Genomic DNA, 42053 nt, shown 5'->3' on the forward strand with positions numbered 1-42053 from the left:
AGGGGGAGGGATTCCTGCATTTAATGCAGATTTCTAACCTGACAACCATGATAACTATTAATATTTTTAAAAAAACTATTAGATTTGACGTAACGTAATGAAGCATAGGAGGGATAATAATGTTTGAAAATGAAGAATTTGATTTAGAGGATATTGATTTAGAAGAATTAGATCCTGAAGGTTATTTTAAAGAAAAAGAAAAGCAGCAGCAGAAAAACGAAAAATTGCTGCAGGAGTTCAGGGACTGGCTGCAGGGAAAAGGTCTAACAGATAAAACAGTAAAAAAACATGTGGAAAATATTGATTTTTACATTAATGAATATCTTACTTATTATGAAGTTCAGGGTCCGGAAGAAGATGTTTATGAGATAGCTTCGTTTCTGGGAGATTGGTTTGTTAGGAAAGCAATGTGGGCCAGCAAAACAGCAATCAAAGACTACTGTGCCGGTTTTAAAAAGTTTTATAAATTTTTAGAAGAAAAAGGTATGATTACCGAAGAGGATTATAAGGAGCTGCTCTCCATAATTAAAGAAAGAAAATCTGATTGGCTGCAAATTGTCTCCCGTTATGATGATCCTGCTGCTGACATTGAAGATGTCTGGGATTTTTAAGCCGACTGAGATATAGTTGACTAATCTACTAAACTTTATTAAAATAGATATATATTATAATTGGTGGTGGTTGAAATTAAAGATAAACGCACGATCTTTTTATTTGTTGGAATTATTGTAGCTTTACTGATCTGGAATCTCAACATCCCAGGTCTTTCTTTAGCCGGACGGAAAATGTTTTCCTTAACTCTGATGACCGTTATTTTCTGGGCGGCCAAGGTGGCTGATTCTGCTTATATAGCTGCTTTGTTTTTAATGTTAATGCTGATTTTTGAGATAGCTCCCCCGGAGGAAGTACTTTCACTCTGGACTTCTCAGACGGTATACCTTGTTATCGGAGCCTATTTAATTGCAGCCGCAGTTGAGCGATCCGGCCTGGGAGAGCGGATTGCCTATAAATTTATTATCCGCTTTGTAGACTCCTATCGCTCCATAATTTATTCTATTTTTGCTTTAACTTTTATGATGAGTTTAATTATTCCTCATCCCTGGCCCCGGGCTTTTATTATTATGTCGGTTATGTCAGTAGTTATAGAAAACGCGGGGATTAATAAAAATGATGCTTCCAAAATCGGGCTGACAGTTTTTGCAGCTTCAATCCCGATTTCAATGATTTTTTTAACAGGGGAGAGCACCTTAAATTTTATGACCCTGGAATTTGCAGGAGTTGATTTAAGCTGGGGAGGCTGGTTTTTATACATGGGAGCCCCGGCAGCACTGGCGGCGATTTTGACTCTTTTTGTAATCCTCAAGTTATTTAAACCGGAAGAAGAGGTAGAAATAAATAAGAAAAAAATTGGCCAGAAACTGCTCGATTTAGGAATGATGTCAGTGGAAGAACAGCGGACGGTTTTCTGGCTGATTGCAGCGGTAGTTTTATGGATGACTGATTCTTTTCACGGAGTTGAACTGGGCTGGCTGACCTTAACTATTGCAGTGATGATGAGCCTGCCTTTAACCGGCGATGTTCTCAAAAAAGAAGACTGGGATCAGGTACCAATTAAGGTTTTGATTTTTTTAACTGCTGCAGTTGCAATTGGAAAAGTGGGATCTTTAACCGGGATGAATCAGTGGCTGGCCGAGGTTATGCTGCCAGCAGAAGCACCGGGTAATATGCTCTATTTTGCTTTAATGACAGCAGGGATTTCGATGTTTTTACATATGTTTCTGGGCAGTGTAATTGCGGTGATGGGAATAGCTATCCCGGCCTTTATTATCTTTGCCGAAAGTTTTGGCATCAACCCTTTAGTTCCCGCCCTCTTTGTCTATACTGCAATCGGAACCCATTATATTTTACCCTTCCACCATCTAAATATTCTGGTCGGAATGGGCAAAGAAAATGGAAATTACAGCGAAAAAGATGTCATTAAACTGGGAATTCCGCTGACCGCTGTGGCTTTAATTACAATTGCCTTCGAATATTTCTGGTGGCAGTTTACCGGTTTGATCTAATAAAAAACGTACACCTACCGTTTACCTGTCGGTTTTTGTCGAATTACCAGTAAACTAAACTTTTCAGATAATTTGTGGTATAATAATAAGCAGTTATTATTTTCAGATATTTTTAAAATAAAATGAGGAGGGAAAGTATGGAATATGGATTTTGGAGTCTTTTACCACCAGTAATTGCAATTTTGCTGGCCCTGACAACAAAACAGGTTTTTATTTCACTTATTTTAGGTATTTTTTCGGGAACATTAATTTTAACAGATTGGTCACTTTTTGCTGCAATCAATATGACCTTAGAAGAAATTGTGGCGATATTTTCTGAGGCCTGGATAACCAAAACTATTATGTTTTCATTTTTAGTGGGAGGACTAATAACTGTGATCTCTGCTTCAGGTGGGGTCCAGGGTTTTATCGATTATTTAACGAAAAAAAGAAATATAGTTAAGGATAAAAAAGGAGCGCTCCTGCTGGCTTACATAACAGGACTTGTTATTTTTATAGAGTCCTCAATTACTATTTTAGTCTCAGGGACTGTTGCTCGACCCCTGACTGATAAATTTAAGGTATCCCGGGAAAAACTGGCTTATGTCTGTGACTCAACCTCAGCACCGGTCTGTGCATTGATACCGCTTAACGGCTGGGGGGCAATGCTGATGGGAGTTATTGGAGTTCAGGTTGCCAATGGAGTTATTGAAGGTAATCCGGCAGCTTTACTTGCCAGATCAATACCTTTTCAGTTTTATTCCATAATTGCAGTAATCGCGGTTGGTTATTATATTATGACAGGTAAGGACTGGGGACCAATGGCTAAAGCCGAAAAGAGAGCCACCGAAACAGGGATGCTTTTAAGAGAAGGAGCAACTCCCATGGTTTCCGAAGAGGCAACTGCTACTCCTCCTAAAGAGGGAGTAATCCCAGATATGTGGAATATGATCCTGCCAATTGTAGTTTTAATAGCAATGATGCCGATCGGACTTTATATTACAGGTGAGGGAAATATTCTGCAGGGATCAGGTTCAACCTCAGTTTTCTGGGCTGTAATCACCGCAGTAACTTTTGCCGGCTTCCTCTATGTTTTAAAAGGAATTATGAATTTAAAAGAATATATTGATTATGTCTACCAGGGTATTGGCGCGATAGTTCCGGTAGCCATTCTTTTAATCACAGCCTTTGCGATCGGAAATGTAATTGGATATTTAGAAACAGGACAGTATATGGCCTCTCTGGTGGAAGGAAGAGTAATTGGTGCTTTTGGACCGGCTATAGTCTTTATTATGGCTTCTGCAATGGCTTTTGCCACCGGTACCAGCTTGGGGAACCTTTGGCATTATGATGCCGATTGGAATTCAGATGGGTGTTGCTCTGGGAGCTCCTCTGTATCCGACAATTGGGGCTGTGATTTCCGGAGGAATTATGGGAGATCACTGTTCACCGATTTCTGATACAACTATTCTTTCTTCAATGGCTTCTGCTTCTGACCATATTGATCATGTAAATACACAGCTGCCTTATGCTCTACTTAACGGAGCTCTGGCTTTAGTGCTTTATCTGGCAGCCGGATTTATAATGTAAGTGTAAGTACCGGGTACTTAGAAAATATTGGAAATGAAAAATTGTGTTTCTGCAGTTGTGGTATCTCAATCAAATAATAAAAATTTAAGGGAGAGCTATTGCAGCTCTCCTTTTGTTCAATTTATGATATACTGTAGTTATAGTATAAATAAGTATCGATAAAACTTTAAATAACGGGTGATCAAATAATGATAAATGCTGTAATCTTTGATATGGATGGAACAATTATTGATTCTGAACCAATTTATGAGAAGGTAAATGAAGAAATATACGAAAAATATGGACTTGAGTTAAGCCAGGAAGATCATGATCGTCATCTGGGAGCAAATCTAAAAGATATCTGGACAGATATCCTGGATCGTTATCAGGTTAAGGAAGAGTATGCTCATTATAAGCTGGAAGATTTTATGGAAGACCATATTCACAGTTCCTATCAGGGACTGGCAGAAAATGAAGAACTGGAACTGATGCCTGGAGTTAAAGAATGGTTTGAGTTTTTAAAAGACCACGGCTACAAAATGATAATTGCCTCTTCTTCCTATTCACCGGTGATTGAGCATATCTACCAGCGTTTTGAGCTGGATCAGTATATGGAAGGTTATGTCGGTGCTGATTCTATAGAAAATGGAAAACCTGCTCCCGATATTTTCCTCAAAGCTGCAGAAAAGCTGGGAGTTCGGCCGGAAGAGTGTCTGGTGATTGAGGATTCACAGCATGGAGTCCAGGCAGCTTATCAGGCAGGAGCAAAAGTGGTAGCTTTTAATAGGGCTCAGGATGAGAGTCAGGATTTATCTCAGGCTGATTTGATTATTGAAGAATTTAACCAGGAAAATTTGAATAAGGTTTTAAGGTAATTATTAAAGGCAGTTCTTAGTTGAGCTGTCTTTTTTTAGTTTTAAAGCAAATAAGCGCGGAAAATAAATAGAAAATTAAATTTTTTGCAGGAGTTTTTAATTTAGCCTTGAATATAGTTAATGAGGTACGTGTTTCAAAATTATAAAAATTGGCTCAGGTGAATTATTTATGGAAATGAAGAATATAACAATCTCAGATATAGCAGAAGCTTTAAATTTATCCCGGAGCACAATTGATCGAGTAATAAATAATCGGGGAAGTGTAGCGAAAGAAACCCAGAAAAAGGTTTTAGATTATATAGAAAAAAATGACTATAAACCAAATAGGGCTGCCAAACATCTGGCTAAAATGACTAATTGTACGATCGGGATTTCCTATTATCTACCTGAAAAATTTGCAGCTCAAATAAAAACTGGAATTGAAGATGTTTATCAGGAATTAAAGGGATATGGTTTAAATTTAATTATTAAAGAAGCATCATCTTTTGCAGAACAAATTGACCAAATTAAAGAGATGAAATCAAAAGTAGATGGATTAATGGTTGCTCCCTGGTCGCCTAAAAAAACAAACAGTTTAATTAATAAATTTATTGAGGATAAGATACCTGTTGTAACCTTTAATCGAGATGCCCCTGAAAGTAATCGTTTATTTTATTTTGGCTGTGATTATTTTAAAGCAGGTCGGATTTCGGGAGAACTGATTAAAAAAATAACTTTAACAGCCGGAAAAATTGCAATTATAAGTAATGATGATGATTTAGTTGGTAAAAGCAGAGTTCAGGGCTTTTATAGTATTTTAAAAGAAAATACTTTTCATCAAATAATTGGGCCTTTTACAGTTTATGACCATTTTGGGATTAGTGACGCCTATACTCAAAAAGATGTTAATTACATAAAAAAAATTATTGAAGATAATCCAGATCTTAAGGCATTTTATGTTGTAAATCAAAGTTTATATTTGGTTGCCAGAGTTGTAAAGGAAATGGGGAAAAAAGATCAGATAAAGGTTATTGGTTTTGATCTATTCGATAATTTCATTCCCTTTTTAGAAGAGGAAGTAATAGATGCGGTAATCTGCCAGGAACCTTACAGTCAGGGATATTTTCCGGTAAAAATTCTTTTTGAAATATTGGTTGAAGATCGGGAAGTGGAAAAGTCAGAATTTATTACTCGTCTGGAAGTTGTGCTCAAAGAAAATCTAAATTATTATCATAATTATCATTATCTGTAGGATTAACTGATTTATATTATATATTGCTATGGCGTTAATGAAGTACGTACTTCATTTTTAGGAATTTTAAAAAAATAAATATATTGCAGGCCGGATAGTATTTATATCAACAGCAGAACTGAGTTGTTAATTTTCAGAATAAAACATAAATTTAAAAAATTATTTGACAATTAAGCACAAATTGGTTATTATTAATCTATACCGGTCTGAACCGGTACTAAAAATTGCTAATAAACTTATATTGCTAAATAAAAGGCGTGATTATAATGGCTAAAAATTATAGTTATTTGGATGTAAAAGAAGATCTCAAAAAAAGAATAGAGACCGATAAATATAAAAAAGAAGAGAAAATTCCTTCGGAAAGAAAGTTATCGGAAGAATTTATGGTAAGTAGAAATACGGTCAGAAAAGCTATTGAGGAACTAGTATTAGAAAACTATTTAGTTAAAGAACCGGGAAGAGGGACTTTTGTAAGTTCCGAAATCAATTCCAATTCTGCTAAAACAAAAACTGGCAATATATTTTTCTTGAGGTGCTTTCATAATAGGTTAAAAAATGGAAACAATGCCTCAAAAATTGGTGATGATATTTTTTATCCCCAGGTTGTGGCAGGAATTGATATGATAGCTGCCAAAAATGATTATCACTGTATCTTTAAATATATTTATGAAGATGATATCGATCAGAAATTAATTAGTGAAATCAAAGAAAAAGCTGATGGTATTATCTGTGGAGAACTACACAGCACAAAGATGTTGGAAACAATAACTTCAATTAATTTGCCGGTTGTTTTGATCAGTTCATCAGTTATCAATGATCAGGTAGATGTAGTTGAAATAGATAATTTTACAGGTGCTTTTAACTTAACCAGTCATTTGATTGATTTAGGCCATCACAATTTTGCTTTGATTGGTGGTTCTGCTACTAGTCAGCCCTCTAAAGAGAGAAAAAATGGATTTTTTGAAGCATTACAGCAGAATCAGATAGAATTTGATCAGAAACATGCAGTTACAAATGGCTGGGATTTTGAAGATGGATATCAGGCAGCTTTAGAAATTTTAGATTTTGAGCAGAGACCGACAGCAGTTTTTGCGGCCTCTGATCTGCTTGCAATTGGAGCGATTAGCGGTTTTAAAGATCAGGGACTTGCTGTTCCAGATGATATATCTGTGGTTGGTTTTGATGACATCGATATGGCCAATCAGATAAAACCGGCTTTAACAACTATGAGAGTCAGGAAAGTCGAAATCGGTAAAGAAGCAGCAAAACTGTTATTTAATAAGTTTAAAGGTAATGAACGTAGTTATCCGGTAAAAATTACTGTGCCAACCAGATTAATGATCAGGGATTCAGTCAAACAATTGTAGATTTATTGCTGTGAATAATAGAAGAGGGGAGAGAATAATGATAAGAAATTATTTAGAGTCAGTTGAGCTTAAAAAGACTAAATTAACCGGCGGATTACTGGCGGAGAAAAATGAGCTGGTCAGAGAACGGGTGATTCCCTATCAGTGGCAGGCATTAAATGATGAGCTTCCTGATACAGAGCCCAGTCATGCGATTGAGAATTTCAAAATAGCTGCCGGCAGATCTGAGGGAGAATTTCAGGGTATGGTTTTTCAGGACAGTGATGTGGCAAAATGGCTGGAAGCAGCAGCCTATCAGCTGACAGTTAATCCAGATCCGGAACTGGAGAAAAGAGCAGATCAGGTTATTGATTTGATTGGAGAAGCTCAGCAGGAAGATGGCTATTTAAATACATATTTTATAGTTAAAGAACCGGAGATGAAGTGGAAAAACCTGGCCGAATGCCACGAACTTTACTGTGCCGGCCATCTAATCGAAGCCGCAGTAGCCTATTATCAGGCAACAGGTAAGGATAAGTTTTTAAAAATTATGCAGAAAAATGCAGATTTAATTGACAGCAAATTTGGGACCGGAGAAAATCAGATTAAAGGGTATCCCGGCCATCAGGAAATAGAACTGGCCCTGATAAAGCTGTATAAAGTTACTGGCGAAAAAAGATATAGAGATTTAGCAAAATATTTTATCGACCAGAGGGGAAAAGAACCTTTCTATTTTGAAAAAGAATGGGAAGAGCGGGGAAAGGTAAATCACTGGCCGGATTTTAAGCAGAATACAGAACGCGAATATTATCAGGCTCAGGCTCCAGTTAGAGAACAGGAAGCTGCAGTCGGCCATGCAGTCAGAGCCTTATATATGTACAGCGGGATGGCTGATGCTGCCCGAGAAACAGGAGATCAGACTTTAATTGATGCCTGTAAGAGGCTGTGGAAGAACACCACTCAAAAGCAGATGTATATTACAGGAGGTACCGGCTCCAGTGTTCATGGTGAGTCCTTTACCTTTGATTATGACCTGCCCAATGATACAGCCTATACTGAAACCTGTGCGGCAGTAGCCCTGGTCTTTTTTGCTCAGCGAATGCTGCATCTGGAGAAAAAGGGGGAATATGCAGATGTAATGGAAAGAGCTTTATATAATGGGGCATTAAGTGGAATGTCAGAAGACGGTAAGAGGTTCTTTTATGTTAATCCACTGGAAGTTAAACCCGAGATTGCAGAGAAGCGCCATGATCACCGCCATATTAAGACTCTGAGACAAAAATGGTTTGGCTGTGCCTGCTGCCCTCCAAATCTGGCCCGCTTACTGACTTCCATCGGCAGCTACATTTATTCCCAAAATGAGGAGGAGCTGTATCTTAATCTTTATAGTAACAGTCAGACAGAAGTCGAATTTAACGGTCAGCAAGTCGAAATTGTCCAGAAGACTGATTATCCCTGGAATGAAAAGATCGAAATAGAGCTTAAAGCAGAAAAGGAAGTAGAATTTACTTTAGCCTTAAGAATTCCAGGCTGGTGTAAAAAAGCAGCTTTACAGGTCAACGGCAAAAATATTAATATTCCCGAACATTTAGAGGCTGGGTACTTAAGATTAAAAAGAAGCTGGCAGAATGACAAGATAAGTTTAATTTTGAAAATGCCGGCAGAAAAAGTTTATGCCAATCCAGAAGTAAAAGAGGATACAGCAAAAGCAGCTATTCAGCGGGGGCCGCTTGTCTATGCTCTCGAAGAAAAGGACAATGGAAATAATCTGGCAGCTATTTACTTAAATGATCAGACAGAATTGAGGCCCGAATTTGAAGAGAAACTTCTGGGTGGAGTCACTACCATCAAGGCTCAGGCCTCTAAAATTGATGAGTCGGTCTGGACTGGAGAACTCTACAGTACCGAAAAGCCGAAAATGAAAGAGATTGAAATAAAAGCTGTGCCTTATTACAGCTGGAATAACCGCGGCAGAGGGGAAATGACTGTCTGGTTGAAGTCTAATTAATGGAAGTTAATTCTAAACTATAATTTTAAATTCAGAGTCACGGCTGTACTGCTAAAAGTTGAAATCTACCAGACAAGACTTCTGGCAGTCCAGCCAGTAAATTACGCTAATTATTATCACAAAAATCGCAATATTCAAAATAAATTTTATATGGGCTGAGTAGTCCGAAAATAAAATTAATTCAAAAAAGGGGGAGCAGAATGTTTAAGCAGGAAGGAAACAAATTATTGTATTTGTATGATAACGAAAAAGTAATGGTTGAGCCCTGGGGAGAAAATTCATTAAGAGTGAGAGTTACTCACAATAGTGATTTTAAAAATACAGACTGGGCTTTACTGCCACCAGAATCTATTGAAGCAGAAATAGAAATCGTAGAAAGTAAAAAAGCAGACACTGATGGTTTATTAGAAATGAATCTGGATGAAGATCAAAATTATGCGAAAATTAAAAATGGCAAAATAACAGCTGTTTTTAATTCAGCAGGTGTTTTAACTTTCAAAAATGATAAAGGCGAAATCTTGCTTCAGGAAAACTGGCAGCGCCGAAAAGATAATCCAAGTATGTCACTTAAAAAAAGCGGACGCGAAATGAAAGCTGTGGAGGGAGAAAATTACAGAGCAGTTTACCGCTTTCAGGCTGATGATCAGGAAAAAATTTATGGAATGGGTCAATATCAGCACAATTATCTGGAACTAAAGGGATGTTCACTGGAGTTAGCTCACCGTAATTCGCAGGCTTCAGTACCTTTTATGCTGTCCAATAAAGGCTACGGTTTTCTCTGGAATAACCCGGCAATTGGCTCTGTTACTTTTGCCAAGAACGGCACAGAATGGATCGCAAAAAGCACAAAACAGGTTGATTACTGGATCACAGCTGGTGATCAGCCTGCAGAAATTGTAGAAAACTACGCAGAGGTAACAGGTAAAGTGCCCATGATGCCTGATTATGGAATGGGATTCTGGCAGTGTAAATTGAGATACCGGACACAGGAGGAAGTGCTTGAGGTAGCAAGGAAACATAAAGACTTAGGTCTGCCGATGGATGTAATTGTGGTTGACTTTTTCCACTGGACCCAGCAGGGAGAATATAAGTTTGATCCTGACTGCTGGCCTGATCCCGGAGCAATGATCGACGAATTGGAAGAAATGGGAATCAAGGTCATGGTTTCAGTCTGGCCAACAGTTGATTATAGAAGTGAGAATTTTGAAGAAATGATGGAAAAGGGATATTTGGTTAGAACAGAACGTGGTGTTAGAGTTACTATGCAGATGTTTGGTCAGGAGGTATTTTTTGATCCTACAAATCCTGAAGCAAGAAAGTACGTCTGGAATAAAATCAAAAATAATTACTGGGATAAAGGTGTCAATATTTTCTGGCTTGATGAAGCTGAACCTGAGTACACAGAATATGATTTTGACAATTACCGTTACTATCTGGGCTCAAATCTTGAGGTAGGTAATATCTATCCGGTCAAATATGCTAAAGCTTTTTATGATGGCATGAGAGAAGAAGGAATGGAAAATCCGCTAAACCTGCTTCGCTGTGCCTGGGCCGGAAGTCAGCGTTATGGAGCTTTAGTCTGGTCTGGAGATATTGATTCTACTTTTAATTCTCTGCAGCGTCAGTTAAGAGCCGGACTCTCAATGGGAATTGCTGGTATTCCCTGGGTAACAACAGATATCGGAGGTTTTCAGGGTGGCAATATAAACGACGAAGATTTCAAAAAACTATTAATTCGCTGGTTTGAATTTGGATGTTTTAGTCCGGTCTTTAGATTACATGGTTATCGAATGCCCGGCAGTGACTTTGAAAATGATATGATCTCTGGAATCGGCAAATTAGGAAGTGGAGCTGAGAATGAGGTCTGGAGTTACGGTGAAAAGTATTTTAAAATTATGAAAAAATATCTTTTCTTAAGAGAAAGAATTCGTCCCTATATCTCTAAACAGATGGAAAAAGCACATCAGGACGGAACTCCGGTTATTAGACCATTATTTTATGACTTTCCGGAAGATCAAAAGAGCTGGGATATCGATGACCAGTATCTCTTTGGACCGGATCTGCTGGTGGCACCTGTAATTGAAGAGGAAATGTATCAGCGCCAGGTATATTTACCAGCAGGAGCAGAATGGAAAGATGCCTGGACAGAAGAGGAATTCAGCGGTGGACAAACAGTAACTGTAAAAGCAGAGCTGGATACTATCCCCTTATTTCTTAAAGATGGTGCTCAACTGCCAATCAAAGCATAGTTTTTCATTATAAATTACTGAACTAATAGACTTTGAAGCAGGAGGTGAAAAAGCTTTTTGTCGGTTTAAGTTTAAAAAAATCTAAGTTATGGATTAAAAAACCTAGGAGGTAAAAAAATGCAAAAACGTTCAGTTTTATTAATTACTCTAATTTCACTGCTCTTAGTCTTAAGTATCCCTACAGCCGTTGTGGCTCAGACAACTGTTGATGTCTGGCACTATTTTGCACCCGGAACAAATGCTCTGCGCTGGGCTGTTGACGAATGGAACGGAAGTCATGAGGATGTTAAAATCAATCACAGATATATACCATTTGCTGACTTTAAACGCGAGGTAACCAAGGCGATTACCACCAATACGGTTCCTGATATTATCTTTGTTGACAATCCTGATCATGCTCAATATGCAGCCATGGGAGCCCTGGCTGACATTACCGAATATGTGGAAGAATGGGGTCAGGCAGATAAGTATTTTGATGGTCCCTGGAATTCCACTATGTATGAGGGCAAAAATTATGGTATACCTCAAAACAGTAATACAATAGTTTTATTTTATAATAAAGATATGGTAGAAGCAGCGGGATTAGAAGGACCACCAGAAACCTGGGCAGACTTTAGAGAATATGCAGAAAAACTGACCAGTAAAGAAGATAATGTTAGAGGTTTATCAATGTGTCTGCGTAAAGCAGAAGACGGAGTCTTTCAATTCCTTCCTTTTCTGCAGATGGGTGGAGGAGATATCTATAATCTTGACGCCCCGGAAGCAGCTGCTGGTTTAAAAATGCTTTCCGATATGTATCAAAATGGCTGGGTAACTCCCGAATCTATTAACTTCGATCAGTCAAGTGCGATGGGGGTTTTTGCCAGTCAGAATTCAGCTATGACCATAACTGGACCCTGGGATTTAAGCCAGCTGAAAGATGTTGATTTTAACTGGGATGTTGCCTTACTTCCTTATAAAGAAGATGTTGGAATCAGAGCTTCAGCCCTGGGAGGAGAAAACTTTGCAATCATGAAAGGTGCCGATAATGTAGAAGAAGCCTGGGAATTTATCAGATGGACTCAACGTAGAGATTTTGTTGAGCAGATGTATATTAAAGGTGGACGCTTACCTTCCAGAAGTGATGTAGCGGAAGAATCAGACTACTGGAGAGATGATCCAGTACAGCGTACATTCTTAGAACAATTAGAGTATGCAAAGGCCAGAGGACCTCATCCAAAATGGCCCCAGATTTCAAATGAACTCCAGCTTGCAATGCAGAAAGCATTAACCGGACAGGCAGCTCCAGAAGAAGCTCTAGCAGAAGCAGCAGCAAATATAGAATCAATACTTGAATAGAAATCTCATATCAGGGCCCTGGATTTTTCCGGGGCCCAAATTTAGAAGAAGGAAAGGAGTAGAGTCTAAATGAATTTTAAAAGCTGGATGCGTAAAAAAGGATATTTATATGTATTTTTAGCACCTTCTATTATTTTTATGGGCATCTTTACAGCTTATCCAATTATCTATAATTTTATTATCAGTCTGCAGGATGTTAATGTAATGACCCTGGCCCAGCCGGATAAGGAATTTGTTGGTTTAAAAAACTATATTGAAATCATTACTAACCCTACTTTTCTGGAGGTCTTTAAAAACTCAGCTGTTTTTACCCTGGGAAGTGTATTTTTTCAATTTATAATTGGCTTTGCTTTAGCTATGTTTTTAGTGAAAAAATTTCCCTTAAATAATTTTGTTAGAGGATTTATTGTAGTTGGCTGGGTTATCCCCCCCGTAGTTGTAGGTACAGTCTGGAAGTGGTTACTAAATACTGATTTTGGTTTAATAAACTATTTTCTTTCCCAATTTCATATCTTAAATAATAATATTAGCTGGCTGACCAATCCTGATATGGCAATGATCGGAATCCTAATTGCAAATATCTGGCTGGGAATTCCTTTTAATATGATGCTTTTAATTGGTGGTCTAACCGGTTTACCACAGACGGTTTTCGAAGCAGCAGACATTGATGGAGCAAACTGGTTTCAGAAATTATTTTTTCTAACAATTCCAATGCTCAGACAGACTATTTCTGCTACTTTAATGCTGGGAATTATTTATACTTTTAAAGTTTTTGCTCTGATCTGGGTGATGACAGGTGGAGGTCCTGTAAATGCGACAAATGTATTACCAACCTGGTCCTATCAACTTTCTTTTGATTTTTTCAACTTTAGCCAGGGAGCAGTAGTGGCCAATTTAATGTTTTTACTTATGCTTATATTCTCTATTATTTATATTAATTATTCAGCAGGGAGGGAAGATTAATGATGAAAAAATTGATGAATAATAAATATCTATATTCAGTGATTGCAATTTTAATTTTAATAATTTATTTTACTCCCCTGTACTGGATGTTTATTTCTGGTTTTAAACCACCTCAGGATCTTTTTGGGTATCCGCCAAAATTAATACCGACCAATATTACCTTTGAACCGATGCAGGAGGTTTTTGAATCGGGAGTTTTAAGATATTTAGGAAATAGTTTTTTGATAGCTGGTTCTTCAATGATATTTACGATGATAGTTGCTTCACTTGGAGCTTATGCAATTGCAAGATTAAAATCCCGCTGGGCAAACTGGATTCTTTTATTTTTCCTGGTAGCCCAGATGTTACCACCGGTTTTGATGGCAACTCCGCTGTTTATTATCTTCTATAATATGGGGCTGACCAATACCTATCTGGCAGTTATTCTGGCTAATTCAACGCTGGCGGTTCCCTTTGCAGTAATAATGCTGCGGACAGTTTTTTTACAGGTTCCAGTTGAGCTCGAAGAAGCTGCCATGATTGACGGCTGTACAAGGCTGCAGACTGTAATTAAGATTACCTTTCCTGTAGCTAAAAGTGGGATGGTTGTGGTCTCCGTATTTTCATTTATTTTCGCTTTTGGTGATTTTATTTATGCCCTCTCACTGATGAATCAGCAGGAAATGCAGCCGGCAACTGTTGGTCTTTATAATTTTATGGGCTCTCAGGCTGTACAGTGGAATAGTGTTATGGCCTTTTCTGCCCTCACTGCTCTGCCCTTAATAATTATTTTTATTGTGCTCCAGAAACGGATTGTGCAGGGACTTTCTGCCGGGGCATTTAAGTAAATTGATTTTAAAATACTGCAGTTTATTATATAATTGAATGAAGTGTTGGTATTTTTAATTATAGATTTAAAGTTACTGCATAAAAATTTTAGTAAATTGAAATGGAGGCTGAAAATGAAATTTACCGAAGGATACTGGCTGAGAAGCGAAAAAGCTAATCCAATTTATGCTTCCCAGGCCTATAAAGTAGAAGAAATAGAAAATGGAATGAAAATTATTGCTCCCGGGCAGAAAATAGAATCCCGGGCCCAGACTTTAAATATCGGCACCATAACTCTGGAGTTTAGAGCGGTGGCTGAAAATGTAATTGAAGTTAAAAATTATCACCACCAGGGTTATGATTCGGGTCAGATTGAATTTGAGAAAAATAAAGCTCCCCGCCCGGTGGAAGTCACAATTACTGACAAGGAAGCACTGATGGAAGTAGATGATTTAAAGATTAGAGTTGACCGCGAAAACTGGAAGTATCAGTTTGAAGCAGAGGGAGAAGTATTAACCTCCTGTGGTTTTAGAAACCTGGGCTATCTGCGCTATGATAAAAAAATTTCTTCTATGCTGCCTGGTGACAATTATTTAAAAGCAGATTATGATCCCTACATGCTGACAGAATTATCTCTGGCACCGGGAGAATGTGTTTACGGCCTGGGAGAGCGCTTTACCGCCTTTGTCAAAAATGGGCAGGTAGTTGAGACCTGGAATGAGGATGGAGGAACCTCTTCGCAGGTAGCATATAAGAGTATTCCTTTTTATATGACCAGCCGTGGTTATGGAGTTTTTGTTGATCATGCTGACAATATTTCCTTTGAAGTAGCAAGTGAAAAGGTGGAATATGTAGGCTTTTCGGTTCCGGGAGAGGAGCTGCGCTATAATTTCATTTACGGCAAAAATAACAAAGAGGTTCTCAGCCGCTATACTGAGCTGACCGGAAAACCGGCCTTACCTCCCGCCTGGTCTTTTGGACTCTGGTTATCGACTTCTTTTACCACCGATTATGATGAAGAAACTACCAGTTCTTTTATCGAAGGAATGGCAGAGCGAGATATTCCGCTGGATGTTTTCCATTTTGACTGTTTCTGGATGGAAGAGCTTAACTGGACCAATTTAAAGTGGGATCAGCGAACTTTTCCAGATCCAGAGTCAATGCTGGAGCGTTATCATCAGAAAGGTTTAAAGGTCTCTGTCTGGATTAATCCCTACATAGCTCAGGAATCAGAAATGTTCAGGGAAGGCTCAGCAAATGATTACCTGCTTAAGAGAAAAGACGGTAAGGGAATTAAACAGATTGATCACTGGCAGCCGGGAATGGCTCTGGTTGATTTTACCAATCCGGAGGCAGTAAAGTGGTTTCAGAAAAAATTAAAGGCGCTGCTGAAAATGGGAGTAGATACCTTTAAAACTGATTTTGGCGAAAGAATTCCGGTTGATGTGGAGTACTTTGACGGTTCTGATCCCAATTCAATGCATAACTATTACACTTATTTATATAATAAGGCAGTTTTTGAAGTTGTGGAAAAAGAAAGAGGAAAAGGCAATGCAGTATTATTTGCCCGCTCTGCAACTGCAGGCAGTCAGAAGTTCCCGGTTCACTGGGGAGGAGATAGCTCGGCCAGTTATGCTTCGATGGCTGAAACCCTGCGCGGAGGCCTCTCTTTTGCAATGTCCGGTTTTTCTTTCTGGTCTCATGATATTGGTGGTTTTGAACAGACAACCACCCCTGATTTATATAAGCGCTGGGTTCAGTTTGGGCTTCTTTCCAGTCACAGCCGGCTGCATGGTTCCGAGAGCTACCGAGTTCCCTGGCTTTTTGATGAGGAAGCTTCTAAAGTTTTAGAAAAGTTTACTAAACTGAAAATGAGATTGATGCCCTATCTTTATTCAATGTCGGTTCAGGCTCAAAATACAGGAATTCCAGTAATGAGGCCTCTGATTTTAGAGTTTGATCAGGATTCAGCAGTTAAATATCTGGATATGCAGTACATGCTGGGAGATTCACTGCTGGTGGCTCCAATTTTTAATCAAAATGGTAAAGCAGAATATTATCTACCGGCAGGGAAATGGACCCATTATCTAAATGGTGAAGTTAAAGTGGGAGGCCGCTGGTATCAGGAAGAATATGATTATTTTTCTCTGCCACTATTTGTCAGAGAAAACAGCCTGATTGCCGAAGGTGCAAGGGATGATCAGGCTGAATATGATTATCTTAAGGGAGTTAGTCTCCATTTGTATCAGCTGCAGGAAGGTCAGGAAGCTGCCGTAGAATTAGTAAATACTGATGGAAAAATAGTTAACCGAGTTACAGCTATAAGAAACAATGACAGGCTAGAATTTAAACTGGAGCAGCTGGAAGAGAAGATGAAGCTCATTTTGCATGCTGTTTCTGAAGTCAAAGCAGTAGAGGGTGGAAGCTATGTCCCAGAGGATAACAGGATTGTAATTACTCCCTCGGCAAAGAAGATAATTGTTGAATTATAAAAGTAGACATATAATAATTTAAGTGAGACAGCTCTGAGAGGGGCTGCCTTTTTCTAACTGGTAGAGTAAAGCTGGCTGTGTTATAATAAATTTAAGTGAACTAAAGAATTTTTCTTAGAGGATGGTGACTGTTAATGCTAAAAATACCATATGGGATCAGTAGTTTTGCAGAGTTAAGAAACGAAAATTATTTTTACGCTGACAAAACACAATATATTGAGCTGCTGGAAAGTTATGGGGAAAAGTATATTTTCTTTTTACGCCCCCGTCGTTTTGGTAAAACTTTATTTTTATCAACTTTAGAAAATTATTATGATCTTAATAAAAAAGAAGAATTTGCAGAGTTGTTCTCTGATCTGTATATAGAAAAAAATAAAACAAAACTGGCTAACAGTTATCATATTTTACGCTTTGATTTCTCCAGTGTTGCTACAACTTCTGAAGAAGAATTATTATATACATTTTTAGTTAAAGTCCAGAAAGCAATTGAAGTATTTATCAATAAATATGATTTAGATCTGCAGTGTCCTGAAAGTCATGATCCGGCAAGTATGCTAAATCTATTTATGGCCCGGGTACAGAGTAAAATTGATCAGGAAATATATGTTTTAATCGATGAATACGATCAATTTGCAAATGAAATGCTGGGAGAAGACAATTCTAAATTCAAAAAGGCAGTTTCGCAAACAGGGTTTGTCCGCAGATTTTATCAGGCTCTAAAAGAAGCAACAGCAGATGGGGTAGTGGATCGGATTTTTGCAACTGGAGTTAGTCCAATTACTTTAGACAGTATGACCAGTGGTTTTAATATTGCTGCTAAATTGACTAGAGAACCTGAGTTAAATGAAATGATGGGTTTTACAGCTGGAGAATTGAAACCATTGTTAAACAGTCTGGACATTTCAAAAGCAGAAGGATATAATTTAATGGATAAATTAAAAGAATATTATAATGGCTATCTCTTTCATCAGGATGCTGAATCAAAGGTATTTAACAGTGACATGGTTTTATACTTCTTTAAATATTATCTGCGGCAGCATAAAGAGCCAGAAGATTTAATTGACAGTAATATCAGCAGTGACTATCGCAAATTAGAGCAGCTATTTGCTTTAAATGAAGAAGAAAAAACTAATGAGATTTTAGAAAGTATTTTAAATGAAGAACTGCAGGATGTGGTATTTACAAGGGAATTCAGCCTGGACAACCGCTTTAATGCAGATGACTTTAAATCACTATTGTTTTATTTAGGGTTTTTAACAATTAAAGAAAAGACTCCGGTCAATATTAAGCTGGGGCTACCTAATTATGCGATTAAAGAGATTTATTTTGAATTTTTCAGTAAAATAATTGAAGATTATTCAGGTCAGGAAATATTTTCTTCAGAAACCAGAAAAACTGTAGCTGAGCTTGCCTTAAATGGTAATATTGAGCCTTTAGTAGAAGAAATCGAAGTAATTTTAAATTCTTTATCAAACCGGGATTTGATTTTATTTGATGAGAAATATATAAAATTATTATTTATCAGCTATTTAATGCTGAGCAAGTTTTATAATGTAAAAAGTGAATATGAGGTTGAAAGTGGCTATATAGATCTGGTATTATTCAAAAAAGAAATAGAAGCTGTTAATTATGAAGCTTTAATTGAATTAAAGTATATTAAAAAAAGTGATTATCAAAAGCAAAAATCAAAGTTACTGTCTGAAAAGATTAAGGAAGCAAAAAATCAGCTATTCGGTTATGGAGAAGCTGAAGAATTCAAACAGAAAGATAACTTAAAAAAGTGGATAATTATCTTTGCCGGTGCAGATGTTGCTCACCTGGAAGAAATATAATTTGGAGCAGAAGCCGGCGAATATATTCAGACGGTCTGGGGAATTGGCTATAAGTTTGTTGCCCGGTGAAAAAGTAAAGCTGCCCGGAGCAGAGTGGTGGCTTTATTTTTTACACTAATTAGATAAATTTGTAAATTATACTTAAAATTTCTTCTAAAAAATGTTATAATATAGATAAAGTAAAACTTTTCCAACAAATCTTATTAAATGACTGCAGAGGGGTGATCTGATGAATAAAGTTGAGCCGATCAGAGATAAGGATAAAATTGAAGAGATAAAAAATATTTTGCGTCAGCAGAGCTACCGCAACTATATTCTTTTTGTGCTGGGAATCAACACCGGGCTGAGGATTAGTGATATGCTGAAGCTGAAGGTCGAAGATGTCCGCAATAAAACTCACATTGTAATCAGAGAGCAGAAAACTTCCAAAAACAAGCGGTTTTTGATTAACTCTAACCTGCGCCGGGAACTGGAAGACTACTGCCAGGATATGCGAGCAGAAGAGCATCTCTTTCAGAGTCGGATTGGGACCAATAAACCGCTAACCCGTTTTCAGGCCTACAGGATTTTTAGTGAAACTGGTCGCAAAGCTGGCCTGGATAACATTGGCTGTCATTCGACCCGTAAAACTTTTGGCTATCATCATTACCAGAAGAATAAGGATGTGGCCCTGCTGCAGAAACTGTTTAACCATTCTTCTCCCAGTATTACCTTAGACTATATTGGGATTACTCAGGATTTAATGGACAGCTCAATTGAGAATTTTACGCTTTAGATAAAAATTCAAAATTTGCTTTTAAATTAACTAAGCTCTACCCCAAAGAGTAGAGCTTAATAATTAATCAAAATTAGATTTTGTTTTAGATCTACTGCATAACTTTTTTCATAATTTTAAAAATATCTGTATTATCCAGCGGTTGAGCTACAAGCTCACTACCAGGTCCCTGGCTCCAGGTAGGTACATCGCCCCCAGTATGGTCTTCACTTGTCCAGCCGGATTCAACTTTTTCACTCTGGCTGCTTAAACTTCCATATGGTCCGGCAATTCTAAATCCGCCAGTATCATGATCTGGAGCAATTATTACTAGAGTTTCTGATTTACGCAGAGGACTTTGCTCAATCCAGTCAAGAACGGTCTCAACTGATTTATCAAAGCCCAGCATTTCAGCCAGCTCATAGTCAAGAGCATTACCATGTCCTGCCCAGTCTATTTGAGATCCCTCCACCATTAAGAAAAATCCATCAGAATCTTTTTCCAGAGTTTTAAGTGCGGTTTCTGTCATTTCAGCCAGAGTTGGTTCTTCTTCTGGATATTCCGGGAAAGCATTACCTTCACTGTCTTTAAGTCCAAATTTATTTAATCTAAATAACTCAGGAGTTTTACCTTTATCATAAGCTGTAAACATACCAAATATTTTTTTACTCTCTTTATTTTGAGCAAGTTTCATTTCTGATTCATTATCAACAGTCAGATAAGCATTTTCTCTGGCTAAATCTGCCATTGCTTCATTACTCTGAAGATTATTATATGATTTTTCAAACTGCTGAGCGTTATATTCATCACTCGTACCATAGACTCCTCCACCCAGCACTACTTCTACCTCAGTTTCTTCTATATATTGGCGGGCAATTTCTGCTCCACAGTATCTAACAGGTACATGAGACCCAAAGGTTGCAGGTGTAGCATGAGATATCTGAGATGTGGCTACCAGACCTGTGGCTTTATTTAAATCCTTAGCAATCTCAAGAATTGTTTTGGACTTTTTCTCGATGTCCATAAGTTCTCCATTGACTGAATGGGCACTTACTTCGCGATTATTATGTTTTTCTCCGGTTGCCATAGCAGAACCGGCAGCGGCGGAATCAGTGACAGTAGAATTAGCTGAATATGTTCTGATATAACCAATATTATTGAGTTTTTCCATTGCCAGAGGTTCACCATCAGGACCATTTTTAAGTATTCGGGCTGCAGTTACAATATCCATGCTCATTCCATCTGGAATCATTAAAATAACATTTTTGGCAGTACTGGCATCGGCAGCATTTGCAGCAGTAAAAGATGTTACTGTGAGTAAAGCAATAAACAGAAATAATATTAAAGACTTCTTAAATTTCATCTAATATTTCCCCCTTTGGTTATTAAGTAAATTGATTTTGAGCTTTTCAGTTTCAGAACTACATTTTACCACAAATTTAATTAAGAATATTAAACTTTACTGTTTTCACCCCCATAAAGTTTTGTTTTTTTCATTATTCTATCTTATATATATTATTACAGGTAATTATTACGAAATCATTACCGACATGTTAAAATGTGGTAAATTCTAAGATGATAGTGAAATTTATTCGATAAATGGAAAATTTCTTAAATCAAGAAATTAATATTATAACATTGTAAATTAAATCATTTTGTAATACAATAGTATTACGGAGGTGGGTTTAATGATTAGTGTTAGACTTCCAGAAGAATTAGAGAAAAAGCTAAATCAATTAGCAGAGTCTGAAAATGTCACCAAGACTTATCTGGTTAAAGAAGCTTTAAATAAATATATTGCAGAAAAAGAAGAGAAAAAGGATTCCTATCAATTAGGCAAAGATTTATTTGGAAGGCATGGAAGTAAGGAAGGCGATCTTTCAACTACCTACAAGAAGAGAGTGAGTGATAAAATTTATGAAAAATACTCTCGTTGATGCTGGCCCATTGATTGCTCTTTTTGATAAAGACGATATTTATCATCAGCAAATTTTAGAGTTTTTGAAGTCATATAATTGCCATTTATATACTACCTGGCCGGTAATAACAGAAACTCTTCACATGCTCAGTTTTTCAACAGAAGTACAGCTAGATTTTTTAAACTGGCTGGACCGGGGTGGATTAAGAGTTTTAAATTTTGATCAAAGAGTTTTAAAGCGGGTAATTAGTTTAACTAAAAAACATAATGATTCACCTGTTGATTTTGCTGATGCTTCACTGGTAGCATTGGCAGAAAGAGAAGATATTAAGGACATTATTTCCATTGATTCTGATTTTGATGTTTATAAAACAAAGAAAAATACTTTTTTAAATAATATTTTTCTCAGCAGTTAAACTAAGATTGTAATCAGGAATTAAATAAAGAGGGTGTAGATTATGCTGCCTGAAAATACAGATGTGCTTATAACTAAGCTTGAGAATCTGGAAGAATATATTAATGATCTGGATGAGTATAGAGAAATAGATTCTGAAAAAATAGTGAAAGATAAATTGATTTTCAGATATTTAACAAGAACACTGTATTTGGCTGTAGATACTATGCTGGATATTGGCTGCTGCATTATTAGTAGCGAGCGGCAAGAGAATCCAGGTGATAACAGTCAAATTATTAAAATTTTGACTGAAGATAATATTGTAAAGAAGAATGAAGATAATTATATTAAGCTGGCTGAATTTAGGGATTCAATAGGATATGATTCTAAAGATATAGATCCTGAGATTTTACTGATGATCATTAAAGAAAATTTAAGTGACTTAAAGGCTATTTTTAGGTGGTATAAGGAGTATATTGATTAATGCCTTCAATTCAGGACGGTGAGATCATGGAAAAGTTAAAAAGAAAACTTGAGCCTGAGCTTAAAGAAAATATAGCTGATTTCTTAAAAAAAGAAGTAAATGTTAAGCTGGCATTCATTTTTGGCTCTTATGGCACGAAGTATCAAAATACCGATAGTGATCTGGATTTAGCTGTGTTTTTTGATGATCCACCGGAGATCCTCGAGCAGATGGAGCTGGCAGCACGCCTGGAATTAGAGTTAGGAAAATATGATATTGATTTAATCAATTTAAATAATGTTAAGATAGATTTTAAGTATGAAGTAGTTACAGGTGGAAAGTTAATTTACAGCAGAGATGAAATTGAGACTGCTGAGTTTAAAGAAGAGGTTTTAAGATTTGGTTCAGAGGCTGAAGGATTTGAATATAATTTTAAGGAAGAGTATATCGCAGCAATTAAGGAGAAAGCAACAGAAATAAATTATGATCGGATAGCAGAGAAAATAAAGTTTATCAAAGATAATTTAAAAAAGTTGAAAGAACTAGCTGAACTTGAAAAGAAAGATTTTTTGAGTGATTTTAGAAACTATGATACTGCAAAGTATAATCTGCAGGCAGCAGTAGAAGCTATGCTGGATATAACAGCACATATTATTTCTCGAGAAGGATATACAAGTCCTAATACAAGTGCTGATTCTTTTAGAATACTTGCTGATGAGGGGATTATTGAGGAAGATATGCTGTTAAAGTTTGTTAAAATGACTAAATTTAAAAATAGAATTGTTCATCTCTATGATCAAATTGATGAAGAATATATTTATCGGATCATAAATAATCATCTGTCAGATATAGAAAGTTTTGTTGATTTAATTGTCAATAGATATTTCTAATTTGTTTCTAATATTTTTTTAAAGTATTTTTAATCAATAGCTGCTATTATATAATTAAGCTAAAAGAAATAAAGTTTATCCCCTTTTTGAAGCTGCTGCAGAGAGCAGCTATAACATAAATTAAAGTACTAGATACTTTTCTCCTTGTTTTTACCGCCCTTTTCCCGGGGCGGTTTTTTATGTTTAATAAATTTCTAATCAAAAATTAACTTGTTAAAAACTAATATTTATTCTATAATTAAATTGTGAAATAAATATCAAAAGGAGTGATAATGATGACAAAAGTAATGACATCTCCAGGGAAGTATGTTCAGGGCAAAAAAGTAATTGAGGAAATGAGAGATTATATCAAAGATCTAGGAACTAAGGCCTTAATCATTGCTGATCCAATTGTAGAAGAACTCTTTTTTGATCAATTAGAAGTGGGACTAACGAATTTCGATTATGAAATCGAATATTTTAATGGCGAATGCTCAAAAGTAGAAATCAAAAGACTGGAAGAAAAGGCTGTAGAAAAAGGAGCAGAGATGGTAATCGGAATGGGTGGTGGAAAAACTTTAGATACAGCTAAGGCAGCTGCTCATTATGCTGATTTACCTGTAGTAATTGTACCCACAATTGCTGCTACAGACGCACCATGTAGCGCTTTATCTGTTATTTATACTGAAGAGGGAGTTTTTGAAGAATATTTATTTTTACCCAAAAACCCTGATGTAGTAATAGTTGATACAAAAATTGTAGCTCAGGCACCGGTCAGGTTCTTAGTTTCAGGAATGGGAGATGCACTGGCGACCTACTTTGAAGCTGCTGCTTCTGCACTTACTAAAACCACTGCAATGTCAGGTGGGGCTCCGACAATGACAGCTCAAAATCTGGCTGAACTCTGCTATAATACTCTGCTTAAGTATGGGGAAAGTGCTAAAAAAGCTGCTGAAGCCGGTGTAGTAACAGAAGCTTTAGAAAAAATAGTAGAAGCCAATACTTTACTTAGTGGGCTGGGTTTTGAAAGTGGAGGTTTAGCTGCGGCTCATGCAATTCATAATGGATTTACAGTTCTGGAAGAAACTCATGCTAAAACTCATGGAGAAAAAGTTGCTTATTCTACTTTAGTCCAAATGGTATTGGAAGATAGAGATCCCGCAGAAATTGAAATGGTAATGAATTTCTGCAGAAGAATTGGGCTGCCTACTACACTTGCTGATCTGGGGATTACAGATGTCAGTGAAGAAAAAATTCTTCAGGTGGCCGAAGCCAGCTGTGCTGAAGATGAGACAATTCATAATATGCCTTTTGCAGTAGATGCTGAGATGGTCAAAGATGCTATTCTGGCAGTTGACGCACTTTAAATTATAGGCTCTAAGCAGCTGATTTGATATAAATTGACAGTTTAACTAGAATTAGATATCCTTAATAACTCTAATGATTTAAATAATTAATATTTATTTAAAAACGCCCTTTTGCTGATATGATCCCCTTATGGTAGACAGATTAAATAATAAAAATCTGTTTATCAGAAAGGGGATTTTTTATTTATAAATTTCTTTTTAGTTGGTATAATACATATATACGTTAAATAATACCTATAGTCTTTATTCGGTCCTTAAAAGGGGGTCAAAATGGAAAAGAAAACACTATCTCAAAAGCTTTATTTTTTGGAAGGAATGTCGGTCGATAAGATTTCCAGTCTGCTGGATTTAAGAAAATCAGAGGTAGAGGATTATATTAAGCAGCAGGATAATTTTCAGATTAAGAGTGGGCAGGGAAGCTATGAATTTAGAGTATTGAAAGGAGATTCAATTTCCAAATACAGTGCGGCTAATTATAAACCATTTTTTGATTCTATACTTGATCAGTCGAATATTATAAGTGATTTTGAAAGATATTACAGAAAATATGATATTCTGGGCATACCAGAGATTAGAACTTTTCTGAAATATTTTTTTGGAGATGCTTTAATTACTGATAATTATAAGGGTAGTTTTAGATATATTTTTGAAATTAAACCTAAAGATATAGATGAGTATCAGGATGAGATTTTTTTGTTTTCAATTCTTGATATTAAAGGTGGTTTGAATTTTCATATTTTTAACAGGCAAGAACAGGATAATCCAGCTGAATTATCAGAGTTTGAGATTGAAACTATTGAGTTTTTCTTTATAGCCTTGATTAAAAATGCTGCTAATTTTGTTAGAGAAAATGAGCTTCAGATCAAGGATTTTTACGATACAATTTATGACCCACCATGTGTTTATGGATATCAGAATAATGAAGCCTTTTTTAAAAGTTTTGATAATAGGGATGATTTTAATCTTGAGCGCCGAGAATTAGAAAAAGAGCTGAACAAAGAAATAGAAATTATGGGTGAGAAAAATATTCCAGCAGCTCAAATGATTGCTCAGGCCAATCAGGAAGTTCAAAACTATGAGCTGACAAAATTGTATGAGAAAGTCTATATTAATATTGGAGATGTGATACTGGATAATAGATTTGTCCTCAGAAAATATCCTGAGATCTATAAAGTTCTGCATGATCTGACAAAATACTGTCTTCTGGTTAATTTATTTTTAGATTCAGAAACAGACTTAGCTGAACAGAGGGTTAACGGATATTTTAAAGCAGAAACTGTTGAAACAATTGCTGATAAAGCAATTATTTTGCTGGCTGAAGCAACTAAAGATTTTTTAGGGGTCAACTATTCTCCGGCAGCTCTGGATTATATTTTCTCCAACTATAGAGCGGAAGTCAAAGAGCTGCTGGAAGCAGACGACTATCAGGATATTAAAAAGATTAATGATGCTGTGATTGATGAAAGAATTTATCCTGAGTTTTTTGGCTACAAAGTAGTCGGCTTCTGGGATCTCCCTGATAAAAACTTTTTAGGGTGTTAACAAATAAGGACTTACCAAAACGGCGGGGACGGTTGAGCAGAAAAAACTTTTCCTCACTGCTTGCGATTTTGTAGACAAATTCTGTTTTGTCGATATATAGAGAATTGCTTTCTATAATGGACTTAAAATAGGCCCGGTCAGTTACTAAATCCTGCATTGGTTTACCTCCATTTATTGATTAGCCAAAGTATCTAAGACATCTTTATCTTTATCATATATTGATGAGAATTTTTGGTCAAGTTTGTTTAAATTCAATTTTTATATTTATAATCTTAAACTTAGGTGTTATAATATGATTAGTGTTAAGTTTTCACTATAAGGAGATATCAATTATGAATCTTTCACAGGATGAGAAAGAAAAGATCAAAGACATATTAAATAAACACAATATTAAAAGAGCTGGAATATTTGGTTCCTATGCTCGCGGTGAAGCAGTTAATGGTAAAAGTGATCTTGATTTAATCGTAGAACTTTCTCAAAATAATTTGTTTGAATTAACCGCTGTAAAATTGGATATTGAAGAAGCTCTTGGCATATCAGTTGATATTATCACTTATAGTGGGTTAAAAAAATTTGCAAAAAAAGAAGATTTCAAAAAAGAAGTAATTAGAGATCAGGAGTCGTTAATATGGAAGAAAAAATAACAGATATTTTAAATATATTAAACAGCAAAGATAGTCCTTCCCAGCGGGAAATAGCAAAAGAGGCCGGTATTTCTTTAGGTCTGGTTAATACCCTGCTTAAAAAGTGTGCTAAAAAGGGTCTGATTAAAATTGAAAGGCTTAATTCCCGGAATATTAAATACATCTTAACCCCGGCTGGTATTAAAGAAAAAACTAAAAAGACTATTAGATATGTTAAAAAATCTTATCAGGCAATTAAAGAAATTGAGGCTGAGGTGCTAAAATTGGCAGCCCGGGCTGAAAAAGAGGATAAAGATCTTTATCTTTACAGTGATGAAGAGGAAGATGAGATCCTGGATCTGGTTTCTTTAGTCTTAAGGGAAAACAATTTGGATTTTGAAGTATTTACTGCAGAAGAAGAGCTGGCCAGGATTAATAAAGAGGAGAGCCTGCTTCTGCACTGGGATCCGGATTTAAAGGTGGAGCATCTGGAGCCGGTAAATATCTTTATTTAACTAATTATATCTAAATAGATGTCTAAACTCCTATTTAAAGATGCAGATACTAAGTCAATAAAGTCACTATAGTCGCCAGTAGTATGTGCTTTATCTAAGCTTTCATAGTATTTAACTCTATCTTCGTTTCTAATAATTATCATTGGATAACCAGCTTTTATTAATTCAAAATTTAATAATATTCTGGCTGTTCTACCGTTTCCATCAATAAATGGATGTATTTTAACAAAATCAGTGTGTAATCTGGCAGCTTTTTCTATTGTATGAAGAGTTGAGCCTTTATCATAATACCAATTAATTAGTTCTTCCATTTGATCATGAATAAAAACTGGTGCTGGAGGTACATGTTCAGCTCCACTTATTACTACTTTCTGATTTCTATATTTACCTGCATTTTCATCATCTATGCCTTTAAGTATTAGATAGTGTATATTTTTTATTTGTCTTTCTGAAAGTTTATCTTCTTTATTAATTATATCTTCCATGTAATTAATAGCTTCTTTATGATTTACAACTTCCAAATGTTCTTTTAATGTTTTTCCACCTATAGTTATACCATCCTCCAGCACTACTTTTGTTTCTGATAAGGTTAAAGTGTTACCTTCAATTGCATTTGAATTATATGTCCATTCCAAAAGGAGTTTTTCTCTTAAGCTTTTTAAAGTGTTTTTTGGTAGTGGTCTTTTTTTATCAATTTTTCTCTTTTTCTGATCAATATTATCAAACATAATTAAGGTCCTCCTTAGATATCTGAAATCCCTGAATCTTTTTCATTAGTATCACCTATTCACGTATATAATTATATCACGGCATGTGGAGCTATACAACGGCAGTATTAAGCTTTTTTACCTGGATTTCGAATAATTTAAATGCTATAATATGATTGAGGTGATCGACTATGAAAACTGAAAAACTAAGAAAAGTTGGTGACAGCTACGTTTTTACTATTCCAAAAGAGCTTATAGAAAAATATAAAATACAAAATCGAGAGGAACTATAATTATGAGTCTTGGAGGCTGAGATATGAATTGGAAATTCTGGCAGAATGATGACCAAAAAAAACTTTTAGAGAAAATAGAGAAATTAACTGAAAAAGTAAATTCCATGGAAGAAAAAATTAATGATTTAGATAAGTCAGAGAAAAAAATGAACCGCTTACAGTATAAACAGAATCAGGATCTTTTCAAAAAAATTGATGAACTTTCACAGCTGGTTGATCAACAGAGCCTTGATCAGGAATTAATCTCTAAATTAAAAAGTAGAGTTGATAGTTACAGCTTAAATGTCGAAAACAGCAGCAGAAAAATAATTGAGCTCATTGATGAGTTTGACCTGCTTAAAAGAGGTCTGGATAGTGATGAAAATAGCTGGAGTAGTTTACTGAAAAACTGGAGTCAGAGACTGCTTAAACTGTTGGAGCAAAATGATATCTATCAGCTGAAATTAAAAGAAAAAGAATTTGATCCCCGTCAGGCGGAAGCCTTAACCACTGTAAATTCGGAAGCTCTAACGGAATATCCGCAGCAGCAGGTTTCAAATTATAAAAACAATCAGATTGTTGAAGTTATCAAACGGGGTTATCAGGATCAGGAAGAAAATATATTACGCAAATCACAGGTAGTTGTCTATAAGGAGGCCAAATAATGACTAAAGATCGTTTTAGACCGGTGGTGGGGATTGATCTGGGGACTACTAACTCGTCACTTGCAGCTATTATTGAGGGAGAAGCTACGGTTATAACTCTCCTCAAAGAAAGCAGCCCGCTGCTGCCCTCAGTAGTTCATATTGATCAGGTGGGAGAGGTAATTGTTGGTGGTGATGCTAAATCAGCTCTGGTGGCGATGCCTGAGAGAACAATAGCAGAGGTTAAAAGAAAAATGGGCGAAAATGAAATGCTTGAAATTGCAGATCAAAAGCTGCTGCCGGAGGAAATATCAGCCTTAATCTTAAAAGAACTAAAAAAATATGTTGATCAGATTTATGGTGAGGAAGTAGAAAAAGAAGCAGTGATTACAGTCCCTGCCTATTTTACTGATCAGCAGCGTCAGGCTACCAAAAAAGCTGGTGAACTGGCAGGTTTTGTAGTTGAAAGAATAATTAATGAGCCAACAGCAGCTGCTATGGCCTATGGTCTCGACAAACTTGACGATGATCACCAGTTTCTGGTCTATGATCTGGGGGGAGGGACCTTTGATGTCTCTGTTCTGGAATTAATGGGTGGAATCCTGGAAGTTAAAGCCTCGGCAGGTAATAAAGATCTGGGTGGTTCTGATTTTGACAGACTGCTCCTGGATTATTTTTCTGAAAAAATTATAGAAGAAAGCGGTCTGGACCCAAGAAAAGATCTCAGCGCCTGTGCCCGTCTAAAAGAAGAAGCAGAAAAAGCAAAAATAAAATTATCAGATCAAAAACAAGTTCAGGTTTCTATACCGGCTCTGATGGTAAAAAATAACCAGCCGGTTGCCTTTGAGATGGAAATAAGCAGAAAAGAATTTATCGACTTAATTGATAATTTGCTTAAAGAGACTTTAAATAGTGTTAAGAATGTACTGGAAGATGCGGAACTGCTTCCGGATGAGATTGAGCAGGTGATTTTAGTTGGCGGTTCAACCAGAATCCCGAGGGTCAGAGAACTTCTGCGTGACTTTTTTGATCAGGAACCCCATAGTGAGATAGATCCTGATCAGGCGGTAGCAAAAGGGGCAGGTGTTCAGGCGGGTATAAAAGCAGGTCTGCTTTCTGATAGTGGGATGATAGTTACAGATGTTGCTCCCTATTCACTGGGGATAGAGGTACTTAAAGACCAGGGTATTCTGGGCTTTAAACCGGGGGGTTTTGAAAGTATTATTGACAGAAATACAACGATTCCAACCAGTAAAACAAAAGTATTTACTACAACTTTTGATAATCAGGAAGAAGTTAAAATTAAAATTTACCAGGGTGAAGGTGACTGGGTAGAAGAAAACCATTATCTGGGAGAATTTATTCTGGATGGGATTCCAGCTAAAAGAGCCGGTGAAGAAAAAATTGCGGTTAGCTTAAATTATAATATTAACGGAATCCTTGATGTAACTGCCAGATCAGTTTCTACAGACAAAGAAATGCAGCTTACTGTCCAGGATGCAGTTGACCGAAAATCAGAAGAATCATATCAGGAAAGCCTGGAGCGGCTGGAAAACTTTCAGAAAGAGATTGCAGGAATGGCAGGGGATGCCGAAAACAACCTGCAAAAAATTGAATATAACCCGGATCTATCTGAAGATATTGAGGAGTCAGAACTTGATGATTTTGCAGCAGAGGGTGAGGATTTTAAAGGACTGGCTTTAGAAGCAGAAAATTTAAAAGAGCGGGCCGGAGAATTATTTGTAGAAAATGAGAATATCAGCCGCTCAGAATTTAAGTCTATGCTTAAAAGACTTGATCAGGCTCTTGCGAGCGGGGAAAAAGACAAATTGCGGCAGGCTCTGGAAGAAGTTTTCGAAGAAATTCTGGATTTAGAAATGGGGGAATAATATTTTATGAAATTAAAAAACAGTGTTTTTAAGAGTTCAAATCTCTACCGTATTCTGGGTACAAATTCTAATGCGGGGGAGGAATTAATTAAGCAGAGATATCTGGAAAAGGTTCGAGAATTTCCACCGGAAGAAAATCCGGAAGAGTTTAAGGTAATTAGAGAGGCCTATGATACTCTAAAAGATCCTTTTAAAAGAAGTGGCTATGATTTAGAAACTAAATATCAGGGTAAGGCCTCAAAACTTTTGCAGGAAGCATTAGATTATATGGAGTGGGGGAAAATTGAAGAGGCAGAATTTCTTTTAAACAAAGCAGCGGAACTTGCTGCTGATAATTTATATATTTTAAGATTCAAGGCAGAACTTGCTGTAATAAAAGGAGATATAAATCTTTTTAATGATATTTTTGAACAGCTGGAAGAACTTTTTCCTAAAAAGCAGGAGTATTTACTGCTGTTGAATAAAATTGTTCTGCTTCTGGAATCAGAACAATACCCCAAATATGCTCATAGAGTTCTAAAAGAAATGGAGAAGAAATTTCCAGATAGAAAATCAGAAATGACAGATATCTATCTCGATATTTATGATCAGCAGGGAAAGTTTAATAAAATCTGGAATCTTTTATCAAATGAATTAAAAACTTTTTCGGAGCCTGATGAAGATAATATCCGACATTTTTTAACAGCAATTGCTCTGATAAATAAATACGAAAAATGGGAGAAAAAAGACAGCCTGATTGCTTTAACAGAGTCTTTTATAGAAAAGATAAATGCAGATCAGGAATTAAGAGATTATATTATTTATGTTCTTGATGAAAATTACTTTGAAGCAGAAGAACATGGTGATATTAAGGCTCAATTATATATTACAGAACTGCTTATGTTATTTGAAGATGATCCCAATCTAGAGCTTGAATATAAAAAATTACAGCTGACAGAAAAGATTTTAAATGAAGTTGACAAAATGACTGCAGATCCTAAGTTATCCCCCTATATTTTCTATACGGGAACCAGGTTATTTTTTAACTGGGCCTATGAAGAGCTGGATCCGGAAACTTTTGTAGATTTCCCAGACAAATATGCTATGCAGAACTTTAAAGAAGAATACTCAGCAAATTTACAGGCAGTAAAAAGATTGAAAAAGAAGTATCCCAGAATGTATGATACTTTTAGAAATGAATGGGATGAAATTGCCGCTAACTGTCGTGAACAGCTTAACAACAGGCAGCTTTCTCTATTTGAAAAGCAGAAAAAAGTAAATAGGGACTCTGATTACAAAGAGCTGGCATCAGGGCAAATTGTTAGCAAAAATAAGGTGGGCCGCAATGATCCCTGTCCCTGCGGCAGTGGTAAAAAATATAAAAAATGCTGTCTTAATAAATAACATATTATGATTCTTAGAAACTCTAAAAGGGGACTATAATTGTCTCCTTGACAAAGAACTTCACAATGATATATACTTAAATATATACCAAACTGGAAGGAGATGGTTATCATGGATGTTGCAAAAATATTTAAAAATGGTAGAAGCCAGGCGGTTCGTCTTCCTAAAAAATATCGTTTTAATGATGAATCTGAAGTTTTTGTTAATAAAATTGGTGATTTTGTTATGTTGATTCCAAAAGACAGCAAATGGGAAACTCTCACTAAGAGTTTAGATAGTTTTTCTGATGATTTTTTAGAAAATAGAAATCAACCAGAACTACAAAATCGAGAGGAACTATAATTATGAAATATATGCTTGACACTAATATATGTATTTATATAATTAAAGAAAAACCCAAAAAAGTTCTTGATAAATTTCAAACTTGTAATATTGGTGATATTTGTATTTCTATGGTTACATTTGCTGAATTACAATATGGTGTTGAAAAAAGTCAATATAAAGACAAAAATCAAACAGCTTTAGCAAGTTTTCTTGGTCCAATTGAAATATTACCTTTTGAACAGAATGCAGCTATAAAATATGGAAGTATTAGAGCAGATCTAGAAAATCAAGGCAGGATTATAGGAGCCTATGATTTAATGATAGGTGCTCATGCTATAGCAGAAAACTTGATTTTAGTTACAAATAATACAAAAGAATTTAAAAGAATTACAGATCTTTCTTTTGAAAATTGGGCTAAATAAATAGAATTACTATTTCCTATAATGTATCTGGAATTTTAACTTGTTCTTGTTTCCGCTTGCTGGAATCATTGATATAGTCAAATTTAAGGTATATAATTATTAGATACGGTAGTTTCCCGAGGGTAGCGGAAAACTTTAAAAGAGAGAATACTACTCAATTGTATTCCTCCATAAAGGAGGATTTTTTTAAAAGTTGAATTATATGTTTCTGGCATCAGTTTCAGATGTCAAAATGGATATAAGCATAGATTTGCCACTAATATTGATAGAATTTTTTTAACAATTAATTCTTAACCTGACTGTTTGCCTTTTATATATTCAGTAATAATATCGATTGCTTCTTCGCTTGATATTTCTCCCTTTAAATATTTTTCTCCGATGATCACACTAAGTTCATCCACTTCAATATTTTCTACAGCCAATGATGCCCTGACATTTTCTATTGCCTCTTTAATTCCTTTGCTGCTCATTCTCTTCATTTGAGATTATCCTTTCTTTATTAATTATATTTAGAATGATATAATATCAGTTTTTAATATTGATAATCTGGATGAGCTGAAAAGAGATTTAGGAAATTGCTCAATCTGCAAAGGGAATTTAGAAATAGGAAATGTAAATCATATTGCTGATCTTGATAATTTCATTATTATTATTAAAAATGTTCCTGCTAATGTTTGTAAACAATGTGGTGAATATTATTTAGAGCAGAATGTGGCTTTAGAAATTGAAAAGATTATTGATAATTATAGAGAAAATGCTGCTGAAGTAATAATTATTAATTATTTTGATGTAGTTGTTTAATGATTTAATAGGATAGATGACTAATAGCAGTGATGATAAATCAAGATGAACTATTGCTGGAAGTTTCCTGAAATTATTTAGTTTCAGATACAGATTACAGATTTTAATTAAGTACACCAAAAAAAAGTTTTACTAATACACTAAAATTAGATATAATTATAGCGTAAAAGTAAAAGAGGTGTAGATATGGATTATCAAAAAGAATTAAAAAAGGTAATTGATAAAAATAATGGTATTATTATGAGTGAAGATCTGAAAGAATATAATATTCCCCGGCAGTATTTAAGTCGTTTTTTAAAAGAAAATAAGCTAGAAAAAGTAGAACGAGGAGTCTATACTACTCCTGAGACTTTTAATGATGAGATGTATATTCTGCAGCAAAAAAATAAAAGGATTATATTTTCTCATGAAACATCATTATTTTTACATGATTTAATTGACAGGGATCCCTTAACTTATACTGTAACAGTTCCATATGGATATAATGCTTCTCACTTAAAAGAACGAGGGGTTGAAGTCCATACTGTTAAAAAAGAATTTTACTCTATTGGAGTTATTGAAAAAGAAACAAATTTTGGCCGGACGATTAAAGTCTATAATAAAGAAAGAACTATTTGTGATATTTTAAAAAATCGCAACAATATGGATCCTTCACTTCTAAATACTGCAATTAAAAATTACTTGACAGGTAAAGGCAAAAATATTCCTAAACTTCTCGATTATTCAAAAAAATTAAGGATTAAAACAATTCTTAGAAGATATCTGGAGATGTTTTTATGAAAAATTTAATGCAGTTAAAAGATTTAGTTAATAATTTAGCCAAAGAAAAAAGATAAACAGTCAGGTATTGTTAAGAAATTACATGATGCAGAGACTCTTATATAAGATTGCAAAATCTAGATATAATAATAATTTTATTTTAAAAGGTGGTATGTTAGTTTCCTCTTTAGTTGGGATAGGAGAAAGAAGCACAGTTGATTTAGATGCTACTGTTAAGTCAATAGAGTTAAACGAGGATAAGTTAGTAGAAATTTTTAATGAGATATTTAGTTCTGCTACAGCTGATGAAATCAAATTTGAAATTAATAGGATTGAAGAAATTAGAGCTGAAGATCAGTATAAGGGTTTTAGGATAGCTCTGACTGCCTTAATGGAAAATGCAAGAATACCTCTAAAGCTAGATTTGACAACTGGTGATCAAATAACTCCTGGAGAAATTAGATATAACTACAAATTATTATTTGAAGATCAAAAAATTGAAATTTCATCTTATAATATTGAAACTTTATTAGCAGAAAAATTAGAAACAATTATTAGTAGATCCACTGCTAATACAAGAATGAGAGATTTCTATGATGTGTATATATTATTTTTGAATTATAAAAAAGAAATAGATTTCAAAATTTTAAAATTGGCTCTTCTGGAAACTTCTAAATATCGGGGATCATATAAAAATATTGTTAATGGAGAGCAGATACTAAAAGATATTTTTGAAAGTGATTTTCTGTTAGATCACTGGAGAAGCTATAGTAGGAAATATAACTATGCTAAAAACATAGATTTTGAAGATTTAGAAGAAAAACTAATGAATTTGTGGAATTTGATTAATGAGAGTAGAATGTCATAGAATTAAAGTTCTGATTTTTTACCGGAGGTAGATGTAGATAAATAAATAGCTACCAAAAAGAAAGAGCAGCATAGACTGCTCTTTAGTTTAAATATTTTTTTAAATCCTCAATTGATTCAATGTTTAACAGATTATCTCTAATTATTTTTAAAGTTCCAATCTCATTATTATAAAGGGATTTTTTTAATTCTGGGGGGAATGAATCAATATTAAATTTTTTTACCGTCAAACTTACTATCGTTTCTATAAGTTCTTCTTTTCTACTTTCTTTCATTCCTTCTTTTATTCCTTCTAATTTACCCTCTTCCCGCAACTTATTAGCTGTAGACATGAAAGTCTCACTCCTTTCGGGAATAATAGTATCTACCTTATTTTTCATAATATCTACATTGTAATCTACAATTTCAAGTATATATTTCAAGCCAACTGTAAAATATTCTAAAACAGTCTATGTATCTCTTAGTTTTTTGATTAATTCAAGAATTTCCTCGAACTGCTGACCGAAATTATCTTTAACAAAAGCACTATATAGAATTTTTAAAGTTATCTGCAGCTGAATGCTACCTATAATTTGTTGATCAGTGTATTTAGAGAAAAAAATAAGTATTCAAAATTCGGAATGAACTTTTCAGTATTCGGCTGAGTATTGACCATTGAAATGAACCTCTTATCTATATTATACCTCTTTCCCCCATGGTGAATCAAGAGGGGGGAGGACCACTGGCAGTTTGCCAGAATTGTTTTGTTTTAAATATAGATCCCAGATTTTAGTAATGTATTTCAGCAGTTGAAGCGAGACTTCTTTATCTGGGTAGCTCTTGTGTTCAATTAAATCCAGGCTAATTCTAGATGTAATATCAATGAGCCAAACTGATTTAGCTGAAAGATTAGGGACCTCACGTCAAATGATTAATAAGATTATACATGGTAGAAAAAATATTACTCTTACAGAAATCAAAGAAATTGCTCAAATATTAAACCTTGATGTTAATGAACTAATGGAAGAAGATCAAGAATTATCAGAAGATCCTGTGGTTGCATTTATGGGCAGTGTGAAGACTAAAGCAGCAGAGGAAGGCTTAAGAACTGCGAAAAAAGCAATGGATTTAATAATATTCCACCGTGATATCCAGGAAGAATTTAACAATATACTAAATGAGTAGGTGAATGAAATGATTATTTTAGATAAAACAATTAAGAAAGTTAGTCCTGATATTTTTAAAGCCGTAGAAAAAGAGGTGCTATATTTTCAAAATGAATTTGTAGGTTCCGATGATTTAATACTTCAGGATGATATTTTTAGAGTTTTAGAAGATATTGATGATCTAAGCATTATTATGTTTCCTATTGAAGATGAAGAGTTTTGCGGCTTTTTGTTTGAATATCGCGGAGAAAACTTTATCTATATTAATACTTTTTTACCATTTGAAAAACAAATTTTTACTGCTGCTCACGAATTATATCATTACTTAGTTAATGGAAAAAAAGAATTTTTAGATTTAGAAACAATCGATGAGGATAAAGAACTTGATCTAGAAGAAAGTAAAGCTAATCTCTTTGCAGCATTATTATTGGTGCCTAAAGATGTTTTAAACAAACAGCTTAATCTTTTGAAAACAAAAAAATCTGCTGATCTAACTATATTGAAAATAATAAAGTTAATGAATATTTTTGCAGTGCCGTTTAAAACGATTATTTTAAGATTATTTGAAATTGAATTATTAACTGAAAAAGAAACAAAAGATTGGCTTGATATTGCTGCTCGCAATCCAGAAAAAGGAATTCTATATCAAATAAAGAAACACAAAATTGGAGAGAGATGGCAGAAAAGAACAAAGCATGTTAAATTAAGTAATTTAAAAGCTCTAATAATTGATAATGATGAAATGGAGCTCCTACCAGAAGAAAAAATCAATAAGGATCTGTCTTTTTTGGCTGGGATAGATATCGATGAAGAATAACTAAAAAAAGAAAGAGCAGAAAAGACTGCTCTTTAGTTTAAGTATTCTTCTAAATCTTCAAGTGATTCAATGTTAATAATATCCTTTAATAAATCAGTGCGAATTTCTCTTAAAACAATTAAATCTAATTTATTAAGTTTACTCTCAAGATTGTCCGGAAGCTTATCTATTGGTAGCTTATCCTTTATTAAGATTGAAATAGTTTCAATTAATTCTTGTTTTCTACCCTCTTTCATTCCTTCTTTTCTACCTTCTTTAATCCCTTTTTTAATTCCATCTAATTTACCTTCTTCACGCAATTTATTAGCTGTAGACATGAAAGTCTCACTCCTTTCGGGGATGATTAAATTAACTTTATCATGCATAATATCAAAATCATAATCCTTAATTTCCAGTATATATTTCATTCCTGTTGTGAAGTATTCTAAAATAGTCTTAGTATCATTCAACTTTTTGATCAATTTTAATATGTCAGCAAATATTTTATCGTAATCATTATCAATAAAACTTGTGTGTAGTATTTTTAAAACTATTTGTAACTGAATACTTCCTATAATCTCCAGATCATTATACTTAGAAAAGTCAAAAAGCAAATATTCAAAGTCTGGAATAAATTTTTCTGTATTTGCTTGAATATTAAACTTGGAGCTGAATCTCTTATCTATATTATACCTCTTCCCCCCATGGTAAATCAAGAGGGGAATTACCAGTGGCAGTTTTTCTTCATCATAATGATCCTGGTGATGTTCCCAGATCAGGACCATATATTGAAGAAGTTGAAAAGAAACATCTTTATCAGGAAAACTTTTGTGTTCAAAAAGGCAGTAGATATAGGCATTTTGTTTATTTAATTCAACTCGATAAACAACATCAGAAAAATATTTTTTTAGGCGTTTATTAACAAATGATTTCTTAGAAATTTGTAACTTATCGAGATTAATTAAATCCAACAATTCCTGTGGTAAGTAGTTTTTAATAAAATCTTCTGCAACCACCTTCTTTTCAAACATTTCTTGAAAAAACCTATCATGGGGAGTTTGCATTTTTCCAACCTCTTTCTCTTAGAATTTTATCTTTAAAAAGATAAGACCTGAGAAATAATCTCTAAGTATATTATATCACAAAACGAACTTGTGTTCAATTAAATTTAAGCTAATTCGACAAAAAAACAGAGAAATATTAATTGATTTTAAGACAAGAGTGTATTATAATAAAAGTTGTTAAGAAATTGAACATGTTAGTTTGATATAAATAATAAAAACGATCAAGTAAAAAAAGAAAGAGCAAAAATGACAACCGATGTCACAGAGATTGTTAACTGAAAAGTTTTGCTTTGTAATTCGACAAAATTAGATACTCTAATTATTTGATGTATCTTAAATAATGTTATAAAATAAAGATTGTGACCGACAGAAAGTGTTATATGAAATATGACATCCGATGTCACGAATAAAATCTTAACTCAGGTACGTTGACAATTGAATATGTATGAAAATCTTTGGAACCGGGGTTTTCATATGGGAAGATGAACTGAGTTAGAGGTTTAAAAAACTATGATATAAGTTCAAGGATCAGGTTATTTTTTTAGCAATACACTTTGATCTCAACAAAGTGAATGCAGGGATTTATAAAATTTTAATAGAGTACTTGATTTTTGGTTTTGAGAGGATTATATTTACTATATAAGATAATAAACCCCTGTCAAATCGAAGTCTCAAGTTCCACCTGGGATATTAATGTAGATGAGATGGGGCTTTTTTCTTTAGTATCTGGTATTCTATCATAATAGAATCTTAAGCTAAAAAGCAGGATTATTCTGAGTAATGTATAATTAAATAAGTGTAGGAACTATTAGTTTCGCGAAAGGAGAAATTATATGAATTTAGATTACTTTAAATTAAATGTTTCTCAAAATGTTGGTCAGATTTCCAAAAAGAAACTTTCGCTACTTAAAGAAATATTAAGTGCAGAATATCCTGAAGTTCAAAGACTTGATAATGGTGGATATATTTTTTTAAACTTAAATGAAAAGAGTAACTTTTTAATATTACCCAATCAAGTATCAGCTAATTTTGATAAAATACCTGAAACTTTTGATTTTAATTCTGATGTCAAAAAACCACTGCTTCAGATATTTGAGGCTTTGATTTTTGAAGAAGAGGTAAAAGCTTCAGCCAGATTTAATTTTTTAAAAGATACCAGCAATTCTTTTGAAAAATCTCTGGACTTAATTGATAATGAAAAGAAAAAAAGCAAACTAAATGAAAAAGGAATAATTGGTACAGGTTATAGATTTTTAAGAGAAGGACAATTTGGTGGAATATCAGAAATTAAGATTGAACCACTGATTGATGACAAATCAAAGTGGTTTATTGAATCTATCATAAATATAAATAATGACACAAATATTAATGCAGTTTTAAAATATATAAATGAAGAAATTAATTCATTTGAATTGGAATACGATGATTTGATTGATTTGTATACGAACTAGAAAGGAGTTTATTTTATGAATAAACTTTCTTGTAGAGAGCAATTAAATAAAAGAAATATTAATTCTGAAAACAAGGCACAGAGAATTAAGCTGCTTAGAGAAAATCTCTTTGTTCTCAAAGATGACTGCAAAATAGATTATAAAAACGGCAAAAAATCTTTAGAGGGATTGAGGGGGAGAACCGGTGGGAAATAATTCTCCGTCCTTTTTTTCGATAAGAGAAAATAACTTAGATAATATTACGATACCGGAATCAATATATTTAGATACCAGTTTTATTTATGAAATATACCATCCAAATAGCAGGTATAATAATGATTGTATAAACTTTATGGAAAAAGCAATAACGGAAAATAACACTTTGTTTTCTGTTTCTCAACATGTAATGGCTGAATTAGAGCATATCTTACACAATAACTTATATGAAGTTGTAAAAGGAAATAATAATATCAACAATAAAGAGGATATTAATTATAGAAAAATTGTTGATCAAGAATATAAAAGAATAAGTAATGCATTATATAAAAGCGGGATTTGTTTTATTGAACCTCTTCAAGACCAGGAATATAGTGATTTAAGACATGCAATTGGTACATTATATGGGCTGGGTTCCTATGATTCAATTCATGTTACATCCATGTTAGTGAGTGGAGAAAACTCTATTGCTGCTGTTGATGGACATTTTACAAACGTACCTCATATTAATTCTTATGGACCTTCATGGGGATATCAGAATGATCAAAATTCTACTTTCAAAGAGTATTCAGATGAAATAATTGATGATATATTTGATGAATATGATAGTTTAAATTCATAAAATTATTATCTGAGATATAAAATCCGATGTCACGAAATAGAATCTTAACTCAGGTACGTTGACAATTGAATATGTATGAAAATCTTTGGAACCGGGGTTTTCATATGGGAAGATGAACTGGGTTAGAGGTTTAAAAAACTATGATATAAGTTCAAGAAGCAGGTTATTTTTTTAGCAATACACTTTGATCTCAACAAAGTGGACATAGTGTTGAGGTGGGGCAGAGGTTTAGAGTGAATATAAATAATATATAAATTAGTTTTTTATATTTAAATCTCGAGAGAGGTTTTGATGTAAAAAACTATTTTTTTATGTGTAGAGAATATTATATATCGGTATTGATTCCTTCTTTTATTATGGTGATTTTTTGATTTATAAACTCTTCATAATGGAAGATTACTTCATGCAAAATAATAAATAATTATAATTGAATGTTAGTAAGGAGTGGAAAATATGTTTAGAAATAAAACACTTTTAATAACAGGTGGTACAGGTTCATTTGGTAATGCAGTTTTAAAAAGATTTTTAGACACAGATATTAAAGAAATAAGAATCTTTTCTCGTGATGAAAAGAAACAGAATGATATGCGAAAAAAATATAAAAATGATAAAATAAAGTTTTTTATTGGAAATGTAAGAGATGAGAATAGTTTAAGAGATGCTATGCATGGAGTAGATTACATTTTTCATGCTGCAGCTTTAAAACAGGTTCCTTCCTGTGAATTCTTTCCAGTCGAAGCTGTTAAAACAAATACTTTAGGAACAAATAATGTACTTAATGCTGCTGTAGCCAGTGGGGTAGAAAAAGTTATCTGTTTATCCACTGATAAAGCAGCCTATCCAATTAATGCGATGGGAATATCTAAAGCTATGATGGAAAAAGTATTTGTAGCTAAGTCACAAAAATTATCTACAGAAGAAACAATTATCTGTGGAACCCGTTATGGTAATGTAATGGCTTCTCGTGGTTCAGTAATTCCATTATTTATCAAACAGATAAAAGATGGTGATCCAATCACTGTAACCAATCCAGATATGACAAGATTTTTAATGAAACTAGAAGAAGCAGTAGAATTAGTGCTTTTTGCCTATGAGAATGCTGAAGCAGGAGATATAATGGTGCAGAAAGCTCCAGCCTGTACAATTGGAGATCTAGCTCAGGCAATTAAGGAATTATTTAATGCTGATAACGAAATTAAAATTATTGGTACCAGACACGGAGAGAAATTATTTGAAACCCTACTTACTAAAGAAGAATATTTAGTAGCTGAAGATCTTGGTGGTTTCTTTAGAGTACCCGCTGATACCAGAGACTTAAATTATGATAAATATTTTGTAGAAGGAGAAGAAGAACTCTCTGGTAATAAAGAATATAATTCTCACAATACAAAGAGATTAACTATAGAAGAAATAAAAGAAAAATTATTAGAACTTGATTATGTACAGAATGAATTAAATAATTGGCCTGAATAAAGGAAGGTTGATCTTTAATGAAAATATTAGTAACAGGTTCAG

43 protein-coding genes and 1 pseudogene are annotated in these 42053 nt (G+C 34.5%); 37 read left to right on the plus strand and 7 right to left on the minus strand.

Going from position 1 to position 42053, the window contains the following annotated elements; translation table 11 throughout:
- Nucleotides 1–119: 119 nt before the first annotated feature.
- The 15 genes from DFR79_RS03665 to DFR79_RS03730 all read left to right on the plus strand — a co-directional run bounded on the left by DFR79_RS03665 (nt 120) and on the right by DFR79_RS03730 (nt 19527).
- Nucleotides 120–611, plus strand: a complete 492-nt coding sequence (locus DFR79_RS03665) for a recombinase (protein ID WP_133514158.1) — start codon at nt 120–122, stop codon at nt 609–611.
- 63 nt (nt 612–674) lie between these two features.
- On the plus strand, nt 675–2063 hold the full coding sequence (locus tag DFR79_RS03670) for an SLC13 family permease (protein ID WP_243727708.1): 1389 nt from the start codon (nt 675–677) through the stop codon (nt 2061–2063).
- 137 nt (nt 2064–2200) lie between these two features.
- Complete coding sequence (locus DFR79_RS16380) at nt 2201–3502, plus strand: Na+/H+ antiporter NhaC family protein (RefSeq protein WP_279512860.1); 1302 nt, start codon at nt 2201–2203, stop codon at nt 3500–3502.
- Nucleotides 3411–3632 carry a Na+/H+ antiporter NhaC family protein gene (locus tag DFR79_RS16385; RefSeq protein ID WP_279512862.1) on the plus strand — a complete coding sequence of 74 codons (222 nt, stop codon included), beginning with the start codon at nt 3411–3413 and terminating at the stop codon, nt 3630–3632. The genes DFR79_RS16380 and DFR79_RS16385 overlap by 92 nt, the downstream gene beginning before the upstream one ends.
- A gap of 188 nt (nt 3633–3820) precedes the next feature.
- Nucleotides 3821–4486: an HAD family hydrolase gene (locus DFR79_RS03680; protein WP_133514160.1), complete on the plus strand. Its 666-nt coding sequence runs from the start codon at nt 3821–3823 to the stop codon at nt 4484–4486.
- A 169-nt stretch (nt 4487–4655) separates the two neighbouring features.
- Complete coding sequence (locus DFR79_RS03685) at nt 4656–5717, plus strand: substrate-binding domain-containing protein (RefSeq protein ID WP_133514161.1); 1062 nt, start codon at nt 4656–4658, stop codon at nt 5715–5717.
- Nucleotides 5718–5983: 266 nt separating this feature from the next.
- The gene (locus tag DFR79_RS03690; protein ID WP_133514162.1) at nt 5984–7084 is read left to right on the plus strand and encodes a GntR family transcriptional regulator; all 1101 of its coding nucleotides are present in this window, start codon (nt 5984–5986) and stop codon (nt 7082–7084) included.
- Between the two features lie 37 nt (nt 7085–7121).
- Nucleotides 7122–9071 (plus strand): glycoside hydrolase family 127 protein, encoded by a 1950-nt coding sequence (locus DFR79_RS03695; protein ID WP_133514163.1) that lies wholly within the window; start codon nt 7122–7124, stop codon nt 9069–9071.
- 200 nt (nt 9072–9271) lie between these two features.
- Entirely contained in the window at nt 9272–11320 is a 2049-nt protein-coding gene (locus DFR79_RS03700) for a glycoside hydrolase family 31 protein (RefSeq protein WP_133514164.1), read from the plus strand.
- Nucleotides 11321–11437: 117 nt separating this feature from the next.
- A complete protein-coding gene (locus tag DFR79_RS03705; RefSeq protein ID WP_133514165.1) occupies nt 11438–12658 on the plus strand; it encodes an ABC transporter substrate-binding protein in 1221 nt (406 codons plus the stop codon).
- Nucleotides 12659–12727: 69 nt separating this feature from the next.
- Entirely contained in the window at nt 12728–13621 is an 894-nt protein-coding gene (locus DFR79_RS03710) for a carbohydrate ABC transporter permease (protein ID WP_133514166.1), read from the plus strand.
- Complete coding sequence (locus DFR79_RS03715) at nt 13621–14448, plus strand: carbohydrate ABC transporter permease (protein ID WP_133514167.1); 828 nt, start codon at nt 13621–13623, stop codon at nt 14446–14448. The genes DFR79_RS03710 and DFR79_RS03715 overlap by 1 nt, the downstream gene beginning before the upstream one ends.
- A gap of 114 nt (nt 14449–14562) precedes the next feature.
- Nucleotides 14563–16920: an alpha-xylosidase gene (yicI, locus tag DFR79_RS03720; RefSeq protein WP_133514168.1), complete on the plus strand. Its 2358-nt coding sequence runs from the start codon at nt 14563–14565 to the stop codon at nt 16918–16920.
- Between the two features lie 134 nt (nt 16921–17054).
- Nucleotides 17055–18752 (plus strand): AAA family ATPase, encoded by a 1698-nt coding sequence (locus tag DFR79_RS03725; RefSeq protein ID WP_133514169.1) that lies wholly within the window; start codon nt 17055–17057, stop codon nt 18750–18752.
- 229 nt (nt 18753–18981) lie between these two features.
- Nucleotides 18982–19527 carry a site-specific integrase gene (locus DFR79_RS03730; protein WP_133514170.1) on the plus strand — a complete coding sequence of 182 codons (546 nt, stop codon included), beginning with the start codon at nt 18982–18984 and terminating at the stop codon, nt 19525–19527.
- 91 nt (nt 19528–19618) lie between these two features.
- Here DFR79_RS03730 and DFR79_RS03735 read toward each other — a convergent pair whose 3' ends face one another.
- The gene (locus DFR79_RS03735) at nt 19619–20869 is read right to left on the minus strand and encodes an alkaline phosphatase (protein WP_133514171.1); all 1251 of its coding nucleotides are present in this window, start codon (nt 20867–20869) and stop codon (nt 19619–19621) included.
- A 325-nt stretch (nt 20870–21194) separates the two neighbouring features.
- Between DFR79_RS03735 and DFR79_RS03740 the strand changes: the two genes are divergently transcribed.
- From DFR79_RS03740 to DFR79_RS03765, 6 genes are all read left to right on the plus strand, one after another.
- Entirely contained in the window at nt 21195–21443 is a 249-nt protein-coding gene (locus DFR79_RS03740) for a ribbon-helix-helix protein, CopG family (RefSeq protein ID WP_133514172.1), read from the plus strand.
- On the plus strand, nt 21424–21840 hold the full coding sequence (locus DFR79_RS03745) for a type II toxin-antitoxin system VapC family toxin (protein ID WP_133514173.1): 417 nt from the start codon (nt 21424–21426) through the stop codon (nt 21838–21840). The genes DFR79_RS03740 and DFR79_RS03745 overlap by 20 nt, the downstream gene beginning before the upstream one ends.
- A 42-nt stretch (nt 21841–21882) precedes the next feature.
- The gene (hepT, locus tag DFR79_RS03750) at nt 21883–22302 is read left to right on the plus strand and encodes a type VII toxin-antitoxin system HepT family RNase toxin (protein ID WP_133514174.1); all 420 of its coding nucleotides are present in this window, start codon (nt 21883–21885) and stop codon (nt 22300–22302) included.
- Nucleotides 22302–23171 (plus strand): type VII toxin-antitoxin system HepT family RNase toxin, encoded by an 870-nt coding sequence (hepT, locus tag DFR79_RS03755; RefSeq protein WP_133514175.1) that lies wholly within the window; start codon nt 22302–22304, stop codon nt 23169–23171. Before hepT (DFR79_RS03750) ends, hepT (DFR79_RS03755) begins: the two co-directional genes overlap by 1 nt.
- 275 nt (nt 23172–23446) lie before the next feature.
- Complete coding sequence (locus DFR79_RS03760) at nt 23447–24517, plus strand: glycerol dehydrogenase (protein WP_133514176.1); 1071 nt, start codon at nt 23447–23449, stop codon at nt 24515–24517.
- Nucleotides 24518–24787: 270 nt separating this feature from the next.
- The gene (locus DFR79_RS03765; RefSeq protein ID WP_133514177.1) at nt 24788–26059 is read left to right on the plus strand and encodes a hypothetical protein; all 1272 of its coding nucleotides are present in this window, start codon (nt 24788–24790) and stop codon (nt 26057–26059) included.
- Here the strand turns inward: DFR79_RS03765 and DFR79_RS16520 are convergent.
- A complete protein-coding gene (locus tag DFR79_RS16520) occupies nt 25959–26216 on the minus strand; it encodes an AAA family ATPase (protein ID WP_133514178.1) in 258 nt (85 codons plus the stop codon). The genes DFR79_RS03765 and DFR79_RS16520 overlap by 101 nt on opposite strands.
- A gap of 175 nt (nt 26217–26391) precedes the next feature.
- Here DFR79_RS16520 and DFR79_RS03775 point away from each other — a divergent pair, with 175 nt between their 5' ends.
- Nucleotides 26392–26703 carry a nucleotidyltransferase family protein gene (locus DFR79_RS03775; protein WP_133514179.1) on the plus strand — a complete coding sequence of 104 codons (312 nt, stop codon included), beginning with the start codon at nt 26392–26394 and terminating at the stop codon, nt 26701–26703.
- On the plus strand, nt 26688–27197 hold the full coding sequence (locus DFR79_RS03780) for a winged helix-turn-helix transcriptional regulator (protein ID WP_133514180.1): 510 nt from the start codon (nt 26688–26690) through the stop codon (nt 27195–27197). The genes DFR79_RS03775 and DFR79_RS03780 overlap by 16 nt, the downstream gene beginning before the upstream one ends.
- Here DFR79_RS03780 and DFR79_RS03785 read toward each other — a convergent pair.
- The gene (locus DFR79_RS03785) at nt 27194–27925 is read right to left on the minus strand and encodes a Fic family protein (RefSeq protein ID WP_133514181.1); all 732 of its coding nucleotides are present in this window, start codon (nt 27923–27925) and stop codon (nt 27194–27196) included. The two genes, DFR79_RS03780 and DFR79_RS03785, sit on opposite strands and share 4 nt — an antisense overlap.
- A gap of 295 nt (nt 27926–28220) precedes the next feature.
- On the opposite strand from DFR79_RS03785, the gene grpE reads away from it, so the two are divergent.
- The 5 genes from grpE to vapC all read left to right on the plus strand — a co-directional run bounded on the left by grpE (nt 28221) and on the right by vapC (nt 32838).
- Nucleotides 28221–28841 (plus strand): nucleotide exchange factor GrpE, encoded by a 621-nt coding sequence (grpE, locus tag DFR79_RS03795; protein ID WP_133514182.1) that lies wholly within the window; start codon nt 28221–28223, stop codon nt 28839–28841.
- Nucleotides 28841–30709, plus strand: a complete 1869-nt coding sequence (locus tag DFR79_RS03800; RefSeq protein WP_133514183.1) for an Hsp70 family protein — start codon at nt 28841–28843, stop codon at nt 30707–30709. The genes grpE and DFR79_RS03800 overlap by 1 nt, the downstream gene beginning before the upstream one ends.
- 6 nt (nt 30710–30715) lie before the next feature.
- Entirely contained in the window at nt 30716–32092 is a 1377-nt protein-coding gene (locus DFR79_RS16300; RefSeq protein ID WP_133514184.1) for a J domain-containing protein, read from the plus strand.
- 111 nt (nt 32093–32203) lie between these two features.
- A complete protein-coding gene (gene vapB / locus DFR79_RS03810; protein WP_073161052.1) occupies nt 32204–32434 on the plus strand; it encodes a type II toxin-antitoxin system antitoxin VapB in 231 nt (76 codons plus the stop codon).
- 2 nt (nt 32435–32436) lie between these two features.
- Nucleotides 32437–32838: a type II toxin-antitoxin system tRNA(fMet)-specific endonuclease VapC gene (gene vapC, locus DFR79_RS03815; protein ID WP_133514185.1), complete on the plus strand. Its 402-nt coding sequence runs from the start codon at nt 32437–32439 to the stop codon at nt 32836–32838.
- A 290-nt stretch (nt 32839–33128) separates the two neighbouring features.
- On the opposite strand, the gene DFR79_RS03820 is transcribed toward vapC, so the two are convergent.
- A complete protein-coding gene (locus tag DFR79_RS03820) occupies nt 33129–33317 on the minus strand; it encodes an antitoxin VbhA family protein (RefSeq protein ID WP_133514186.1) in 189 nt (62 codons plus the stop codon).
- A gap of 103 nt (nt 33318–33420) precedes the next feature.
- On the opposite strand from DFR79_RS03820, the pseudogene DFR79_RS16465 reads away from it, so the two are divergent.
- The 3 genes and pseudogenes from DFR79_RS16465 to DFR79_RS03835 form a co-directional block, all read left to right on the plus strand.
- A pseudogene (locus tag DFR79_RS16465) lies at nt 33421–33531 on the plus strand (YgiT-type zinc finger protein); the annotation flags it as partial.
- 294 nt (nt 33532–33825) lie between these two features.
- Nucleotides 33826–34419 (plus strand): type IV toxin-antitoxin system AbiEi family antitoxin domain-containing protein, encoded by a 594-nt coding sequence (locus DFR79_RS03830; RefSeq protein WP_133514188.1) that lies wholly within the window; start codon nt 33826–33828, stop codon nt 34417–34419.
- A gap of 85 nt (nt 34420–34504) precedes the next feature.
- Entirely contained in the window at nt 34505–35266 is a 762-nt protein-coding gene (locus tag DFR79_RS03835) for a nucleotidyl transferase AbiEii/AbiGii toxin family protein (RefSeq protein WP_166637960.1), read from the plus strand.
- 82 nt (nt 35267–35348) lie between these two features.
- On the opposite strand, the gene DFR79_RS03840 is transcribed toward DFR79_RS03835, so the two are convergent.
- Nucleotides 35349–35687, minus strand: coding sequence for a hypothetical protein (locus tag DFR79_RS03840; protein WP_133514190.1), 339 nt, complete (start codon nt 35685–35687; stop codon nt 35349–35351).
- A gap of 255 nt (nt 35688–35942) precedes the next feature.
- A complete protein-coding gene (locus DFR79_RS16525; RefSeq protein WP_133514341.1) occupies nt 35943–36128 on the minus strand; it encodes an Rpn family recombination-promoting nuclease/putative transposase in 186 nt (61 codons plus the stop codon).
- On the opposite strand from DFR79_RS16525, the gene DFR79_RS03855 reads away from it, so the two are divergent.
- Nucleotides 36127–36429 (plus strand): helix-turn-helix domain-containing protein, encoded by a 303-nt coding sequence (locus DFR79_RS03855; protein WP_133514191.1) that lies wholly within the window; start codon nt 36127–36129, stop codon nt 36427–36429. The genes DFR79_RS16525 and DFR79_RS03855 overlap by 2 nt on opposite strands.
- 9 nt (nt 36430–36438) lie before the next feature.
- The gene (locus DFR79_RS03860; protein ID WP_166637962.1) at nt 36439–37227 is read left to right on the plus strand and encodes an ImmA/IrrE family metallo-endopeptidase; all 789 of its coding nucleotides are present in this window, start codon (nt 36439–36441) and stop codon (nt 37225–37227) included.
- A 32-nt stretch (nt 37228–37259) separates the two neighbouring features.
- Here the strand turns inward: DFR79_RS03860 and DFR79_RS03865 are convergent, their stop codons facing one another.
- Nucleotides 37260–38270: an Rpn family recombination-promoting nuclease/putative transposase gene (locus DFR79_RS03865; RefSeq protein WP_133514193.1), complete on the minus strand. Its 1011-nt coding sequence runs from the start codon at nt 38268–38270 to the stop codon at nt 37260–37262.
- A gap of 833 nt (nt 38271–39103) precedes the next feature.
- On the opposite strand from DFR79_RS03865, the gene DFR79_RS03870 reads away from it, so the two are divergent.
- The 4 genes from DFR79_RS03870 (at nt 39104) to DFR79_RS03885 (ending at nt 42011) form a co-directional block, all read left to right on the plus strand.
- Nucleotides 39104–39721 carry a hypothetical protein gene (locus DFR79_RS03870; RefSeq protein ID WP_133514194.1) on the plus strand — a complete coding sequence of 206 codons (618 nt, stop codon included), beginning with the start codon at nt 39104–39106 and terminating at the stop codon, nt 39719–39721.
- 15 nt (nt 39722–39736) lie between these two features.
- The gene (locus tag DFR79_RS03875; protein ID WP_133514195.1) at nt 39737–39916 is read left to right on the plus strand and encodes a hypothetical protein; all 180 of its coding nucleotides are present in this window, start codon (nt 39737–39739) and stop codon (nt 39914–39916) included.
- Nucleotides 39906–40538: a PIN domain-containing protein gene (locus tag DFR79_RS03880; protein ID WP_133514196.1), complete on the plus strand. Its 633-nt coding sequence runs from the start codon at nt 39906–39908 to the stop codon at nt 40536–40538. The genes DFR79_RS03875 and DFR79_RS03880 overlap by 11 nt, the downstream gene beginning before the upstream one ends.
- A 453-nt stretch (nt 40539–40991) precedes the next feature.
- Nucleotides 40992–42011 carry a polysaccharide biosynthesis protein gene (locus DFR79_RS03885; RefSeq protein WP_133514197.1) on the plus strand — a complete coding sequence of 340 codons (1020 nt, stop codon included), beginning with the start codon at nt 40992–40994 and terminating at the stop codon, nt 42009–42011.
- Nucleotides 42012–42053: the final 42 nt, after the last annotated feature.

The organism is Halanaerobium saccharolyticum (assembly GCF_004362045.1).
GTDB lineage: Bacteria > Bacillota > Halanaerobiia > Halanaerobiales > Halanaerobiaceae > Halanaerobium > Halanaerobium saccharolyticum_C.

Coding starts and splice junctions, on each gene's coding strand:
- DFR79_RS03665 (WP_133514158.1), top strand. CDS start 120: ATGTTTGAAAATGAAGAATTTGATTTAGAGGATATTGATTTAGAAGAA.
- DFR79_RS16380 (WP_279512860.1), top strand. CDS start 2,201: ATGGAATATGGATTTTGGAGTCTTTTACCACCAGTAATTGCAATTTTG.
- DFR79_RS16385 (WP_279512862.1), top strand. CDS start 3,411: ATGGGTGTTGCTCTGGGAGCTCCTCTGTATCCGACAATTGGGGCTGTG.
- DFR79_RS03680 (WP_133514160.1), top strand. CDS start 3,821: ATGATAAATGCTGTAATCTTTGATATGGATGGAACAATTATTGATTCT.
- DFR79_RS03685 (WP_133514161.1), top strand. CDS start 4,656: ATGGAAATGAAGAATATAACAATCTCAGATATAGCAGAAGCTTTAAAT.
- DFR79_RS03690 (WP_133514162.1), top strand. CDS start 5,984: ATGGCTAAAAATTATAGTTATTTGGATGTAAAAGAAGATCTCAAAAAA.
- DFR79_RS03695 (WP_133514163.1), top strand. CDS start 7,122: ATGATAAGAAATTATTTAGAGTCAGTTGAGCTTAAAAAGACTAAATTA.
- DFR79_RS03700 (WP_133514164.1), top strand. CDS start 9,272: ATGTTTAAGCAGGAAGGAAACAAATTATTGTATTTGTATGATAACGAA.
- DFR79_RS03705 (WP_133514165.1), top strand. CDS start 11,438: ATGCAAAAACGTTCAGTTTTATTAATTACTCTAATTTCACTGCTCTTA.
- DFR79_RS03710 (WP_133514166.1), top strand. CDS start 12,728: ATGAATTTTAAAAGCTGGATGCGTAAAAAAGGATATTTATATGTATTT.
- DFR79_RS03715 (WP_133514167.1), top strand. CDS start 13,621: ATGATGAAAAAATTGATGAATAATAAATATCTATATTCAGTGATTGCA.
- yicI (WP_133514168.1), top strand. CDS start 14,563: ATGAAATTTACCGAAGGATACTGGCTGAGAAGCGAAAAAGCTAATCCA.
- DFR79_RS03725 (WP_133514169.1), top strand. CDS start 17,055: ATGCTAAAAATACCATATGGGATCAGTAGTTTTGCAGAGTTAAGAAAC.
- DFR79_RS03730 (WP_133514170.1), top strand. CDS start 18,982: ATGAATAAAGTTGAGCCGATCAGAGATAAGGATAAAATTGAAGAGATA.
- DFR79_RS03735 (WP_133514171.1), bottom strand. CDS start 20,869: ATGAAATTTAAGAAGTCTTTAATATTATTTCTGTTTATTGCTTTACTC.
- DFR79_RS03740 (WP_133514172.1), top strand. CDS start 21,195: ATGATTAGTGTTAGACTTCCAGAAGAATTAGAGAAAAAGCTAAATCAA.
- DFR79_RS03745 (WP_133514173.1), top strand. CDS start 21,424: ATGAAAAATACTCTCGTTGATGCTGGCCCATTGATTGCTCTTTTTGAT.
- hepT (WP_133514174.1), top strand. CDS start 21,883: ATGCTGCCTGAAAATACAGATGTGCTTATAACTAAGCTTGAGAATCTG.
- hepT (WP_133514175.1), top strand. CDS start 22,302: ATGCCTTCAATTCAGGACGGTGAGATCATGGAAAAGTTAAAAAGAAAA.
- DFR79_RS03760 (WP_133514176.1), top strand. CDS start 23,447: ATGACAAAAGTAATGACATCTCCAGGGAAGTATGTTCAGGGCAAAAAA.
- DFR79_RS03765 (WP_133514177.1), top strand. CDS start 24,788: ATGGAAAAGAAAACACTATCTCAAAAGCTTTATTTTTTGGAAGGAATG.
- DFR79_RS16520 (WP_133514178.1), bottom strand. CDS start 26,216: ATGCAGGATTTAGTAACTGACCGGGCCTATTTTAAGTCCATTATAGAA.
- DFR79_RS03775 (WP_133514179.1), top strand. CDS start 26,392: ATGAATCTTTCACAGGATGAGAAAGAAAAGATCAAAGACATATTAAAT.
- DFR79_RS03780 (WP_133514180.1), top strand. CDS start 26,688: ATGGAAGAAAAAATAACAGATATTTTAAATATATTAAACAGCAAAGAT.
- DFR79_RS03785 (WP_133514181.1), bottom strand. CDS start 27,925: ATGTTTGATAATATTGATCAGAAAAAGAGAAAAATTGATAAAAAAAGA.
- grpE (WP_133514182.1), top strand. CDS start 28,221: ATGAATTGGAAATTCTGGCAGAATGATGACCAAAAAAAACTTTTAGAG.
- DFR79_RS03800 (WP_133514183.1), top strand. CDS start 28,841: ATGACTAAAGATCGTTTTAGACCGGTGGTGGGGATTGATCTGGGGACT.
- DFR79_RS16300 (WP_133514184.1), top strand. CDS start 30,716: ATGAAATTAAAAAACAGTGTTTTTAAGAGTTCAAATCTCTACCGTATT.
- vapB (WP_073161052.1), top strand. CDS start 32,204: ATGGATGTTGCAAAAATATTTAAAAATGGTAGAAGCCAGGCGGTTCGT.
- vapC (WP_133514185.1), top strand. CDS start 32,437: ATGAAATATATGCTTGACACTAATATATGTATTTATATAATTAAAGAA.
- DFR79_RS03820 (WP_133514186.1), bottom strand. CDS start 33,317: ATGAAGAGAATGAGCAGCAAAGGAATTAAAGAGGCAATAGAAAATGTC.
- DFR79_RS03830 (WP_133514188.1), top strand. CDS start 33,826: ATGGATTATCAAAAAGAATTAAAAAAGGTAATTGATAAAAATAATGGT.
- DFR79_RS03835 (WP_166637960.1), top strand. CDS start 34,505: ATGCAGAGACTCTTATATAAGATTGCAAAATCTAGATATAATAATAAT.
- DFR79_RS03855 (WP_133514191.1), top strand. CDS start 36,127: ATGAGCCAAACTGATTTAGCTGAAAGATTAGGGACCTCACGTCAAATG.
- DFR79_RS03860 (WP_166637962.1), top strand. CDS start 36,439: ATGATTATTTTAGATAAAACAATTAAGAAAGTTAGTCCTGATATTTTT.
- DFR79_RS03865 (WP_133514193.1), bottom strand. CDS start 38,270: ATGCAAACTCCCCATGATAGGTTTTTTCAAGAAATGTTTGAAAAGAAG.
- DFR79_RS03870 (WP_133514194.1), top strand. CDS start 39,104: ATGAATTTAGATTACTTTAAATTAAATGTTTCTCAAAATGTTGGTCAG.
- DFR79_RS03875 (WP_133514195.1), top strand. CDS start 39,737: ATGAATAAACTTTCTTGTAGAGAGCAATTAAATAAAAGAAATATTAAT.
- DFR79_RS03885 (WP_133514197.1), top strand. CDS start 40,992: ATGTTTAGAAATAAAACACTTTTAATAACAGGTGGTACAGGTTCATTT.